The organism is Flammeovirga yaeyamensis, from assembly GCF_018736045.1.
In the GTDB taxonomy this organism is placed as follows: domain Bacteria; phylum Bacteroidota; class Bacteroidia; order Cytophagales; family Flammeovirgaceae; genus Flammeovirga; species Flammeovirga yaeyamensis.
The window spans coordinates 403700-461370 of record NZ_CP076133.1 but is presented as its reverse complement, the minus strand read 5'-3'; the positions used below and the strand labels follow the sequence as shown (position 1 = coordinate 461370).

The 57671-nt window shown below is 36.5% G+C and carries 36 protein-coding genes (2 of these 36 running past the window's edge); 23 read left to right on the top strand and 13 right to left on the bottom strand.

From position 1 onward, the window contains the following. From KMW28_RS22110 to KMW28_RS22085, 6 genes are all read left to right on the top strand, one after another. A protein-coding gene (locus tag KMW28_RS22110; protein WP_169662202.1) for an Ig-like domain-containing protein crosses the window boundary here: on the top strand, positions 1–851 show its end. It extends 5134 nt beyond the left edge of the window; only the last 851 of its 5985 coding nucleotides appear in the window; its start codon lies beyond the left edge, outside the window; its stop codon occupies positions 849–851. 715 nt (positions 852–1566) lie between these two features. Then, on the top strand, positions 1567–7434 hold the full coding sequence (locus KMW28_RS22105) for an Ig-like domain-containing protein (protein WP_169662203.1): 5868 nt from the start codon (positions 1567–1569) through the stop codon (positions 7432–7434). Between the two features lie 175 nt (positions 7435–7609). Next, the gene (locus KMW28_RS22100; RefSeq protein WP_169662204.1) at positions 7610–8545 is read left to right on the top strand and encodes a PP2C family protein-serine/threonine phosphatase; all 936 of its coding nucleotides are present in this window, start codon (positions 7610–7612) and stop codon (positions 8543–8545) included. An 18-nt stretch (positions 8546–8563) separates the two neighbouring features. Continuing rightward, entirely contained in the window at positions 8564–9010 is a 447-nt protein-coding gene (locus tag KMW28_RS22095) for a hypothetical protein (protein WP_066216584.1), read from the top strand. Between the two features lie 218 nt (positions 9011–9228). Beyond that, positions 9229–10632, top strand: coding sequence for a sulfatase-like hydrolase/transferase (locus KMW28_RS22090; protein WP_169662205.1), 1404 nt, complete (start codon positions 9229–9231; stop codon positions 10630–10632). Positions 10633–10643: 11 nt separating this feature from the next. Further along, the gene (locus KMW28_RS22085) at positions 10644–12851 is read left to right on the top strand and encodes a T9SS type A sorting domain-containing protein (RefSeq protein ID WP_169662206.1); all 2208 of its coding nucleotides are present in this window, start codon (positions 10644–10646) and stop codon (positions 12849–12851) included. A 32-nt stretch (positions 12852–12883) separates the two neighbouring features. Here KMW28_RS22085 and KMW28_RS22080 read toward each other — a convergent pair whose 3' ends face one another. Further along, positions 12884–14563 carry a tetratricopeptide repeat protein gene (locus KMW28_RS22080; protein WP_169662207.1) on the bottom strand — a complete coding sequence of 560 codons (1680 nt, stop codon included), beginning with the start codon at positions 14561–14563 and terminating at the stop codon, positions 12884–12886. A 281-nt stretch (positions 14564–14844) separates the two neighbouring features. On the opposite strand from KMW28_RS22080, the gene KMW28_RS22075 reads away from it, so the two are divergent. The 12 genes from KMW28_RS22075 (at position 14845) to KMW28_RS22020 (ending at position 33059) form a co-directional block, all read left to right on the top strand. Beyond that, a complete protein-coding gene (locus KMW28_RS22075) occupies positions 14845–17958 on the top strand; it encodes a SusC/RagA family TonB-linked outer membrane protein (protein ID WP_169662208.1) in 3114 nt (1037 codons plus the stop codon). Positions 17959–17981: 23 nt separating this feature from the next. Continuing rightward, the gene (locus KMW28_RS22070; protein WP_169662209.1) at positions 17982–19724 is read left to right on the top strand and encodes a RagB/SusD family nutrient uptake outer membrane protein; all 1743 of its coding nucleotides are present in this window, start codon (positions 17982–17984) and stop codon (positions 19722–19724) included. Between the two features lie 20 nt (positions 19725–19744). Continuing rightward, on the top strand, positions 19745–21340 hold the full coding sequence (locus KMW28_RS22065; RefSeq protein ID WP_169662210.1) for a hypothetical protein: 1596 nt from the start codon (positions 19745–19747) through the stop codon (positions 21338–21340). A 189-nt stretch (positions 21341–21529) separates the two neighbouring features. Beyond that, the gene (locus KMW28_RS22060) at positions 21530–24115 is read left to right on the top strand and encodes a sugar-binding domain-containing protein (protein ID WP_169662546.1); all 2586 of its coding nucleotides are present in this window, start codon (positions 21530–21532) and stop codon (positions 24113–24115) included. Positions 24116–24135: 20 nt separating this feature from the next. Next, entirely contained in the window at positions 24136–25158 is a 1023-nt protein-coding gene (locus KMW28_RS22055) for a zinc-dependent alcohol dehydrogenase (protein ID WP_169662211.1), read from the top strand. Positions 25159–25325: 167 nt separating this feature from the next. Then, the gene (locus tag KMW28_RS22050) at positions 25326–26090 is read left to right on the top strand and encodes an SDR family NAD(P)-dependent oxidoreductase (RefSeq protein ID WP_183363900.1); all 765 of its coding nucleotides are present in this window, start codon (positions 25326–25328) and stop codon (positions 26088–26090) included. Between the two features lie 161 nt (positions 26091–26251). Then, complete coding sequence (aldA, locus tag KMW28_RS22045; RefSeq protein ID WP_169662212.1) at positions 26252–27718, top strand: aldehyde dehydrogenase; 1467 nt, start codon at positions 26252–26254, stop codon at positions 27716–27718. An 88-nt stretch (positions 27719–27806) separates the two neighbouring features. Next, positions 27807–28916 (top strand): mandelate racemase/muconate lactonizing enzyme family protein, encoded by a 1110-nt coding sequence (locus tag KMW28_RS22040; protein WP_169662213.1) that lies wholly within the window; start codon positions 27807–27809, stop codon positions 28914–28916. 68 nt (positions 28917–28984) lie between these two features. Next, on the top strand, positions 28985–29611 hold the full coding sequence (locus tag KMW28_RS22035; protein WP_169662214.1) for a hypothetical protein: 627 nt from the start codon (positions 28985–28987) through the stop codon (positions 29609–29611). 57 nt (positions 29612–29668) lie between these two features. After that, on the top strand, positions 29669–30709 hold the full coding sequence (locus KMW28_RS22030) for an aldose epimerase family protein (protein WP_169662215.1): 1041 nt from the start codon (positions 29669–29671) through the stop codon (positions 30707–30709). Between the two features lie 16 nt (positions 30710–30725). Next, complete coding sequence (locus tag KMW28_RS22025; protein ID WP_169662216.1) at positions 30726–31739, top strand: L-rhamnose/proton symporter RhaT; 1014 nt, start codon at positions 30726–30728, stop codon at positions 31737–31739. 87 nt (positions 31740–31826) lie between these two features. Beyond that, positions 31827–33059: a glycoside hydrolase family 117 protein gene (locus tag KMW28_RS22020; protein ID WP_169662217.1), complete on the top strand. Its 1233-nt coding sequence runs from the start codon at positions 31827–31829 to the stop codon at positions 33057–33059. A 62-nt stretch (positions 33060–33121) separates the two neighbouring features. Here the strand turns inward: KMW28_RS22020 and KMW28_RS22015 are convergent, their stop codons facing one another. The 8 genes from KMW28_RS22015 to parS all read right to left on the bottom strand — a co-directional run bounded on the left by KMW28_RS22015 (position 33122) and on the right by parS (position 38444). Next, entirely contained in the window at positions 33122–34240 is a 1119-nt protein-coding gene (locus KMW28_RS22015; RefSeq protein WP_169662218.1) for a helix-turn-helix domain-containing protein, read from the bottom strand. Positions 34241–34342: 102 nt separating this feature from the next. Next, positions 34343–34963: a hypothetical protein gene (locus KMW28_RS22010; protein ID WP_169662219.1), complete on the bottom strand. Its 621-nt coding sequence runs from the start codon at positions 34961–34963 to the stop codon at positions 34343–34345. A 182-nt stretch (positions 34964–35145) separates the two neighbouring features. Continuing rightward, a complete protein-coding gene (locus KMW28_RS22005) occupies positions 35146–35688 on the bottom strand; it encodes a hypothetical protein (protein ID WP_205958109.1) in 543 nt (180 codons plus the stop codon). A gap of 342 nt (positions 35689–36030) precedes the next feature. Further along, positions 36031–36255: a hypothetical protein gene (locus tag KMW28_RS22000; protein ID WP_169662221.1), complete on the bottom strand. Its 225-nt coding sequence runs from the start codon at positions 36253–36255 to the stop codon at positions 36031–36033. Beyond that, positions 36252–36623, bottom strand: coding sequence for a hypothetical protein (locus KMW28_RS21995; RefSeq protein WP_169662222.1), 372 nt, complete (start codon positions 36621–36623; stop codon positions 36252–36254). Before KMW28_RS21995 ends, KMW28_RS22000 begins: the two co-directional genes overlap by 4 nt. A gap of 10 nt (positions 36624–36633) precedes the next feature. Then, entirely contained in the window at positions 36634–37236 is a 603-nt protein-coding gene (locus KMW28_RS21990) for a hypothetical protein (RefSeq protein ID WP_169662223.1), read from the bottom strand. 213 nt (positions 37237–37449) lie between these two features. Next, complete coding sequence (locus KMW28_RS21985; RefSeq protein ID WP_169662224.1) at positions 37450–37917, bottom strand: RES family NAD+ phosphorylase; 468 nt, start codon at positions 37915–37917, stop codon at positions 37450–37452. Then, entirely contained in the window at positions 37917–38444 is a 528-nt protein-coding gene (gene parS / locus KMW28_RS21980; RefSeq protein ID WP_244994580.1) for a type II RES/Xre toxin-antitoxin system antitoxin, read from the bottom strand. The genes KMW28_RS21985 and parS overlap by 1 nt, the downstream gene beginning before the upstream one ends. 368 nt (positions 38445–38812) lie before the next feature. Between parS and KMW28_RS21975 the strand changes: the two genes are divergently transcribed. The 5 genes from KMW28_RS21975 to KMW28_RS21955 all read left to right on the top strand — a co-directional run bounded on the left by KMW28_RS21975 (position 38813) and on the right by KMW28_RS21955 (position 54216). Continuing rightward, positions 38813–41902 (top strand): SusC/RagA family TonB-linked outer membrane protein, encoded by a 3090-nt coding sequence (locus tag KMW28_RS21975; protein WP_169662226.1) that lies wholly within the window; start codon positions 38813–38815, stop codon positions 41900–41902. A gap of 13 nt (positions 41903–41915) precedes the next feature. After that, positions 41916–43328, top strand: a complete 1413-nt coding sequence (locus KMW28_RS21970; protein ID WP_169662227.1) for a RagB/SusD family nutrient uptake outer membrane protein — start codon at positions 41916–41918, stop codon at positions 43326–43328. Beyond that, the gene (locus KMW28_RS21965; protein ID WP_169662228.1) at positions 43328–44761 is read left to right on the top strand and encodes an FISUMP domain-containing protein; all 1434 of its coding nucleotides are present in this window, start codon (positions 43328–43330) and stop codon (positions 44759–44761) included. Before KMW28_RS21970 ends, KMW28_RS21965 begins: the two co-directional genes overlap by 1 nt. 11 nt (positions 44762–44772) lie before the next feature. Further along, positions 44773–52344, top strand: coding sequence for a S8 family serine peptidase (locus tag KMW28_RS21960; RefSeq protein WP_169662229.1), 7572 nt, complete (start codon positions 44773–44775; stop codon positions 52342–52344). Positions 52345–52482: 138 nt separating this feature from the next. Next, a complete protein-coding gene (locus KMW28_RS21955; RefSeq protein ID WP_169662230.1) occupies positions 52483–54216 on the top strand; it encodes a hypothetical protein in 1734 nt (577 codons plus the stop codon). Between the two features lie 47 nt (positions 54217–54263). On the opposite strand, the gene KMW28_RS21950 is transcribed toward KMW28_RS21955, so the two are convergent. The 4 genes from KMW28_RS21950 to KMW28_RS21935 form a co-directional block, all read right to left on the bottom strand. Next, the gene (locus tag KMW28_RS21950) at positions 54264–54776 is read right to left on the bottom strand and encodes a hypothetical protein (protein WP_169662231.1); all 513 of its coding nucleotides are present in this window, start codon (positions 54774–54776) and stop codon (positions 54264–54266) included. A 441-nt stretch (positions 54777–55217) separates the two neighbouring features. Next, positions 55218–56318, bottom strand: coding sequence for an adenylate/guanylate cyclase domain-containing protein (locus tag KMW28_RS21945; RefSeq protein ID WP_169662232.1), 1101 nt, complete (start codon positions 56316–56318; stop codon positions 55218–55220). 3 nt (positions 56319–56321) lie between these two features. Beyond that, positions 56322–57500 (bottom strand): Pycsar system effector family protein, encoded by a 1179-nt coding sequence (locus KMW28_RS21940; protein ID WP_169662233.1) that lies wholly within the window; start codon positions 57498–57500, stop codon positions 56322–56324. 3 nt (positions 57501–57503) lie between these two features. Beyond that, positions 57504–57671 carry the 3' portion of a BamA/TamA family outer membrane protein gene (locus KMW28_RS21935; protein WP_169662234.1) on the bottom strand. It continues 3444 nt past the right edge of the window, so the window shows 168 of its 3612 coding nt (coding positions 3445–3612); the start codon falls outside the window, past its right edge; the stop codon is at positions 57504–57506.

Sequence of the window (57671 nt, the reverse complement as noted above, 5' to 3'; positions counted from 1 at the left end):
AGCCTGCAAATGCAACAAATCAATCGGTGACTTGGACTTCGGATAATACATCAGTGGCTACAGTAGACAATAATGGTTTAGTTACAGCTGTAAGTGCAGGTGCTACTACAATTACAGTGTCTACTGTGGATGGAAATTATCAAGCATCAGCTTCTGTAACTGTAAATGGAGGAAGTGCCACTTTAGTGATCGAAGCAGAAGATTTTGTATCAACAGGTGGTACGTATAACGATGGATTTGTTCCGTTCGGTGTAAATAAAGTAAATGATTTAGGAATTAACTGGGTGAACTCAGGTGATTATGCTGAATATACTGTAAATGTAGCAACGGCAGGAGTGTATGATATTAATTATATGATCTCTACGCCAACAGATAACGCTCAAATTCAAGTACTTGTTGATGGTAATGTAGTCACTACTGATAATGTACCAAATAACGGTCAGTGGGATGCATATACTTCATTAATGGCATCAAATACTGTGAATCTATCTGTAGGAACGCATACTGTTCGTTTCGTAGCATCAGGTTCGAATGCATGGCAATGGAACTTAGATAAAGTGATCTTATCAACAGGTTCTTCTTCTTCAAGACAAATTGGTCAAGAGTTAGTTGGTCCTAAGATGAATATCTATCCCAACCCATCTTCTGAGGTGATTAACCTAGGTGGTATTGCTAATGGAACGTATATGGTTGCATTGTATAATGTAAATGGTCAAGAAATCTATAACACGAAGATTGACTTTAGATATTCTCATCAATTCAATGTAAGTACGTTGCCAGCAGGTATCTACTTAATTAGAATTGTGGGTGAAGGTGTTGATTTAAAACAAAGAATTTCGGTGAAAAAATAAGCTGATATTTTGTAACACTCTAACGGGTCTTTGGAAACAGAGACCCGTTTTTTTATTGCTTCCAATCTACCCTAAAATGTAGCCTATTTCGGGTGTGTATTTTAATGTCTAATGTGGATAATCTGTAAAAATTGAGGATAAGTTTCTAATTAGAACCCAACTTTAACTGTAAATATTTTAATTCATAAGAACACCTTAAAGTACAGTATCTGTTAGAAGAACCAATTTATGATGTTCATGTCATATAGTCTTAAACGTCTCTTATAAGGGCTTTTTTGATAGGTAAGTCTAGTAGTTAAATATCAACTTGTCAGCATGTTTAGATTTTTTGCCTAGTAAAAATCAGCTTAAAAATAGCTATACAGTTTTTGTCTAGTCGGATTTATTGAGTCGTTAAGTATTATTTAGAAAATTGAATACGTATTAAATACACTTGTAGTTTTCAAAAATGAAACGTTTTCGAAACCCCAAAACTACAAGTGTTATTTAATGACATAAAATAAGGCGACCGAAATAGATGTATAATACTTAAAACATAACTGAATGAATAGATAAACTAGAAACAGTTCGTAATAGAATTACAAACGAAAAAACAGTGATAGTAAGTACTATTGCTCCAACTATGAAACTTCTCGTCCAACTTTATTTTTCTACTTTATATCAGCAACTATTGGAGAGAACTTTTGAAATGTTAATTATTACTTTTTAATATAAGATGAACTATTTTACTAAGCTAAGCAGAAGGGTTTTTACACTTTTACTGCTTCTGACTTGTGGAGTAATAACTCAAGCACAAGACGTTAACGTGGATGTTAACGTGAACTTTAAACACTCAGTGAATGGCGCTTCCGAATTTAACAGAGAAGATTATATGACCATACACGGCACTGCTTTTGAAACAGATTGGGATGGAGAGGAAGATAAGTTAGACTATTTATTAAACGACCTTGATACTTATTTTGGTCGTGATAATGGATCGGCTACTTGGAAATTCTCTGCCACAGAAGAAGACCCAAATCGACCTAATAGGCCTTCAATTGATCATATGAAATCATTGGGTGGTTGGTTAAAAGGTGAGTATGAAAAAGACTTTAATACTCACCAGTACGAAAAGAGATCAAAAGAAATGATCTTAGGTACCAACCCTCACCCTACCTATCCAACTTTAAGCTGGAATGGAGATGGTAATACTTGGACAGGTTGGCAACCGTATGATGTAGATGTTTCTGCTGAGTGGGTGGTGAATTACCTTGATTACTTCTTCCGTAAAGCAGACGGCGAGCCAGGTGAACCACTTCCTTACTACTGGGAAGTGATTAACGAGCCGGACATGCCAATGATGACAGGTCACATGACTTGTACTTCTCAAGAAAAAATTTGGGAATACCATAACTTAGTTGCTTTAGGTATTAGAGAGCGTTTTGGAGCGAATAATCCAAACCGTCCTAAAGTAGGTGGTATGACTTGGGGTCTTCATGACTTTCACTTAAGAGATGGTATTTCTCGTTATGATGAAAACTATCTTGATCAATGGTTAGAAGGAGACGGTTACGATATCTATCATAACATGATGGATTCTGAAGCGAATAATTATAGAGATGAGCCATGGTACCAATGGGATATCATGTGGCAAGGATTTATCGATGCTTGTGGTGAAAACATGGACTTTTATTCCATCCATATTTACGATTGGCCAGGTTGGGCAATTAATGGAAACGACCTTCCTTCTGCAACAAGAGCAGGTGGTCATACTGAGGCTATGTTAGATATTTTGGAATGGTACGACCTTTACAAAACAGGTACTAGAAAAGAGATGATCGTTTCAGAATTTGGTGCTGTAAATGGTACTTATAACCAAAACAACAGACCAGGTGCTTTCGATCAAAAAAGAATCGACTGGGAATGTTTAAAGCCATTCAACTCTATGTTTATGCAGTTCTTGGAGCGCCCAGATTACATTACGAAATCAATGCCTTTTACACCAGTAAAAGCAGTTTGGGGTGATGTTCCAGATCAAAATTTACGTTACCCATATGCTATGATGCACCCTGATGCGAATGGTAATTGGGAATGGTCTGAGTATATCAAATTCTTCGAATTATGGTCGAACGTTAAAGGAACAAGAGTGGAGACAAAAGCTTCGAATCCAGACGTTCAAGTAAATGCTTATGCTAACGGTAATACACTGTATGTGATCTTAAATAACCTTGAGAATAATGAGAAAAACATCAACCTTTCTATGTATGAAGAGTTTGGTAACCCTATCCAAAAAGTAATGATCAAGAACTTATATCTTGATATGAACAAAGGTACTTCAGGTCAGCCAGCATTAGATGAAATTGAATTGAATACAGCTCCAGGTTCAGTAAAATTATTGAACGATGCGACGATGATTCTGGAATATACTTTTGCTAATCCTGTCAATTTGAGCGAAACTCTTGAAGAGCGTAAATTCATGGGCGAAAAAATTGGTTCAGGTACTCATCCATTTGGATCGGAGTTAATTCACATGACAGGTACAACTATGTCTACGCAAGTAAACAATGTAGTTGTACCGTCTGAAAACTATGAAGCTACACTAAGAATTGCAGGTGCTTTCTTTAAAGCACACATGGGGTCTATCGAGATCAAGTTAAATGGAACTGTAATTCCTCATGATGGTAACTGGAGAGGTACTGATAATGACCTAAGAAATCAATGGTTAGGGGTATTAGAAGTAGAAATTCCTGCAGGATTACTTCAAGCAAACAATACTATTGAGTGTAAATCAAATGCTCCTTCGGATTGGGCAACTGCTCAAATTCAAGTATTCGATTTCTCTAAAGCACCGGGTCGTAGTGCAGAAAGCACTGTTGCTCTTACAGGTTTATCAGTAGATGGTTCTTCTGAATTAATGCAAGGTAAATCGGAATCTTTAGTGGCTTCTTTTGTTCCAGAAGACGCAACAAATAAAGCTTTAACATGGTCATCAAGCAATGCTTCTGTAGCTACAGTAGACGAATTTGGTGTAGTTACTGCGGTAGCATCATCTGGTACTGCAACAATTACAGCAACTGCTGCAGATGGAGGAATTACAGCAACTCATTCAATCACAGCAATTGCATTTGCAAACACTCCTGTTGCTTCAATAACGTTTGAAGAAGGGGCAACTTTAGATGTTGATTTCTATGTAACTACCCCTCTAAATGTAACTATCTTACCAGAAGATGCTACAGACCAAGAAATTGTTTGGACAAGTTCTAATCCTGAGGTTGTTTCAGTAGATCCGAACACAGGAAAGATTCAAGGTTTAGTGATTGGAGGTACTGCAACAATTACTGCAACAGTTGATGGTCAATCGGCTTCAATTGATGTAAACGTTGGTATTGTAGGTGATGAGGTGATCTACTGTGATGCTTTACCGCAAGAGGTGACAGGTAACACTACTTACAATTTTGATGTATTCGTCAATTTATTAGGTACAAGAGAGGTAAAAGTTGAAATCTTAGATGGATCAACTGTATTGGGTAGCGGTTCAACTGAAGCAGAAGTATTAGGTAAAGAGCAATTGATGGTGGAAGTGACATTAGCTGAAGTTCCAGCTATTGGTGAATATACTATTAAAGTAACTGCTTTAGAAGGTGCGTCTGTAATTACAGAATGTTCTTCTACAATCTCAATTCTAGATAGAATCCGACCGGAAAGTATCAGCATCTTAGATTGGTTGAGAGAAGTAGCTGTAGGAGAAACAGTTCCAGTAACGGCAGAAGTAATGCCTGCAGACGCATATGATAAATCTGTAAACTGGACATCTTCAAACGAAGCAGTAGCTAGAGTAGATGCAAATGGTGTGGTAACGGGTGTATCAGTGGGTTCTTCTGTAATTAGAGGTACTCTAAACGATGGCGGTTTATTCGAAGAGGTAACTATTGAAGTGAAAAGTGCTGTCGTTGTTGAGCCAACAGCGATCATCATTCCTGAAGAGATTACGATCTTCCCGAACGGATCATTCCAAGTAGAGCCTATCTTCGTGCCAGAATGGACAACAGAGAAATCATTACAATGGTCATTTGATGATAATATTGCATCGGTAGATCCAAATGGTAAGATTACAGCCACTGCCAATCAAGGTACCTTGAACTTAACAGTTACTTCGGCTTCTAGCCCTCAAATCTCAGCAATGAGTGCGGTAACCGTTGGTACTACTTTAAGAATTGAAGCAGAAACTTTTACTGCTATGGGTGGTGCTGTTGGCGATATCGGAATTTACGATAACGCAGGTGCTTCAAAAGGAAAAGCAATCAATAACGTTCAGCAAGGTGATTTTGTTGAATACGAAGTATATATTCCTCAAGGAGGTGATTATGAAATCACGTTTGCAGCTGGTACTGAAGTAGAAGATGGCGTTGTAGAAATGTTCGTTAATGCAGCAAGCGTAGGTAGCAAAAAAGTACCTACAGGTGCATGGGATAATTTTGTTCCTGTAAAGTTAGATCAAGCGGTTACTTTACCTCAAGGTGTAGTAAAAATTGGTTTAATGGGTAACGGTACATCTCCTTGGCAATGGAACTTGGATTACTTCGACATGGCATTTACTGGTGAGATTCCTGATTGTAGTGGAACAATTACAGGTGTTGAAATTGTTGCTGCCGAATCGGAAGTAATGGAAGGTAGAACCATACAGCTATCTGATAATCAATTGCCAGCAACTGCTTGTAAGGAAGTGGCATCGTGGTCATCAAGTAATTCTAGTGTAGCAACTGTAGATTCTAATGGTAAAGTAACAGGTGTAAGTCTTGGTACGGCAACGATTACTGTTCAAACAGGATCTCAAACAGCGACTATCGAAATTACAGTGATCGAAAGAGTGCCAATCTATGTAACAGGGGTTACTTTAACAACAACTGCTATTGCATTGGATATTCATCAGATGAAAGGATTGGAAGCGAATGTGGCTCCAGCAAATGCAGATAACTTAAATGTTACTTGGTCGTCTGATAATGAGGGTGTGGCTACTGTAGATGCAAACGGTGTAGTTACAGGTGTGGCTGAAGGTACTGCAACAATTACTGTTACTACCGTAGATCAAAGTAAGACAGCAACTGCTACAGTTACGGTATCAGGAAATGAATATGTGCCTGCTACTGAAATTGTCATCGAAGCAGAAACTATGGAAAATACAGGTGGAGAAGTTGATGATAGTGTATGGGGTGGACCTGGAAATGGTTTCGGAGTTAATAATGATGTTGGCATCAATTGGGGTAATAACGGAGACTGGGCAGAATATACTGTAGAAGGTAATGGTGAGTATGAAATCACGTATTACATCTCCACTCCAAACGATGCAGGAATTGCTATAGAATTTGTTCTTGATGGTAATTCTGTAGGTGAAGACGCTGTGCCAGTTACTGGCGGATGGGAAAATTACCAACCGTTAAAATCTGCTCATACTGTGACTTTATCAGGTACGCATACAGTAAGATTAGTAGCTTCAGGTACTGATCCTTGGCAATGGAACTTGGATAAGTTTGTACTTACTCCAATTGAAAACACTACTCCTGAAGTAATCGATGTAACAGGCGTATCGTTAAACTCGAATTCTGCAGATTTAACTGTGGGTGAAACATTACAACTATCTGCTGATGTTGCTCCAGCAAATGCATCAGATAAGACAGTGTCTTGGATGACGGATAACGCAAATGTTGCTACAGTAAATGCTAACGGTTTGGTGTCTGCTGTAGGAAGCGGTGTGGCTACAATTACGGTAACGACGAATGATGGATCGTTTACAGCAACTGCTCAAATCAATGTAGCTGATGATGTTTCTTGTGTAGCACCAACAGCAATCACAATTGATACAAAACCAACGAAGGTGGATAAAGGAAACTGTGTGCAGTTAACGGCAACAGTTGGTCCTGAGAATCATTGTACAGTTGGTGTGGTTTGGAAAACTTCAGACGCATCTATTGCAACAGTAGATACTTACGGTAACCTTTGTGGTGTAGCAGAAGGTACTGTAACAATTACTGCAGAAACTGCTGAAGGAGGATTATCAGATAGCTTCGAGGTAATGGTGAATGTTCCAGCAACAGGTATTACTATCGAAAATGGTAACGTGACCTTAAAAGTGGGTGAAACGCTTCAATTATCAGCAGTAACAACTCCTGTTGACGCTTCAGTTCTAAACTTAGTTTGGACTTCATCAGACGAAAATGTAATTACTATCGATGCTGAAGGTGAATTAACTGCAATAGCAGAAGGTGTAGCAACAGTTACTGTAACCTCTGAAGTAGGTAACTTAACAGCTTCTGTAGAAGTAACTGTTGAAGCTGAAAACTCAGAAGAACCTACAAGTATCGATGATGTGACAGTTGCTCCAACAGTATATCCAATGCCTGCTTCAGATGTGGTGTATATCAAAGGTTTAGCAAATGGAAACTACAGCATCACATTGTATACTTTGGAAGGCAAGCAAATGCTTTCGTCTTCTGAAGCAGTTAATGGTGTATATGAATTAGGTGTATCGGGTGTTCCATCAGGTGTTTATTTCTTAAATATCAAAGGAAATTCGGTTGATCATAAAATCAAGATTGTTGTTAAATAATCCACTGTGATATAACATCAATTAAAGTTGATATTCCAGAAGGCTGTCTCTGTACATGGAGGCAGCCTTCTTTTTTATTCCTCTCAAAATGAATGATTTATTATTGTATTGTAAATATTTGTTTAAACAATTTGATTGTTAGAGAGTTTTCCAATGGTAAGCAAAACATAACACCATGAATATTAACTCTACAATAACTACTACCGAAAAACAACAATTCTTAAATCAGATTAAAGTTCTTGAAGAACGGAATGCCGCCCAGCAACAAATGATGGAGATGACGGTGAACTATCTGAACGATGCCAACAAAGAACTTGAAAAGAAGAAGCAGGAAGTGGAACAAGTGAACGAGAAAATGTATCAAAGTATCCGCTATGCGAAAAGTATTCAGTCAAAAATGCTTTTACCGGATCATCAAATAAAAGATATATTTGATTCACACTTCATCTTTTATCAGCCAAAAGATATTGTAAGTGGCGATTTTTATTGGTTTTATGAGAGCACTACCTACAAATATTTTGCTGTAATTGATTGTACAGGTCATGGTGTTCCGGGTGCATTTATGACTGTAATTATCAATTCGATATTAAATGATATTGTAAGAGAGTTTACTGGCTTGTTGCCTCATCAAATACTTATAAATCTTGATGAACGATTATTTGATTATCTAAATAAAGACAGTTCTTCAAAAAAGAATGCAGATGGATTGGATATATCCCTTTGCTCTATCAATATGAAGACGAATAAGCTGCACTATTGTTCTACTCATCAGAAAATCTATCATTATAAAAATGTAGAACAGGAGGTGGTAGAATTAAGAGGGGAGAACTATTCTATTGGTCAAAAAACAACGAGGGTATTTAAACTCACCTCTTCAGAATTAGAATACCAACAAAATGATATGATATACTTGAGTTCAGATGGATATTTAGATCAGTTTGGAGGCAAGGAAAATCAGAAGTTCAAACGAAAAAACTTCAAAGCATTATTGAGCAAAATAGCTGCTTTCCCTATAGATAACCAATCTAAGGTACTGGAAAAAGTATTGGAAAAATGGAAAGGCGGACGACAACAAATAGATGATATCCTTGTGATGGGAATCCAACTTTAACATCAAACACACAACCATATGTTACTTACAGAAACAACTACTGATAAGCACACAGAAGTGCTTTATAAAGATGATTATACCAAAGTGACTTACCTTCCTAAGAAGAAAGTCCTTATCTGCGAAGCATTAATTGATTATATCCCAATTGATGATTTCAAAAAGGTTTTTCAATTTATCACAAGGGCTTATCCTAAATTGAAAGTGAAGAAATTTATCTTCGATAAGCAATCGCTACGTATTTTTCATCAGCCTTCTATGGAGTGGTACTTTGTGAATTGGAAAACCTATATGTACAAAAAATTTGATTTGAGACACCATGTAAAGATTCTACCACAGAATCTACCATGGTTTGAAAATACGGTAAAGGCAGGGAGAAAAATGATTGAAGAAAAGTATCCCAACCTTCATTTTAATAAACTAAAAATTGAATATAAATCTAGCCTTGAGGAGGCGATTGAAGCTTAAAAGTAGGAAGACGAGAAGTTCTCTAAAGAAATTGAGAAAGTCTCGTCTTTTTTCTGAAGTGTAAAAGAATAAGTGATGTATTATGACAAAAAAAGGTGGTAAATGTGCATTCAATTGATCATTTAACTATTAATCTTTAGATTGATATTACATCATTCAAATTAAGCAAACATATATTAAATATAACACTTTTTTGATTACACTTTTAGCGAAATAAAATGAAATACATATTATTATTACTTTCCTTATTATGCTTAATTGGAAACTTAAATGCACAAACAAATTCAACTAAACCCAATATCATATTAATATTATCTGACGATGCAGGGTATGCTGATTTCGGATTTCAAGGCAGCAAGGTGATGAAAACACCGGCTTTGGATAAATTAGCTTCTCAGAGTATTGTTTGTCCGCAAGCCTATGTGGCAGGGGCTGTTTGTGGTCCTTCTAGAGCGGCTTTACTGACAGGGAAATACCAACAAAGATTTGGTTTCGAAGAGAACAATGTACCGGGTTACATGCAAAATTATCAGCTAGCTGATGACGATATGGGTTTGCCTTTGGATCAGAAAACGATAGGCAATTATATGCAGGAAATTGGATATAAAACAGGCATTATCGGGAAGTGGCATATGGGGAATACAGATCAATTCCATCCTTCTAAAAGAGGTTTCGATTTTTTCTATGGCTTTAGAGGAGGTGCTAGAAGTTACTGGCCTTTTGATGATAGTAACCCAAATCATAGAAAAGAAGATCGAATGGAAAGAGGGTTTAAACACTTTGAAGAACCAGAAGGCTACCTCACAGATGTGTTTGCAGAGGAAACTATTCAGTTTATAGATGCTTATCAAAAAGAACCTTTCTTCTTATTCTTATCATTTAATGCTGTGCATACGCCAATGCATGCAAAAGAGGAAGATTTGAATGAATTTCCTGAATTGGAAGGTAAACGTAAGCAATTAGCAGCCATGACATTCACCATGGATAAGGCTTGTCAAAGTATTTTTGATCATTTAAAAAAGAGTGGTTTAGATAAAAATACTATCATCATCTATACCAACGATAATGGAGGCCCTACCGATGCTAATGCTTCTGATAATTCACCTTTAAGCGGAACAAAAGCAAATCATTATGAAGGAGGGATTAGAGTACCTTTTGTTTTTCATATGCCTAACAATAAGAAATTTCCTGGCGAGTATCTTCCCTCAGTGAGTACTTTAGATCTTTTGCCTACATGTTACGCTTTAGGAGGTGGGGAAGTTGAAAATTTAGAAGGGATAGATGGTGTGAATCTTTTACCTTATTTCAAAGGAGATAAATCTGAGGTTCCACATCAAACACTCTATTGGAAAAAGGAAAATAGAGGAGCGATTAGAGATGGTAACTGGAAGTTTTTACGTTTTCCCGATCGTCCTGCAGAATTGTATGATTTATCATCTGACCTATCAGAAGTAAATAACTTAGCGGATCAATATCCTGAAAAAATTAAGGAGTACTATAAAATGCTTTTCGAATGGGAATTAACATTGGCTCGACCTCGTTGGCAATTACAAAGAAAGTACGAAGGGGCGGCAATGGAAAGGATCGATAAATACAAGAATAACAAAGTAAACAATAGATAAATAATCAGGTTATGTATAATAAAATAATTGTCTGTTTTTTACTTTTTGGGTTATTTTCTCTGACAGCAAATGCACAAGAAAATATAGACGTCTATTTCAATACACTTTATAAAGTAGACACATTTAATACGTTTGATAGAAGTAAGTATATCACAATCCACGAATCTTTATTTAATAATGATATTCGTAATCATCCGGAAGAAATGAATTATCTTTTCCATGAATTGGATGTTTCATTGGGACGAAATAATGGTGCCTTGGGTTGGTATATGAATCAGGCAACGGAAGACCCTACTCGAAAAGGTTTTGTAGACCCTGAGTATTTGATAAAGCAAGGGTATTATCAGAGTGTTTTAAACTTCGGTCAACAAGCCACCGATTTACATCAGTACGATAACTATGTAGACGAAATGATTGGTGGTCAGATACATCCATTTTGGCCAGGCCAGAAAACACAACCCTTCAAAAATCCTAATGAAGGTTGGTATATTGCTGGTCCACAGGCAGTAGGAGAGTACATGGGGAGATATTTAAACGAGTTTTATAGAGAGGAAAATGAGGAGCCAACAATGGGACAGAAACGTCCAAAGTATTTAGAAGTGCTTAACGAACCGCTATACGAACTTATTGATGGTGCAGATCATGACACTGTTGAGGTAATTGATGTATTCGATTTTCATAATGAGGTGGCTAAAGAGATAAAGAACTTTAATTCAGAGGTGAAAATTGGGGGTTATACAGCTGCATTTCCATTTTATGATCTTGATAATTTTAATCGTTGGAATGAAAGGATGAAGCTATTTTATGACCACTGTGGTGATGAAATGGATTTTATTTCTATTCATATCTATGATTTTAATAGACATCATCAGAATAATGGGGCTTCTTTCGAAGGTCCAGTCACGTTTTCTGGAGGTAGGTTAGAAGCTACATTCGATTTGATGAACTCCTATAGTCATTTTAAATACGGTCATGTAATTCCTATGTTAATATCGGAATATGGGGGCAGGGATCATGCGACAGAATGGAAAGAATGGACCAAAGAACGAGATTGGCATTTTATGAAATCGTTTAGTCCTCTGTTGATGCAGTTTATGCAACGACCTCATCAGATTTTAAAGAGCATACCTTTTGTATTATTAAAAGCTGAATGGGGGAGAACGCATGTTCCATATCCATGGAGATTAATGCGACAAGAAAAGGAATTATCCGGTGATAGTGAGGAGTGGGTATTTACAGAGATGATTAAATTTTATGAACTTTGGGCTGAAGTAAAAGGTAAACGTCTTGATGTACGTGGCGATTATTCGAATTTGATAAAAGATGCATATTTATATCAAAATGAAGCTTTTGTGATCATAAGTAATTTAACAAAGGAAGAACAATGGGTATACATCACTCCTAAAATGCTAGGTGATGATACTTTAAAGAATATAGAAGAAAAGCAATTGTTTTTTGATGGGACAACCCCACAACTAGAGACAAAATCTCACCTTATTCGAGAAGCGATACCAATAGCATTAAAAGAAGAAGCCACTGCCATCATCAAGTTATCTTTTGATAGAGAAATTCAACCTTCTGAAGAAACCAAAGAACATCAATATTATTCATCGAATTTGATTCAAGAAATTCATCAAAATCAGAAAGTTCAGTACTCTTTTGACCAAGTTGATCTATCCAATGAATATCAAGGGATCCTAAGAATAAGTTTAGGAAGAGGTTTAGAGCGTAATTCCCAACCTAAAGTGTGGGTAAACGACGAATTAATAGAGAATGTCTCTGAAGTTGTCGGTCAAACTCAACGATTAAGAGGACAAATATTTACCATGATCGAAGCGGTGATTCCTAAAGAATTACTTCAAACAAATAACAAAGTTGAAATAGCATTTGATGATGATGGGGGATATATTAGTAGTGTGATACTGAAGGTGTTGAATAGTACAACTCCTTTTGATTATCAGCCACCTACGGGAATTGATAATAGTGAGCTAAACGGCATCAAGATTTATCCCAATCCAGTAAGTGACCGTCTAGAAATTAAGTTAAACAATAAGGTAAAGTTACCTTGTCCTGTTAGTTTTATGGATATAAGTGGTCATATTTTGAAGGAGATGACTTTATATAAGCATCATTCTAATATTGATATATCAAATTTGCCTAAAGGGATTTACCTTTTGAATATCCATGGAAAGTATATAAAAAAGGTCTTGATAAATTAACTTATCAAGACCTTTTGTCTATTTAAAAAGCACTATCCAATAAGAGAAATAAACTCTTCAAGGTTATCTTGTCTAGATAAACCAAGCTTCTTTCTTAATCTATATCGAGTAGTATGTACTGATTCTGTGGATATTCCAAGTAATTTCGACATCCCTTTACTATCAAAGTTTAATTTGATTAATGCACATATTTTTTGGTCACCTTGAGTAAGGTTAGGGAAGCGTTGATTCAATTCTTGATAAAAGTTCTTATTTACTTCTACAAAACGAGCTTCGAACTCCTTCCAGTTGTTATTGGTGTTTAAGTTGATTTTCTTCGCCAATTTACCCAATTGATTGGCGTCAGGCTTTTTCTTTTGTTCCATCAGTTCCTTTTTAATTTCAGCTAAAGTTTCCTCATGCTGTATAATCTGAAGAACCGAAGAAGTAAGTTCTTTATTTTTGATCTCTAAAACCTCTTGAATCTTTTCCTCTTCTAATCTTTGTGTCTCAATAAAGATCATTTGTTTAGCTTTAAACTTATTCCTTAAATTTCGATAGACAAAGAACACGACTAATACCAATCCACCAATAGTCACATAGAAAATAATGTTTCTCAGGTAGTTGATCTTACTTTCTTGTTGTAAACGAGCTAACTCTTGTTTTTGAAGTAATTCTTTCTGCTGTTGCTGCTTCTTTCTGAATTGATCCTTAATCTCAAGGAATTTTTTGTTGCTTATTTGTCGGCTACCATATTGCTTTTCGTTTAAATCTTTAGAGATTTTCAGCATTTTGTACGCCTCCTTTAGTTTATTGTTCTTTTGAAGAACAAATGCATAAGCTTCATAAATTAGAGGTATCCTATCAGAGTGAGATTTATGTTTGATTCCGGCAAAAATGGCACTTTCATAATATTTTTCGCTCTTTTTATAATCATTAAGTTGCTTGTATACATTACCCAAGAAATAGTGATAAATCACAAGATAACTATGTTGTTTGGTAGTGAAGAAAGTATCTAGAGGTAATAATACCTTTAAAGCTTCCTCATATTCTTCTTCTCCATAAAGAATGTAACCATATTCTGCATTAATAAAGTTATTATTATCATCTACTAACTCTGGAGTGGTTTGTTTAACATGTTTACAACTATCTAAATAGTTTCTTGCCATATCGTATTCACCTTCTTTTCTTGCAGTGGTAGCAATGGCAAAGTAATTATCAATTAGAATAAATCGAGGTAATTCTTTATTAACCTTTAGAATAGTAATTGCTTTATTAAAGTAATCGTACGATAATTCGGTTCTTTCATAAAAACTATATAACCAACCCAGTCCATTATAGATGTTTACTCGAGATAGATCATCATTAAATTCATCTGCTATACCTAAAGCTTCCCAATAGCCATCATATGCATTTCCAAATTCTCCATTATGTGCATATAAATAGGCCAACCCCGTTAACGATTTAATCCATTGAAGACTGTCTTTACTTTTAATGGCTTCGGAAATGGAATACTGATAAAGTGAAGTAGCACTATCTGGAAAAACAAACTTAATTTTTTCAGCTTCTTCAAAGAGTTGCTGAGTACTTTTTATGCTTTTATTTTTTATTTTATTTGAAATTATTTCACTTTTTTCAGTTAAATTTTCATTTTCTAGGGGGGTATTTTTTGAAAAAAGTGGATTTTCTAAAAAAAATAAACAAGAAATAAAGAGAAAGATATGTCTAGTCATAATTCATTAAAATTCAATTTTTGTAAAAGTTAAGTCTCAGTAAAACAGACAGATAGGATTTCATTGTTCAGTATATATTAGTTGTCTTTTCTACACTTGATCGGTCTGTTCAGTAATAATCTAGTCAAATATATGTGATTTAAATTTAATTTTCACACATTTGTTAAGGGTTTCGCGAACACTTATTGTTCAAATTAAAGTTGTCCGCTGATTTAAAGAATTATACTTTGAAATGAAATGGTTAGCAGACTACTCTTTTTTAATCTAAACTTATTATGAGTATGAGTAAAGCTTATGATTTTTTTAAAATTATTCTGACTCTAGCAATGCTCTCAATCGTTCCGGTTGATTTGTATGCGCAGGATGTTTTATTAAAAGGGCGAGTGACAGACGCCGATTCGAATGAGCCATTACCTGGGGTAAACGTTATTATTCAAAACACGACTCAAGGTACAACAACTAACTTTGACGGGGAATTTACACTTGCCGTTGCTAGTGGAGAATCTATTGTAGTTTCTTACATTGGTTACACAGAGCAAATTGTCCCAATTACAACGCAAACGAAACTTGATATTAAATTAAGCGTAGACGTTGAAGCTTTAGATGAAGTAGTTGTAATTGGTTACGGTACACAAAAGAAGAAAGAAATTACAGGTGCTGTTGGATCTGTAAAGTCTGAGGATATCTTGAAAGTACCTACTTCAGATCTTGGCGAATCTTTACAAGGTCAAATTGCTGGTGTAGATGTACAAGCAAGTTCAGGTCGTCCTGGTGCTGAGGCAAATATCCAAATTCGTGGTATTGTTTCTGCAAAGTCTGCTGGTGGTCCACTTTACATTGTTGATGGAATTCCATTCCAAGGCAATCCAAACATTGCTCCAGAGCAAATTAAAAGTATTGATGTACTAAAAGATGGTGCAGCAGCATCAGTTTATGGTACAAGAGCAGCAGGTGGTGTAATTTTGATCACTACCAAAAGAGGTGAAGAAGGTAAATTGTCTGTAGATTTCTCAGCTTACGCAGGTATCCAGAACATTACTTCTAATACTCCACTAAACAATCACCAAGAGCAATTGTATGTAGATCATAATAGAATTGCTTCAGAAGGTGGTATGCAGAACTTATATCTTTTTAACCCTAACGCTGGTTACAATGATTCTGATTATGTAGGAGATGTTCAAAACAACAATGCAGTAATGCAATCTTACAACTTAGGTGTATCAGGTGGTTCTAAAAACTTGAAATTCAATGTTTCAACTAACTACTTCAACCAAGACGGTGTATTAATTAACTCAGGTTTTGAGCGTTTTACTACTCGTATGAATGGTGAGTATACACAAGGTAAATTTAAGGCGTTTGCTTCAGTAGGTATTACTGATGAGAAAAGACAACAAGAGCCTTGGGGATTATATGAATTAGCTATTGCTCAAAAACCTTGGGTGCCTTCACTTAGCCAAAACACTCCAGTAGGTGGTAACGGTCTAATTGTAGAGACAGAACAAGTGGAGAACTTCGGTTACTTGGCAACTCAATTATCAAATGAGAATAACACAGATGTAATGTCAACTAACTTAGCATTAGCTTTAGAATATGAAATCGTTAAAGGTTTAAAATATAAAGCAAGCTTTGGTAGAAATACTTATTCTTCAGAAAATGTATTCTTCCAACCTCAATTGCTAATTTATAGAGAAGACGGTTCTTTAGCAGCAGGTGCATCTCAAATGGAATCAAGAATGACTATTAATCAATATCTTTCTAATTCAACAACTTTTGAGAACATCTTAAGCTATAACAAATCTTTTGGTAAGCACAATTTAGGTGTAACTGCAGTATATTCTTTCGAGGAATATAACAATGAGACAAGAACAGTGATGACGGAAGGTTTACTAGACAACCAAACTAAAGTATTAAGCTCTGGTTCGGTAGCTTTCTTACCTCAACAATATTTGTCTACTAACACACTTGTTGGTAAATTATTAAGAGCTCAATATAACTACGATAACCGTTATCTAGTGTCGTTATCGGTAAGAAACGATGGCTCTTCAAACTTCTCTAAAGATAACAGATACGGTACATTCTATGGTGCTTCAGCAGGTTGGAATGTGAGTGAAGAACAATTCTTCAAAAACTCAGTATTGAACAACTTTATGACAGGATTAAAGGTTCGTGCTAGTTTCGGTGAAGTGGGTAACCAAAGCATCTCTCCTTACTCTTTCATGCCTAGAATCGAAAGTGGTGTAGACTATACATTCGGTATGGGACAAAACGAAAGATTAGCTACAGGTGCAGTATTCAGAAGATATGTAAATCCAGATTTGAAATGGGAAACTACAATTTCAAGAAACATTGGTGTTGATTTAGGTTTCTTCAACGATCGTTTAACAGTGTCTTATGACTACTATAACAATAACAAAGAAGACATGTTATTGGATCAAACAATTCCACCATCATTTGGTACATCTGTAACAGAGCCAGCAGGTGGTAATGCTACTCCATATACTTCAATTCTAGTAAATGCAGGTAACATGACAAACAAAGGTCATGAAGTAGCAATTGGTTATAAGCATCTTCACGAAAACGGATTCCAATGGGGAGTAACTTATACATTCTCAAGAAATGTGAACGAAGTAACAGACTTAAACGGTGTTGAAGGTTTTGCATTTAGAGGAGGTATACCAGTACAAACTAGAGCAGGTTTCCAAGATCATACTACTTTCTTGAAAGAAGGATATCCAGCAGGTTCTTTCTTCTTACTAGAGAGCCAAGGTGTAATCAAAAACGAAGAGCAACTTAAAGCTTATAACGAAAGCTTACCAGGTGTTCAAGCTGAATTGGGTGACATGATGTACCGTGATGTAAACGGTGATGGTGTAATTGATGATAACGATAGAGTGTATGCAGGTTCAGGTCAAGCGAAGTTTAACATGGGTATGGGTATTAATGCATCATACAAAAACTTTGATTTATTTGTTCAGATGTATTACTCACATGGTGCTATGATCTATAACGGATCTAATCTATATGCATATGGTATGGGTAGACATAAAGATATGCAGTATGCTTGGTCTCCTGCTAATCCTGATTCTAATATCGCAGCAGTAAGATCTAACTCGGAGCACCCGAACACTCGTTCTAGTTCAGATTTCTTCTTAGAAGATGGAACTTACTTACGTTTCAGAAACATTACTTTGGGTTACACTTTACCAAAGAAGTTATTTAACAATAAAGTTAATCAATTAAGATTCTATGTAACTGCTCAAAATCCATTTACAATTACTGGTTATAAAGGTTATGACCCAGAAGTTGGTGGAGACGGTCTATACATGAGAGGTGTAGATACAGGTAGTTACCCTATTACAAGAAGATTCTTGGGTGGTGTGAAGTTTAACTTTTAGTTAGAAAATTAAATTAAGATCAAATGAAATTAGTAAAATATAGTCTGATTACGTTATTAACTTCTCTCTTACTCATTGGATGTAATGAAGACAAATTTCTAACGCAATCGAATCCAAATGCATTGACTCCAGAAACTTTCTGGAAGAATTCAACACATTTTGATTATGCGCTAAACACAGTTTATGCTGCTTTGCAGTTCAATTCAATCTCTGGATTTAGAACTACAAACGAAATGGCACTTTCTGATTTATCAAAAAGTGATACTTGGTACGGAACTTACAGTACTTATAAGTTATTCAACTACACAAACAGTGATCCTCTAGTTCAAAATAGATGGGCCGAGTTGTATATTGGTATCAACAGAGCAAATCAAATTGTTACTTTTATTGAGGGAGAGGACGTTGAAATGACTCCTGAAGAAAAGTTAGAAGTATCAGCTCAAGCGAGAACATTAAGAGCTTTCTATTACTTCGAGTTAGCCAATAACTATGATGGAGCAGTAATTAATACTGTATATCACGCAAACTCTGATAGTTTAAATAAAAAATTAAACACAAGAGCTGAAGTAATTTCAGAAGTAGTTATTCCTGATCTTGAATTTGCTGCTCAAAATTTACCAACATCATGGCCTGATATGGATGCTGGTCGTGTAACTTGGGGTACAGCGGTATCATTATTAGGTAAAGTATACTTATATGATGGTAAATGGGCGGAAGCTGCTGCTGAATTTAAAAAAGTGATTGATAGCAACATGTACTCACTTTCACCAGTATATGGAAATAACTTTAACGAGTCAGGTGAGCATAGTGCAGAATCAATTTTCGAAGTAAACTATTCGACTTCAGTTTTACCTCCATCTAACAACAGAGATTGGGTAGATAATATTGCAGGCGGTAACGTAACTCCATCTGAAGCGTCTAGTATCGAGCACGTATTTACACACATCTTAACAGCAGGTGGTTTCAACGTTGTGACTCCATCTCAATACTTACATGAGTTGATGTTAAAAGATGAAGTAGATCCTACTCACCCAATCAATGCTTTAGGTGAAACACATTCTCAAAGATTGACAAGCTCTATCTTAGTACCACAATTTTATGGAACATACTTCACTAGAAAATGGACTGAAGATAATGGTGATACTTACCCAATGGGTGGTGGTCACTCTGGTTATGTGAAGAAATTTACAAGATGGGATACAGGTATTAGTGTAATTGAGAATAACGGACAAACATCTCCAATCAACTTTAGATTGATCAGATATGCAGACGTTTTATTAATGTACGCTGAAGCATTGAATGAGCAAGGTAACTTTACTGATGCTATCACTTATATCGATATGGTTCGTGATAGAGCAGGTGTGTATTCTCTTAGCCACTACATGAGTCAAAATGCTGGACAGTTTCCAAAACTTAACATTAGTGAGCAAGTTACTGGAGCTCCACAACCACTAGTTACACCTTCTCAAGAGTCTATCAGAGAGCATATTAGATATGTAGAAAGACCAGTAGAATTATCTTTTGAAGGTCATAGATGGAAAGATTTAAGAAGATGGGGTATAATCAAAGAAGCTTTAGACAGAAGAGCTGTAGATGAACAATGGAGACTTGATAATGAAGCGACTATTTTAGGTCAACCACCATTATATATCTCTTCTTACATTATTCAAAACTTTGTTGAGCAAGCAGCGAAATACAATGAAAGTGTTCATAAGTATTATCCACTTCCTGCTAACGAAGTACAAACAAACCCTGATTTATTATAGTCTATCCTAACAAAGAAGAAATGAAAAGATTTAATTATATAATTGGTTTATTAACTCTTCTTGCGATCTACGGATGTAAGAAAGACTGGGAAGCACCAGGTGTTGAGCCAAACCATCAAGTAATTTATACTTCTGAGTACCAATTTGGTAACAGAGTACAAGTAGGAGGGTCTATGACATTCACAGATGCTTCAAAAGGTATTGTGAATAGAACTTGGACACTTCCAGAAGGTGCAGTTATAGAAGGGACTACAGAGACTTCTTCTTCAGCTGATTTAATTCATATTCAGTTCAATGAATCTGGTATGAAAGAAGTTCAGTTAAACCAGAATTTTGCTGGTGCAGCATATGATGGTAACACGCAAAGAGAATCTGTAATGGATACAACGCTTATGATTAACGTTGTTGATTCTTTACAATTGGAATTAAGAGCACATTATTATTTCCCTGACGGTACAGTAGGTGAAGAAATTGATTTATCTACATCTACAGATATCCAAGCAGGTAGAATGATAAAGTATACTTTATCTCACATTGGTGAGCCAGCTAGAATTGTTTACAATTTTGGTGGTGGAGATCCTGAGCAAGTGACTTACATTGAATCTGAAATCAATGACGGTACAGCAACGGAGACAATCGTTCAATACAAGAAGTTAGGAACTTTCTCTACAGCAGTTTTGGGTGACAGACCTAGACCTCAAGGTATTGATACTCTTAATTTTGTTAATGCTATTAATGTTATTCCTTCTTCGGATCCATTATTATTGACAGATATCTATGTAAAAGAAGGATTTATTGCTCTTGATTACTCTAGAGAAATTGAACCATCTTCTGTGAATCCAGCTACTTTCTCTGTTCATTTAACAAATGAAGGAAAAAGTATTGATATCAATCCGGCAGTGTTAACAGCAGCTGTAGATCCTACAGCAGGTAATATTGTATTGATTGCACTAGATGGTGAATCAGTTTATGATGATGATGTAGTGACAGTATCTTACCAAGGTGGTATTTTACAGTCAACTGACTTTGTTGTAGCTGATGAATTTACTGATGAATTATTAGTACATAGACAAAATGAAAACATCTTAGAAAATGTTCCTTTCCACGAAAGCTTTGAACAATCAACAGATGCTAACTGGTTCTACCTATGGTGGGGTGCTCCTTGGGATGGTTATACTTTAAATGTAGTAGATACTGAAGCATACCACGGTTCTAAATCAGGTAGACTAGAAGTGAACTCAAATCAAGGTGCCATTTTTGGTCACGGTGCTGACTTTGATAACCCTTATAACTTCCCAGTTGAAGCGGGTAAATCTTATGAGTTTGGTGTTTGGATTAAAATCGAAAGCGGTTCATCTAATATTGATGATACAGCTGGTGAAGTTCCATCTATTATGTGTTTTGTTAACCCTGGTACAGATTGGGGTGCTGAAAGATTTAATATCACAACTGAAACACCAGTTGGTGAATGGATCTACGCAAGAATGGATTACTTTACTGCATCTGCAGATGGTGAACACCATTTCTGGTTCAGACCAAACAACCCTGCTAACCCAGATAACTTAGTTCTTTACATGGACTATATCTCAGTTAGAGAGGTTAATTTGAGACCATAAGCTGAATCTATATAAAAGACTATCGTAATCCTTCGGGGTTACGGTAGTCCCTTAAATATTACTCTCTGATTTAAACTAATCAGGTACAAACTTCAAAAGGCACGGTAGTGTGTGATATATACCTCAACAACTATCCATTTAAAGAAGGGAGAACTTTTTAAAAATCAAGAAAGACAAGTGAAAGAAGAAATGAGAAATTTTTGCTTTATATTATTATCAGTTGTACTCCTTTGGGGATGTCAGTCGACACCCTCTGAAGTGGAACGTACATCCGATTTCAATTTTGATTGGCAGTTCGCTCTCCTAGATATCAATCAAAAAGAATCGAAATTAACAGATGTGACTAATGACCAGTGGAAAGATGTTCGATTACCTCACGATTGGGTGATTGGAAATGATTACGACTCCGCTAATGCTGAATTTGCTCCTGCCACAGGATATATTTATGGTGGAGGTATCGGCTGGTACAAAAAGACATTTAAATTAGACCTTACAGAAAATCAAAATGCATTTATTTTATTCGATGGTGTATATAATAAATCTGAGGTCTACTTAAACGGAAATAAATTAGGGTTCCATCCTTATGGTTACTCACCGTTTTTCTACGACTTAACTCCTTATTTGAAAAAGAACAAAGAAAATACACTTGCAGTTAAAGTAGACCATAGCAATTATGCTGATAGTAGATGGTACACTGGGGCAGGTATCTATAGAAATGTAGAACTAGTTGTTACCGATAAACTTCATATTCCAATTTGGGGATCATTTATTACTACTCCAGAAGTATCTGAAGAAAAGGCAACAGTTAGTATTGTAACGGATATTAATAATGGTTATACAATAGATAAAAACGTAACAATTAAAACAGAACTTTACTCTAAAAATGGAAAATTAGTAGCGGAAGTTTCTGAAAAGAAATTGGTAAAAGCAGGTGAAACAACTTCAGTTTCTCAAGAAGCGATTATCGAAAGACCTGAGCTTTGGGGTGTGGACAACCCTAATCTCTATGTAGCTAAAACTAAACTTATAGTTGATAATGGACAGATCGATGAACTAACAAACAACTTTGGTGTAAGAAGCATTGAATTTAATGCAGACTCTGGATTTTTCTTGAACGGACAAAACATGAAAATTAAAGGAGTCTGCTTGCACCATGACGGTGGTCTTGTGGGTACAGCTGTTCCTAAAGATGTTTGGAGAAGAAGGCTACAAGTATTAAAAGATGGTGGTTGTAATGCCATTAGAATTGCACACAACCCAGGTTCTACTGAATTCTTAGATCTATGTGATGAAATGGGTTTCTTAGTACAAGATGAGTTCTTTGATGAGTGGGATTATCCTAAGGATAAAAGATGGAATCAGAAAGAACAATCTCAAAATGAGGAAACAGAAGGTTATGCAAATTACTTCCAAGAGTATGCAGAAAAAGACCTTAAAGCGGTAATGTTATCACATAGAAATCACCCTTCGATTTTCCAATGGAGTATTGGTAATGAAATTGAGTGGACTTACCCTAGAATTTCACAAGCTACAGGCTTTTTTAATAATATGAATTGGAATGGTAATTACTTCTGGTCGAAATCTCCTTATTCTAGAGAGAAAATCCAAAGCGAGTTACAACGTATTCCAACTCAAAAGTATGATATCGGCACCACAGCTGCGAAATTGGCTAAGTGGACGAAAGAAATGGATATTACCCGCCCTGTTACAGCAAACTGTATTTTACCCTCCGCCTCACATGAAACTGACTATGGTAAATCGTTAGACATTGTGGGATACAGCTACAGAAGAGTACTTTACGACTATGGTCACGAAAACTACCCTGATAAAGTAATTATGGGTACGGAAAACCTTGCTCAATATCATGAGTGGAAAGCCGTGATGGATCGACCGTTTATCGCAGGTACTTTCTTCTGGACTGGTATTAACTATCTTGGAGAAATCAGAGCACCTTGGCCGAATAAAGGTAATGATGCAGGAATGGTTGATTTTGCAGGTTTCCCTAAACCGTCTTATCAAATGATTAAAACATTATGGACGGATAAACCTCATACATATATAGCTACACAGACTTTGTCTAAATCAATTAATAAAATTGATAAAAAGACAGGAAAATTAGTAGCAAAAGATTCTAAAGCGTGGGAAACTGCTCTTTGGGAATGGCACGATGTAAACAATCACTGGAATTATAATGAAGGTGAAATGATTAGTGTTGAGCTATATTCAAACTGTGATGAAATTGAACTTTTCTTAAACGAAAAAAGCTTGGGTAAAAGAACTTTAGCAGAATACCAAGACCACATTTATAAGTGGGCGGTACCATTCGAAAAAGGTGAATTATCTGCTATCGGCAAGAAAGATGGCATCACAACAGAAACAAAACTGATTACTGCAGGTAAACCTGTTGCAGTAAAATTAGAAATCGACAGAAACGAACTTTCAAACAATCAATACGACGTTGCTCATGTTGTTGCCCAGTTGGTCGACGCACAAGGTAATCCTGTCAGAAATGTTGAAAGAGTAATCAACTTCGAAATCCCAGAATATTTAAGAGACTTAGGGGTGGATAATGGTTCAAATACCAATGTTCAAAACCATACGCTAAGAAAAATAGAAACGGATAATGGTCGTGCATTACTTGTTTTACAATCTACCGAACAATCGGGTAAAGTAGAGGTAAAAGCAACAGTAGATGGGTTATCATCAGATAGAGTATTATTATCTATCGGTGAAGACAGAGACAAAAAAGACGACATAGTAGCAGAATTGAACTAAACAATATAAATACAAAAGAGATGAAAGCAGCATTCTATGAATCAAAAGGAAAAATCAGTGTAGGAGAAGGTAAAACTATCGCTCCTGGAAAAGGTGAAGTACGTTTGGATGTAGCTTACTGTGGAGTGTGTGGTACAGATGTACACATTTTCCATGGTGTGATGGACCAAAGAGTTAGCCCTCCACAAACTGTAGGACATGAGGCTTCTGCTGTTGTTGCAGAAGTTGGTGAAGGTGTAACCAATGTAAAAGTAGGCGATAAGGTAGCTGTTCGTCCTTTACATTTTGGTGAGGAACACCCATTTGATAAAGGACATAAGCATGTTGGTAAGAACCTAAAGTTTATAGGTATCGACTCTAGCGGAGCGTTCCAAAATTCATGGACAGTTCCTGCGTATACATTGCATAAATTACCAGAGCAATTAAGCTTAATGCACGGTGCGTTTATCGAGCCATTAGCAGTAGCTTGTCACGATGTAAAAATTGGTCGTGTTCAAAAAGGCGAAAATTGTTTAGTTATCGGTGGTGGTCCAATCGGAACATTAATCGGTTATGTATTGAAAGAAAAAGGGGCAAATGTTTTCATTTCTGAAGTAAATGAAACGCGTTTGAAAATGTTGAACGAGCTAGGTTTTGCCACAATTAATCCTGCCAAAGAAAACTTAAACGAGAGAATCTCTGAGTTAACGAACGAAAAAATGATTGACTGTGCATTTGAGGTGTCAGGTTCTGCGCCGGGTGTACAAACAATGACAGAGGTAGTTAACGTTAGAGGTAGAATCGTGATGGTAGCCATTCACGGTGGAGAGCAAAAGAAAGTGGATTTATTCAAATTCTTCTGGTCAGAAATCGAACTTCTTGGCGCTCGTTTATACGAAGAGGATGATTACGAAGAAGCAATTAGAATTGCTGACTCAGGATTTGTTCCTTTCGAGCAATTAATCACTAAAGTGGATGATTTAGACAACATCCAAGCTGTATTTGATGAGATCGATCAAAATCCAGAAGGGATGAAATATCTAATCAAATGTAACGACAACTAAAAAACTGTTTGATAGTCGATAGGCGATAATCGGATATACTATCAAATAACTGATATAAACATTAAAGATTATAGGTTGATAGGATTGATGGTAAGGGATATAGAAATCGCGAACCCTCCTAAATCATCAATCCTTTTCAATCCAACAAACAACAGAACAAAATGAGTATCCTAAATAATTTCCAATTAGAAGGTAAAGTAGCTTTAGTTACAGGATGTAAAAGAGGTATTGGTAAAGCCATGGCTATCGGTCTAGCAGAAGCGGGAGCTGATGTGATTGGTGTTTCTGCTTCATTAGAGTTAGAAGGAAGTGAGGTGGAGAAAGAAGTGAAAGCAAGAGGTAAAAACTTCTCTGCTTACCAATGTGATTTTTCTGATCGTAAGTCGTTATATAACTTCATTATGACAGTTAAAGCTAACCACCCTCAAATTGATATTTTGGTGAACAATGCAGGTACAATTCTTCGTACTCCAGCAGCGGAACACCCAGACGAAATGTGGGATAAAGTAATTGAGGTGAACCAAAACGCTCAATTTATTTTAACTCGTGAGATTGGTAAAGAAATGGTAGCAAGAGGATCAGGTAAAGTGATTTTCACCGCTTCATTACTTACTTTCCAAGGTGGTATTACAGTTCCAGGTTATGCAGCATCTAAAGGTGCAGTTGGCCAATTAGTAATGGCATTTGCTAACGAGTGGGCAGGTAAAGGTGTAAACGTAAATGCTATTGCACCAGGTTATATCTCTACTGATAACACTGAGGCGTTAAGAAATGACCCTGAAAGATCACAATCTATTCTAGCAAGAATTCCTGCAGGAAGATGGGGTAACCCAGAAGATTTCGCAGGTCCAGTGGTGTTCTTAGCTTCTCCAGCTGCAGCTTATATGCACGGTAGCATCATGCTTGTAGACGGCGGATGGATGGGTAGATAATCTGAATATATATAATTTGAATGATGGAAAAGGGGGCTGTCCGATATCAATTTCATCAAATTACAGTCCTCCTTTTTTCAGTTAAATATGAACCATATTCTAGAGCATGTTTAAGCCATTTTGATGTTTTAAACATGTTCTAACCTTAAAACGAAATAACTATGTCAGAAACATTAGCAGCAGCAGAAGTAAAAAACTATGATCTGTTTATCGATGGTAAGTGGATTAAAGCTACATCGGGAGAAACTGAAAACGTATTAAGTCCAATAAACGAGGACGTGGTTGGTGTTGTGCAAATGGGTGCAGAACACGAAGCAGAATTAGCATTACAAGCAGCAGAAAGAGCACAAAAAGAATGGAAGAAATTACCATCTATCGAACGTGCGAACTTAATGCGTAAGTTTGCAGCAGAAATTAGAGCAAACAAACCATATTTATCAAATTTATTATCACGTGAGCAAGGTAAACTGATTTCAGTTGCTGAAATGGAAGTAGAAGTAACCGCTACTTTTATCGAATATGCTTGCGATGGTGCAAGAAGTATAGAAGGTGATATTATGCCTTCAAGCAATCCAAAAGAACAAATTTGGATTCAAAAAATCCCAAGAGGAGTTATTGTAGCAATTACAGCATGGAACTTCCCATTGGCTTTAGCAGGTAGAAAGATTGGTCCAGCTTTAGTAGCAGGTAATGCTATTGTAGTAAAACCAACTCAAGAAACACCATTGGCTACTCTAGAACTTGGTTTTATTGCAGAGAAAGTAGGTATCCCTGCTGGTCTTATCAATATTGTAACGGGTAAAGGTAGAGTATTAGGTAACGCATTAGTGGCTAACCCGATTACTAAAATGGTAACGATGACAGGTTCAACTCCTGCGGGTCAGCAAATCTTTAAAACAGCTTCAGAACATTTGGCTCACGTTCAATTGGAATTGGGTGGTAAAGCACCAGCCATTGTTTTCCCAGATGCTGATATAGATTTAGCAGTAGATGCTTGTTTCAACTCACGTTTTGATAACTGTGGTCAGGTATGTACTTGTAACGAAAGAATGTATGTTCACGAAGCTATTTACGATGTATTCATGGAGCGTTTCATGGAAAAAGTAAAAGCAATAAAAGTAGGTAACCCATTAGACAGATCGGTCACTATGGGACCTAAAGTGAATGCTTCTGAAGTAAGAAATATGGAACATTTAGTAGCAAAATCTATTGAAGAAGGTGCTACAATTGCTACAGGTGGTAAAAAACCTGAGGGCGCTGAGTTCCAAAAAGGATTCTGGTTCGAGCCAACCATCATTACTGATGTAACTCAAGACATGACGATCGTTCATGAAGAGTCATTCGGACCAATTCTTCCAGTATTGAAATTCAAAGAATACGATGAAGTAGTAGAAAACGCAAACGATTGTGAGTTTGGTTTAGCCGCTATGGTATTCACAAGAGATATCAACACAATCATGAGCCTAAACGACGATCTTGAATTTGGAGAGATCTACGTAAACAGAGGTCATGGTGAGCAACACCAAGGTTTCCACAACGGTTACAAACTAAGTGGTACAGGTGGAGAAGACGGTAAATACGGCTTCGAGCAATACATGGAGAAGAAAACATTCTACGTGAAATACTAATCAACTAATAAGTAATAGGTAATAACTAATATAGCTCAAAATCAATATTACTTATTACCTATTACCTATTACTTATTACTTAAAAAGGATGAGTACAGCAATTAAAGATATAAAAACAAGGTTATTCGAGGTGCCACTACCAGAGGTATTGTCAGATGCTAAGCATGGTGATCATTACCATTTTGAGTTAGTGACGACTACAATTACTTTGGAAAATGGCGTTGAAGGCACAGGTTATACTTACACTGGTGGTAAGGGCGGCAAGTCGATAAAAGCCATGTTGGATTATGATATTGCACCTGCAATTCTTGGTCAAGACGGAGCAGATATCGAAAAAGTATATGATTTTATGGAGTGGCATATCCACTACGTAGGTCGTGGAGGTATCTCTTCATTTGCGATGTCAGCTGTGGATATTGCTCTTTGGGATATCAAATGTAAGATGGCAGAACAACCACTTTGGAAAATGGCAGGTGGACATGGTAACACATGTAAGGCGTATTGTGGAGGTATCGATTTGATGTTCCCAATTGAAAAGCTTCTAAATAATATGCAATCGTATATGGATAGAGGTTTCAATGCTGTGAAAATCAAAATTGGTCGTGAGAACCTTGATGAAGACATCGAAAGAATCAAAGCAGTAAGAGAATATATTGGAGACGATATCACATTTATGGTCGATGCCAATTATTCAATGTCTATTGAGAAAGCAATAGAATGTGCTGAAAGATTTAAACCTTATAATATTACTTGGTTTGAAGAACCAATCATTCCAGATGATTATAAAGGTTATGCGGAAATCACAGAGAAAACTGGGGTACCGTTGGCTATGGGTGAAAACCTACATACTATTCATGAATTTGAATATGCCATGGAGCAATCTAAATTATCATTTGTTCAGCCAGATGCATCAAATTGCGGGGGTGTAACAGGATGGTTAAGAGCAGCGAAATTGGCAAAAGAAAATAATATACCTGTTTGTTCTCATGGTATGCAAGAACTTCATGTAAGTCTTGTATCATCACAGGAAAATTCAGGTTGGTTAGAAGTACATAGTTTCCCTATTGATGAGTATACAACTAGACCTTTAGTAGTAGAAAATTATAGAGCTGTAGCTTCTGATGAACCAGGTACAGGTGTAGTCTTTGATTGGGAGAAATTAGCTCCTTTTGAAGTGAAACCACAAGAATTTGCATAATAACTATTTTCACCAAGGGTGCATTTAAAGTACTCTTGGTGAGTATTCACTAAAAATTAAAAACTAAAATGAAAAAAATATTATTCTTACTAGCATTTTTTACTCTTTCCATTGTTGGGTTTTCTCAAGATGTAGAGAAAGTAAAACAAAAAGAAATTGGTCTAACATATACAGGAGATAGCTCTTTTGGTATGACCTTTAGAATTGGTAACAATAAATCATTATGGAGATTTTCTTCTGTGATTGGTTCTTCTTCAAGTTCAAAAACTGAAAATGATTCCACATTATTAGATGATGGTAAATATAGTTTTTATGGCTTTAGAGTAGGCAAGGAATTTAGAAAAAGTATCACTAAAAAATTGGATTTAAGATACGGACTAGATTTAGGATTTACGTATCAATATAGCTTAGTAGATAGTTACGGGGATAGACATACTACAACAAAAGGTAATACTTATACACCATCTGTAGGTGTGGTATTTGGTTTCAACTATTATATAGTTGAAGATATTATTTTGGGGCTAGAAATGATCCCTACTTTTTCAAAAAGATTCCAAGATAATAATCAAGTTTCTAGAATAATTGGAGACAATAATGAGATACTTTCAACATCAGAAATAAATCATAAGAAAACGGAAAATGATTTCAGTTTATCTAATCAAAATATAACACTATCGCTAGTGTATAAATTTTAGCAATTCTGTTAATAATGGAATTTGAAATGAATTAATGACAACCGAAAGATATACATCATGATCAAACAACAATTATTTGGGGTACATGAGGGACACGAAGTACACCAATACGAATTATCAAATCGAAATGGAATGAGTGTCAAAATTATGACACTTGGTGCTACAATCACCTCATTAAAAGTACCAAATAAGCAAGACAGCTTAACTGAAGTGGCTTGTGGTTTTGATCAATTAGATGGATATTTTTCGGATGCCTATAAAGCTAATGCTCCCTATTTTGGATGTACCGTTGGCCGTTTTGCATCAAGAATTAAGGATGGAAAATTTGCTATTGATGGTGTAGAATACACTTTAGCAACCAATGATGGTCCAAATCATTTACATGGAGGCATAAAAGGTTTAGATAAGCAAATTTGGGTTTGTGTAAACGAATTATCGAGTGAAGTGGCAGATAGTATCACCTTCCAAAAAACAAGTGAACATATGGAAGAAGGTTTCCCTGGAAATGTAACTATCGAAGTGACTTTTACTTTATCGCAAAACAACAATTTAGAGATTTCTTATCATGCGACTACTGATAAGAAAACACCTATATCATTAACCAATCATACGTATTTTAATCTATCAGGATTTAAAGAAACGGTGGGCGGACATACAGCTAAGATTTTAGCAGATAGCTTCTTAAAAGCAGATCCAACAAATGTTCCAGTGGGAGAGATTGAAAATGTAGGAGGAACAGTATTGGACTTAAAAGAAGGAAAGAAACTAGCAGAGGTTTTTGAGGAATTAGAAACAGGCTGTGAACACTATTTCTTATTTGACGAAAAAGATACTTTACGTAACGTGGCTTCATTTAATAATGACGACACAGGTATTACTTTAGAGATTTCAACTACCGAACCAGGTATGTTATTTTATACAGGTTATTTCACTTCTAACGAACTACAAAGAGAAAGCGGTGACCAATTTGGAAGATATAAAGCATTCTGTTGTGAGACACATAGATATCCAAATGGTCCTAATATCGATGGAGCTCCTAAACCATTCACAACACCAGAGGAGCCTTACACATCAACTACAGTCTATTCATTTAAATAACAAAACATTATAAGTCATGATTGAAGGAGTTTTATGGTCGATTTTTGCAGGACTGATGCTCGGTCTTTATGCATTACCAGAAAAGTTTACGAAAGAATTTGAATTCGAAAATACGTGGGGTTTATTCTTCGCCATCAACACATTTATTATTCCGAACATTGCCGTTTATTTCTTAGTAGATAACTTCGGCGATATTCTAGCTGCAGTACCTACCAATGTAATGATCGGTATGGCTGTTGCCTCTTTCCTTTGGGGTATTGGTGTAATGATGTGGGGTAAAGCCATTAACTACATTGGTTTATCACTTGGTTTTTCTCTGTTTATAGGTACCATTATTTTAATTGGTTCTCTTATTCCATTTATGATTGATGGTATACCTGAATTTCAAGTATTTGCCACTATCATGTTAGGTATCCTGATTGTATTATTCGGGGTAATGAGTAACGGTAGAGCAGGTCTATTAAAGCAAAAAGAAGATGATAAAGGCGAGGAAGTGAAAAGTGATAACATGATCACTGGTATTTCTATTGCTGTAGTGGGTGGATTATTAGCAACAGGTTTTAACTACGCAAACTCAGTAGGTGCAGGTGTGATTCACGAGGCAAGTGTTGCAGCAGGCAACCCTGAGTGGGTAAGTGCAATTATTGTAATGTATATCATTTATGTTTTTGGTGGTATTTCTATTGCTTCTTATTTCTCTTACCAGTTAACAAAGAAGAAATTATGGAGCAACTTTGTCACTCCTCAATTCCCAAGAAATACAGTTTTAGCTACTGTAATGGGTATTTTTAACTTCTCTGCTTCAGCATTATTTGGTTTTGCCGCCTTTACTTTAGGTTCAACAGGAGGTACTGTAGGATATGCTATTTTCAATACGGTATCTGTTGGAGTTGCTATTGTAGGAGGTATTATTACTAAAGAATGGATTACTGCTCCAAAGAAAGCAAAAACATCACTTTATCTGGGGTTAGCGTGTATGATCGTAGGGATTACAGTGATTGCTTTTGGCAATAGCTTAGGCACAGTTTAGACAAATAAATATCGGGTACACAATTAAGTAAGTGTATTCAACATCAATCATTCAAATAAAGGTGATGCTTCACCACATTTTTTTATCATGAAAGCGATTAAATTTTTAGCAGGATCAGTATTGATCGGTGCAAGTATTCTTTCTTCTTGCACAAAGCCTACAGCACCACAAGCTGAGGTGAAAGACTACACACATGTATCTCAGGAGAAATTAGATTTCTTAGGTATTACGGATGTAAATCATTTAAGTGCAGCTTCTAAAAGAGCATTGGATTGGCCTGATTCGTTAACGAACGAATGGTTCGGTGAATTTTCAGTACAAGATTTAAAAGGAGACTTGGCATACGAAGAAGGCGTGGTAAGACGTGATCCTTCTGCTTTGCTTCATGTCGATGGAAAATATTATGTGTATTACTCTAAGTCTGTTGGTAAAACTGACGGTTTTGGTGGTGATATCGAAAATGATAAAGTATTCCCTTGGGACCGTTGTGATATCTGGTACGCAACATCAGAAGATGGTTGGACTTGGAAAGAAGAAGGTCCTGCAGTACTAAGAGGTGATAAAGGTAAATTTGATGATCGTTCTGTTTTTACTCCAGAAATTATGGAGCACGAAGGGAAGTACTACTTATGTTATCAAACAATCAAATCGCCATATGATGTAAGAACAAAGAACCAAGTGGGTTTGGCATGGTCTGAATCTCCAAATGGTCCATTTAAAAAGTTAGAAGAGCCTATCTTAAGCCCTGCTAACAATGGTGTTTGGAAAGGTACAACTCAAGATCGTTTCTTAGTAGAGAAGAAAGGTGATTTTGATTCCCACAAAGTACACGATCCATGTATCATTCCTTTCAAAGGTAAATTCTATTTATACTACAAAGGTGAGCAAATGGGTGAGGCAATTACATTTGGTGGACGTCAGATTCGTCATGGTGTTGCTATTGCAGACAATCCACTTGGACCATATGTGAAGTCGCCTTACAACCCAATCTCAAACTCTGGTCACGAGATTTGTGTATGGAAACATAAAGATGGTATCATGTCTCTAATTACAACTGATGGTCCTGAAAAAGGTACTGTTCAGTTTGCTGCAGATGGTATTAACTTTAATATTATGGCTTCTATTCCTGGTGCACCTCATGCAATGGGTCTTAACAGAGAATTAAACAATAACGAAGGTTTTGGAATCTTTGGATGGGGTCTTACTCACAAGTATGTGAATTATGATTACCAACATATTCGTCGTTTTGCAGGAAAGCGTAAAACATCGCATAAAGCGAAAAACGAACAAACTGCTAAACAACCAAAAGCTACGAGATAAGCAATTGTTCTAATTGATGTATATATGATGCACAGCTCGAGAAATTGAGCTGTGCATTTTTTTTAATAACTGAATTCTTCTTTTTCGATCCACTTTTTATATTCACTCGGAGTCATTTCTACGATGTCTTTAAATGCCCGATTAAAAGTAGTTTTGGAATTAAAACCAGAGGCTTTCGCTAATACTTCGAGTTTCATCGATCTGCCTTCTTCCGTGCGCAATATTCGTTTTGCCTCGACTATTCGATAATGACTAATCATCTCATTGAAGTTCATTTTTAAGCCTTCATTGATCACAAACGACACTCTTGAACGGTTTAACATCACTTCTTGGGCCAAGGAAGTGAGCGTTATTTCATTACTCAAAAACGGTTTTTCATTTTCAATATATCGAATAATCTTATCCAAATCCTCTTTTAGTTTTCCCTCAGTAACTCTTTCTTTTTCTTGTAGTATAATTTCTTCTTTATTGATAAATACTTCAATCTTATTGGAAATTACCCAATGGAATATAAGGTAAATTGTGGCTGAAAAAGAAAGGTAATAAACCGGGAATCCAATATTTGATAGTGGTAAATCATACGATTTAGCCAAAACACCGTAGGCCCCAAAATTATGTACAAACAAATACAATAAAGCAATAGAAGTATATACCCCTGTCCTTGTTTTCCACCATTTTAAATGAAGTGCATTTTTATTTAGATGTTTTGATGTAAAGTAAATGAGGTAAACGATCCCAATAGTGGCATTGAAATAGTCTTGAAACAGATTTACTTTCTTGATATATGGAGTATTTTCGATTAATTCACCCGTGAACAATAAGGTAAAGTCCCAATAGATGATAGGAAGAGAAGCAAGAAAGAAAACGATAGGAACGATAAAATGAAAAAATACATTCTTCTTTAGTTTAAACATTTTATTGACTCCCGTTTCCAAGAATAAATAAAAGGTAGGGTATATAAATGTGGTTATGCTTGAACCTAAAGAAGCAAATATCAAATATTGTTCATTAGGCAAAATCTTGCGTAGGGCAAACATTAAACATACAAAACACCATATAAGCAATGTTGTAATCAATAATTTTCCTTGAACTGATAGTCCTTTTTTAAATGATAAATATACAGACAGAAATAATCCGTTGGTAGCTCCGATCAAGGTTAGTAGTGGTAGTATCTCTTTCATCAAATTTAGTAATGTAACGTTGTTGCAAAATTGAACAATCAGTTTGTACTTTCCAATAAATCACTTATTTAATTATGATTTTTTATATGATACCACTCCTAACTATTTGATATTCTTTTTGAGTTCTTTAATAAGGTTTTCCTGATCTTGAATTATATTTTCAATTGATTGACCGGATTCCATTTCATTATTTTGATAGTTTTCTATCATTTTTAAAGTCACTACTACTTGCAACACTTTATGTAAATCTTCTATCGTGTTACTATTTTTAATTACAGAGTTTTTGATTTTTTCTCGTTCAGCAACACTATGAGCGTACTTGTTTTTGGATTCCTCTACCAATTGCATTACTTCCATTCGTATAGTTGAATCTAAAATTGTATGTATAAAGTCATGTGCTTCAGCGTAATAATAATTATTACTATTATTAAATTTGTTATATTTTTTTAGGCTATCTTCCTGAGCTTCTCTCATCAACAAATAATCATTTTCAATTTTTCGAAGGTTTTTATCTTTTTCAAGAGCTTCACTGTACAATTGGTAAAATAGATTTCCTCTGCCTCTAGCTGTTGCTTTATATTGTTCAATAATATTCTTTTCTTGAAATACTTCTGGTGTTTCTGGTGTTGTAATTCCTTTCTTTGATGAAGTATTATTTTTTGATTCTCTTGAATTACATCCTAAAATGAGTAGAAGAATGCTTATGACAATTAGTTTTTGCATGATAGATAAATATTGAAGAGTTAGTAGAATAGTTATACTGAAATACAAATTACATATTTTTTATTATTCTTTCAATGCTTCAATATTACGAGCTTTTAGATATAGTTTATCTTCGGTGCTCACTCTAGAATTGAGTAGCTTTTCAATTATTGATTTGTCTTTGATATACTTAATGAATTCTTTTAAATCTGAAAGTGTATATGATCATCATGTCTTACAGCCTGACAACCGTGATATCTTATTTTCTTATTTGATAAATGAAGTCTATTTTTCAAATGTGGTTCTATGAAAATCTTTTTGACTTCCTTTTGTTCAATCAAAGCTAATACTAATTTTCTTGTTCCTATTTCTGAAAATTTAAGATCACGATTAATTTGACCTAGAGTTAAATATTTAGGATAGTCGTATTGAAAATAGCCTCCACTTAGACATTTCTGAGGTTGATTTATTTCTCCTTCAATAACATCTTCGAAAACACCATAACCACTTATTGATTTTGAATGATCAGTGATTTGTCCATCTAAAGTTTGATAAACAAGTGATAAATCTAATTTATTTCCATCATTATGACTTAAATGAGGCAGCAAGGGAAAACCATTAATGAAAGGAAAGTTTGCATCTAAATACTTTATTTTGATATCCGTTTGGGATAAATTATCCGATAAGCCTGCCAAAGTCTTATTCATTTCAGGTGTTACATAGTTTCTATTTAATAGCACCGTCATATAGTTTGTGGGTGATATTTTTTCAGTATTAATTATTCTTTCCCTTCCCAATAAATGAGCTAAAAAAGGAATAAAACTGAATGATAAAATGAGATAAAGACCCAAAAATAACAGGTACTTTTTTATGGTTGATTTTAATCGAAGTTTATCCGCTAATACTATTGATATTAGAAGTACAAAACCCCCTAATTGAGTGAGTACGGTGAGAAGTATTACGATAAATAATATGAAGATGAAGTTTAGTTTTTTGTTCATGGAATAAAATAATTTCTTGCCAAAATGAATATTTGCTTTTGATGTAGTTAATTCATGTAATTCAAACTCTATATAACTCTTATCAAATTATCTGTAAAGTAGATTTCCTTTTTTATCAATAACATCAAAAAAACGGTGTTCGCTCCGACAGATAAGATCATTAATTTTTACAAAAGTTGGTAATGAAATGTTTTTTAAAACCAATTGAGAGTTATCGATTGGATTGATCACTTTAACGTCAAACCAGGTTCTTGTTAATTCAGAATAATTATCTTCTAATTTAGTTAATGATATTACTTTATAAGTTCTCATGATTTAAACATTACTTGTGAAAAGTTCCAAAAACCTTCAATGTTAACTGTACCTTTTTGTTCTTGTTCACTAGTTAATACTGTTCTATTATTTGAATTTTCAATTCTATATTCAATGATTTCTATAATTTCAGATTTGTGTTCTTGGATAGAAATAGTTTTTTCATTTATTCGTTTCCAATTAAAACTTCCATCAAGATTATATGATGCTTCCTCGTCAACATTTGCCCAACTTTTAAAATGACCAGACCCATCTTTTCGAAACTTTATCCAAGAACCCATAATTATGCTAAATCCACTTCCATCTTCTGTATTCCATTCTCCAATAAGTTCATCTCTCTTGAATAGTTTATTTATCATTAGTAGCATAATTTTAAATTTAATCAAGAATTTTAATCTGAATGTCGGAATCAGGTTTATAAATTGAGTTTATGAAACATCCACTACTAAATATTGTGTCACTTAAAATTACATCCTCTAGTAAATTTAAATTATTATTTAGTTGCAAATCATTTGTTTGTAACTTTTGATAAGTTCCCCAAGTAGAAGAACGTTTTAAAATGATACCGAAATTAGGCACCCAAAAATAAGATATACAACCATCAATGATTAATGGATTTTTTGAGTATTTATAAACTTCATAATTACTACCATTAATACTATATTTTTTAGAGTCTTCAAAGACAAAATAATAGTTGTCTTTTTCAACTCCATTTGTAAAATATTTGGGTTGATAATCTTGTGATTGCTTCAAGTAAATTTTGACTGTATCATTATTATTTTCTTGGTTATATATGTAGGTTAATGTTTCAATACTATCCTTTTTAGCATTATAAAATTCGACTTTAGTTGTATCAGTATTTAATAAAAATGAATTTTCAATATCATAATTAACATAAAAATATTCAACAGAGAAATTCTGTTTGATATCTGTACGTTGACAACCAAAAATGAAAAGAATAAATATCAATGAGTTTCTCATGTTTTAATATTTATGTGGATCTGATATAGATTAATTGTAATTCATCATTTCAATATTAACGTTATCACAACTTATAGTTTTCATTTCTAATTTCCTTAATCAATTCAGCTTTCATAAACTTATGAACACCTTTCTCATATTTATTTCTAGTTTTTGTACCTATTTTTCCATGTTCAATTTCAATTAATTCATCGAAGTTAGTTACGTTTTTATTTATTGTTTTATCCTAGGATCAAAACTCATGGGAACTTTTGAAACCACTTTAATTCGGGAGCTATCTTTATGGTTGGGGTTGATCAAGTAGTTGAACTCTTGAGGTACAATGCAACTCGGTACCTTAAGCACAGCTGCTTGACCATCAAAAACAAAGTCATCACCAATAAATTGAGTTTCTAATATTGGAGGTCGTGAGTCCCAATCCTTAGGTAAATCTTCTATATCTATTTCGAGAATTTTAATATCATCAGGTATTTCGATTTCCACATAATATCGGTCGGTTGGCAAGTCTTCATTTAGGTCTAGATGTACAGATACCTCTAAAGTTGCCAAAGCACGAGTTTCTGCAGTGTAAACTAAAAAAGTATTGAGACTATTCCAGCGATACCCATCGGTCAAAGCTGCACCAATGCCCTTTAAAGTTGATTTTAAATATTTTTCTCTCTCTATTCTATATACTTTCATTATGCCATGTTTCCATATTCAAGCCTATTCAAGGCATTTTTTACCTCTTGAATGCCCGTTACTGTATCGAATAAAGTTTCAGGTTTAATACCGCCTAGAGAATAATTTGGTTTTTTAAGCCATCTATTAAACTTCTCTTTTTCATTATTGAAAACCTCTATTCCAAAGTCTAATAGCTCGGTTAATAAAAGTACTACTTCACTGTCCCGACCACTTAATAATCCGTTTTCTCTTTTCTTTTTATTGTAAGTAGTTTGAGGAAGATCGAATATGGAAAGTACTTCTTTAATGGAAAGTTCAGTTCTAGCACTTAATAACTCGATCGCTTCATAAGGCAGACGATCTCTAATAAGTGTTACTCTTTCAATTTTATTTGACCAAGTATATTCCTTATCCCGAATTCGAATTGCCCATAAAGATTTTTTGTTTCTTAGAGCTCTTGCACGTTTGATACTCTTTTTAGTATCAAATTTTTCTTTTTTGATATCTGTTCCCATAGAAGCATATTTACTACAATATAGTAACAATATTGCTTAATTTAAAAATATTCTGTATTTAATTTAATTATTTGATAATTTCTGATGCTAAACCTAAAAAACAATCTCCCCAACTCACCAACCACTTGACATCAAAAGTTAAAAACATCACAACCCCAACAATTTTCCACCTCTACAATCTCTCCTAAAAACGATTCGCTACTAATTTATTATCAAGCAGTTAGACGATTTGATACACGAACCAAATAATCTGATACACGATTCATACGAAATAAGACAACAATGTTACCAATTGTTTAGTTAAAATTTTTCACAACCCATATCATTGCCGTATCAAAGGTGAGAAAACCTTGATGTTTACCAATTCAAAATCAAATATTAATCGATCTTTCTGACACATGAACAAATTCAATTTTTTCATTGTGTTCTTGTTGATTACTACTTTTTCTTATTCCACTACCTACGCACAAGATGTGCTGGTAAAAGGTATAGTCAAAGATGCGACTTCTAACGAACTCCTTCCTGGTGTGAGTATTTGGATAGAAGGAACAACTACAGGAACAACTACCAACTTCGAAGGGCAGTTTACCATAATGGTAAATGGACCTGAAGATCAACTTCACTTTTCTTTCATTGGAATGGAAGACAAATTGGTTACAGTCGGTAATCAGACCAATATTGAAGTAGTACTGAATAGCGATTCTGAACAACTCGACGAAGTGCTTGTTGTGGCTTACGGAACTTCAGACAAAAAAGCATTTACAGGTGCTGCGGAAACAATTGCCGGAGAATCTCTAGCCACAAGACCAGTCTCTTCCGCTGCGAGTGCCTTACAGGGAGCAACATCAGGCGTGCAAGTGACTTCAAGTTCTGGACAGCCAGGATCGGGACCAACAGTGCGTATTCGTGGTGTGGGTTCTATGAGTGCAAGTTCTTCTCCACTTTATGTTATTGATGGTGTACCCTACGATGGTATTGGAACTTTAAATCCCAACGATATCGAATCGATGACGGTTTTAAAAGATGCGGTGTCTGCCTCACTTTATGGTTCTAGAGCAGCCAACGGTGTGATTATCGTCACAACAAAAGGAGGAAAGCAAAAAGAACATTCTAGACTGACGGTTGATGCCCAAGTTGGGGTAACCTCACTAATGAATAATGGAGTGAAACTGATGAACTCAGCTGATTATTACCAACAAACTTGGAATGGCTTATTCAATAATCAGTTCTACTTGCACGGAAAAACACAAAACGAATCGGCAGCTTATGCACACGAAAATGTAGAAGCCATTTCTGGTTGGAATCCTTATAATATGGATCAACCATTTGATTATAATGGCAATGTTGCTGCAGGTGCTAAAATCATTCAAGATACCGATTGGAGAAATGCATTGTATCAAGCGGGAAGAGTAGAAAATTACAACATCGGTTTCTCTCATTCTACAGAGAAAACCAACTACTTCCTTTCTTTAGGATATTTCGATCAGTTAGGTCATGTTAAAGGAACAGACTTTAACCGTATTTCTGGTCGTATCAATTTGGATCATCAAATTAACTCTTGGCTGAAAGTTGGAACAAACAATACACTAAGTTTCTATAATCAGAATGCACAACCGAATGGTACGGCCGGTGCCAATCCAGTACGTGCTGTAGAGATCATCAATCCAACAACGCCTATCTACACAGAAGATGGAGATTACAACTGGTACAATACAGCGGTTTTAGATTTCAATCCTATCGGATTAATCGAAAAAGACATTTACAATACAAAAGGAAATAATATCTCCTCAAGCCTATACTTATTGTTTGACTTTAACAAACACCTAAACTTCAAAACCACCGGTTCGATGAACTATAATTCTTCTAATTCGGTGGTTTACTACAATCCTGAACACGGGAATGGTTCTGGTGTAAACGGCAGAGGATCAAAATCTCACGATCAAAGCATGGCCTTAAACTGGTCGAATGTACTGACTTGGGATAATACTTATGGTAAGCATCATATTACGGTAATGGGTGGACAAGAAACCTACTACGTTAAAGCCGATGGTTTATATGCGGAGTCTACAGATTTTGGTATTGGAGGCAATCCTCATTTGGGTATTGGCGCCAAGCCAGAACAAGCTACTTCATATACAAGTAACCGTAGTTTGTTATCGTTCTTCTCACAATTCTCTTACGACTTTGCTTCTAAGTATTACTTAAACGCTTCGGTCCGTTCAGACGGTAGTTCTCGTTTTGGCGAAAACAATAAATTCGGTGTTTTCCCATCTGTGGGTGCTTCTTGGAGAGTCGGACAAGAAAACTTCTTGAGCAATGCATCTTGGATCAACGAGTTGAAACTAAGAGGTAGTTACGGTCTTACGGGTAATGATAAAATAGGTGATGGTAATTATCTAGCACTTTATTCATTAGGGAGCAACTACGGTGATCGTCCAGGTATGACGCCAGTTCAATTGGCAAATCCTAACTTACAATGGGAGAAAATGACGTTGGCAAATATAGGTGTAGACTTTTCGATATTCAATAGAATTCAACTTTCTGGGGAGTACTTTATCAAAGACTCTGATGGACTTCTATATGCCCAACCAATTTCTTACTCTAAAGGATTCGGATCTGTTTTGACGAACATAGGACATATGGTCAATAAAGGAGTTGAAATCACTCTTCATACTGAAAACATCGTGAAGAAGAACTTCTCATGGACGACAGATTTCAACTTAACGAACATTGAATCGGAGATTAAAAACATAGGTGCAGACCAACTGATAAGCGGTAATTATTTACTGAAAGAAGGATTAAGCTGGTACAGTTTCTACTTGAGAGAATGGGCAGGGGTAAATCCGGATACGGGAGAACCAATGTGGTTTGTGAATGTGAACAACACCCACGATGAACAAGCAGAAATGCCAGAGACAGCCTTTGATGATCCTCATGGATCGGGTCGTAAAGTAACGAGCGAATACGAAGATGCTTACAGAACAGTAAATGGTTCTGCACTACCAACTTTATATGGTGGTTTAACCAACACTTTCAAGTATAAAAACTTCGATTTCTCTTTCCTATTGTACTACAGCTTAGGCGGTAAAATCTACAACTACGATTACGCAAAAAACATGCATGATGGTGCCAATCCTGGCTATAACCTAGCAGACGAAGCAAAGAATTCTTGGACTCCTGATAACAAATACACAGACATTCCAAGATACATTGTCAACAACGAAGATAATGGTCATTTGGCCTCCACTCGATTCCTGGAGAAAGGCAATTATCTACGTCTTAAGAACGTGAATTTGGGGTACAATCTTCCTCAATCAGCTTGTCAGAAAATCCATATTTCTAGCTTAAGAGTGTACTTCTCTGGAGAGAACCTATGGACACTTTCTAACTACAAAGGATTCGATCCAGAACAAGAATTATCAGGTTCTACCAACGACAATATTCCAGGTGTAGCAACGTATTCAGTAGGCTTCAATTTTGGACTATAAAACAGCATCATTCATGAAAAAATATATCATAAATTCACTTGTCGGAATGATGTTGACGGTTACATCATGTTCCGATTTTCTAGAGTACCAACCTTCTACGCAAGTATCTCCTGATGTCGCTTTTGAGTCGGTAGAAAACGCTCAAGCGACTTTGGTTGGTGCTTACGATCAGTTAAGTTCACCTTACTTCGATGGTTTGTATGTACAGATCATGAGCGATGTGATGGGCGAAGACTTAATGATCAATTCTGATAACAACTGGGGATGGTTTGTTACTGTATATCAAATGAATGTTTTATCGACTTACCAATGGACAACGAATCCTTGGGCAGTGGGATATAAAGTGATCTACGATTGTAACATGATCATCGCTAATGCACCTAATATTAACGATGGAGATACAGCTGCAATCGAGACCTTAGTAGCACAAGCCAAAGCCTTGAGAGCGTATTGTTACCTGAATTTGATTCAGATGTACGCTAAAAATTATACAACTGATCCCAACGGAATGGGCGTCATCTTAGCCACAGCACCGGCAGAGGCAGAAGACGAAGATTTAGGTCGTGCAACTACTCAAGAAGTGTACAATCAAATCGTCGAAGATTTATTGTATGCCGAAACGCACATGGGTGTGAGCGAATACAAAGGAATGTTGGATCAAAAAGGTGCACAAGCATTATTGGCGAGAACTTACAGCATCCTAAATCAATGGGATAAAGCCAAAGAATATGCAGAAAAGGCGATGAAAGATATGCCTTTGATGACTGTGGAGGAAATGTGGGGTGGGTTCATGTTATTCAGCAACAACCCGGAGGCGATCTTCTACTTGGATTATACCCGTACGGATAACAACATCTACCTTTCATTGCCTTCGTTCTACTGGCCTCAATATGGTTATTCATCCATTAGAGCCGATGAAAACTTCATCAATAAGTTTGACGATGGTGATATTAGAAAGAGTTATTTCGATTTCTATGAACCCATTGATGCAGACAATTATTTGGTGGTGAAATTTGGTCACAATGAAGCTTTAGGTAACGCACACATGATCAAAATCAGAGCTTCAGAAATGCATTTGATATTGGCAGAGGCAGAAGCAGAATTAGGCAACGACACCGCTGCTCAAGATGCTGTTTACACCATTATGCAACGTGCCAATGGAGGCGCTGCTAAACCAACAGAAACGGGCGAAGAACTGATCAAAGTGATTTTGGAAGAACGCCGTAGAGAACTGTTTGGAGAAGGATTCAGATGGTTCGATATCAAAAGGCGACAAGAAACTTTTGTGAGAGAAGGACAGCATTGGTCGAAATGGAATATCAGTCCATCGGATGCAGATTACTACCGTTTCACTTTCCCTATTCCACAAGGAGAAATTGATGCCAACACCAAGATTTCTGACGAACATCAAAACAACGGATACTAATGGTAAAATTAATATATACGGTCATGTTTGCCTTATGCTGCATGATTGCCTTTACACATTGCAGCAGAGACGAAAGCATCCCCTCACTTTCGCCTAATGCTGGGATAGATCAACTTGAATTGGTAACTGAGGGCTATCTGACCACTATTGCTGCGAATACATTAGAGGACGGTCAGACAGGTACTTGGAAGGTAGTAAGAGGAGAAGGTGGCATCATTGATGACATCCATCTTTCAGAGACTATCTTCCGAGGTGAACCTGGTCAGTTGTACACTCTAGAATGGGAGGTACGAGAAGGCGATATGTATTCTACCGATTGGATGGACATCAGTTTCCAACCCATGGAGGTGAATATCTACAATGTATTGCCCGATACGGTGAAAGACAGTTTTACCATTCATTTCGAAGCCGATTCAGCTTTATACGGTGCACAAGGAACGTGGTCTTTAGTAGGAGAAGATTCTACTTCGGGCAGTTTCTCTGATGTACATCATCATATGGCCTCTTTTACTGGATTACCAGAACATACTTATATAGTTCAATGGACACATCAGTATGGAGGAACTCAAGTGAGTAAACAAATGGAAATCACTTTCGATACTTTGTATGCTTCTGCGGGAGAAGATCAATTGGGTATTGTCACGAGAGAAGCCCCTTACTTTTTCACTTTAGAAGGTCACCTTCAAGAAGGAGCAACAGGGGAATGGACGATCTTGGAAGGTAATGGAGGTAATGTGGTGACGAATCACTTACCCAATTCCTTGTTCCAAGGAGAGAGAAACGAGCTGTATACATTAGAGTGGAAAGTGATGTATGATAATGAGGTGAAACGCGATACTGTCAAATTATCGTTTGGCGGATTGCATCACACTTGGATCGATCCTCTTGATAACAAAGAATATAAAACGGTTCAAATAGGTGATGTCGAATGGATGGCTCAGAATTACGATTTGGATGAGTATGTAGGCATTGCTGCATGGTATTATGGTCAGGCTGCCGAAGCAGAAAACCATACAGGTCATGTGGTATCTTCTGATGAAGACCGCAGAATTCATGGCAAACTATACTCTTACACAGCTGCAGAATTACTTGCTCCAGAAGGCTGGCGTTTACCTACTTACGAAGAGTGGTGGGATTTAGTCGAGCAATTCGAAGGACAAAACTTTGCGGGTGATCACCTAAGAGCTGGTGGAAAGAGTGGTATCGAATTAACGTATTCAGGTTACTTCGAAATGCCAAGCTATCGTAATCAACCTCAGTTTGGTGATATGGAAATGATGGGACGTTATTGGGTGAAGCTTCCAGAAGGTCAGACGATCGAAAACAGCTTCCCTCAAGCCTTCCAAATTAATGAAGGATCTCTAGTGGGTATCGGAATATTTATTCCGCATTACGCTTTATCTGTACGATACATTAGAGACGTTCAAAACTAATCGAAATCCCAATGAAAAAGATATATAATTTAATTATTCTTTCCCTTTTCCTATGCCTAGGAAGTACTGCTTTTGGTCAGACGCCAGAAGTAGTACCAGGAAAGATTAGAGTAAAGTTCTCTCCAAATATGGTGAGGAACTTTAGAACGATCGATACCCCCGATCAGGATACAAGAGTGGATCTAACGGGAGTCACTCAAATCGATGCATTCAATACCTCTCAGCAAATTGATGGGTTCAAAAGAGTTTTCCCTTTCTCTCTAAAAAATGAGGCGAAACATAGGGCACACGGATTGCACCTTTGGTACGAAATCTCCTTCGACGAGGTCCGTTCTCCTGCGCATATGGTTGAAAGTTATCAAGTTTTGGATGGAGTGGAGATTGCCAAACCGGTATATAAAAAGTCGTATATCGAGCCTGCTGAATTCAAACCTTATACACCAAGTTCTAGCCAAAGAGTTCAGAATTCCTATCCATTTGATGACCCTTTCTTGAAAGATCAATGGCATTACGAGAACTACGGGGATATTATCGGAGAAGCTGATGCAGACATCGATTTATTTAAAGCTTGGGAAAAAACAACTGGATCAAGCGATGTAATTGTTGCCATTATTGATGGCGGTATGGACGTGGCTCACGACGATTTGAAAGATGCCATGTGGGTCAACGAAGCGGAGGCCAATGGCGAACCCGGAGTAGATGATGATCAAAACGGTTATGTAGACGATATTAACGGATACAACTTTGTGGCTGGTGGTAATGTATCGGCAACAGATCACGGTTCTCATGTTGGTGGAACAGTAGCAGCAACGAACAACAACGGTATTGGTGTTGGCGGTGTAGCTGGTGGAGACGGTACGGAAGGTTCTGGTGCGAGATTAATGTCTTGTCAGATTTTCTTGCAATCGGGTTCATCAACGGGTGTAGCCAATGCATTTGTCTATGCAGCCGATAATGGAGCGGTCATCGCTCAAAACTCTTGGTCTTATACTTCCACTGGATACTACGAGCAAGAAGTGTTGGATGCGATCGATTACTTCATTGAAGAAGCAGGTCAATACGAAGGTTCCCCAATGAAAGGTGGTATTGTATTTTTCTCTGCTGGTAACACGGGGTACAATCAAGAAATCTGGCCGGGTATGTATGAAAAAGTATATACAGTTGCCGCTTCAGATGCTTCCAACAATCCTACAGAATATACCACTCACGGTACACATGTTGACATTTTAGCACCGGGTGGATCACTTTTTAATGTGCAATATGAAGGTGTTTTAAGTACTGTACCAGGGAATCAATATGCATTTATGCAAGGTACTTCTATGGCTTGTCCTCATGTTTCTGGTGTGGCTGCTTTAGTACTTTCAGAATTCGGAGGTGAAGATTTTACTCCAGAAGATTTAAAGCAAAGAATCATCGATTTCTCTCAACCTTTTGATGATGACATGCACGAATATTGGAACGGTTTGGTGGGTCGAGGAATGTTGAATGCCGTGAATTCATTATCCGTTAACTCCGATCAGAAGCCGGAAACTCCAGTGATTAAAGCAGAGAACGTTTACCACGATGCTTTTGATGTTACATGGAAAGTTCCTTACGATGCCGACGATGAGCAACCGAATGCTTTTTACGTTTGGTTTAGTCAGCTAGAGCTTACAGAAGACAACTACGAATCAATTTCTCCTTATGTATTCGAAAGTAGTGTTAATGCCGGAGAGACATTCCGTTTAACGATTGGCAATACAAGAGAGAAGCAAGATTTCTACTTCATTGTTAAAGCAGTCGATAAATGGGGAAATGAATCGGATAGATCAAATATCTTGAAGATTACCACAGGTGAAGCCCCTCGATTGGTTTTGGAACAAGATTCTATCATCTTAGAAATTGATGTTCAACAGCAAGAGATGCTGTCGGAAAATATCATCATTAAAAATACAAAAGGCGGTATTTTGAAATGGTCGGCTTATGCGAAGAATTTCGGATATATTCCAGAAGAATCGTTGGATGAATACTTGTCTTCACAAAACTATGTGGAGGATTCAGGGGCTAAAATAGTATTTGATGCTGATGGCATGCCTACGATCACTTTGCATCAACCCAATACTAATAAAGCACCTGCTTATGCTTCTCCAAACAACCAAGGCGTAATGGCCAATATCGGAGAAGTACCTTTAGAAAGACATCCTTCTTTTGATACCTTGAAGCAAATCGGAGAATACAGATCTGGACTTCAGTACGATTGGGACGAGTGGCCTGAAAATGCATTAGGAGTAGATGCTCCAGAAATTATGGGCTTCTCTCATGCAACTGTATTCGAAATTAACAGAGGGCTTACCTTTAACCTTACCCATGTCGCAGCATTCGTCAACACAGTAAACACAGAAGAGCCGATTGTAGTAGAAATCCGTAAAGGAGGTATTGAAGGTCCTACCTATGCAGAGACCATTCACACTCAAGATTTCTATGTTCGCGACTCTACTTTAGGTTGGATTGAAATACCTTTAACAAGAAACTTCCGTTTCGAAAACGACGAGGTATTCTGGGTAGTCATGCACCATCCCACCAACGATCCTTTCCCTATTACTTGCAACCTATCGGGTACTTATCCTGGAGATGTGTATTGGGTGTCTAGAAACTCAGGTAGAACATTCGAGAATGCACAATACAGAGCAGTTTGGCTGTATTACTACCTAAAAGTTAGAGCATTAAGTACAGGTAACGATGGTGCTTGGGTGTACATGGATCCTCACGAAGGAGAAGTTGGACCACACAAAGACGAAACACCTTCTTTAAAAATTGATCCATCGGGATTAATCAATGGTCTGCATAAAAGTGTGGTAGGTTTATACACTAACGACCCGAATTATCCTGCTGCAAGTGTATTTGTAGATGTAACCGTAAAAGGTCAGACACCTTACTTAGATGTTGAAGATATTTATCACTTAGACCAAAGCTTTGTTGGCGTTGAACAGTACAACGAATTACATGTGGCGAACAATGGCTATGGTAACTTGGAAATCTACGATTATACATCAGACATTGACGGTTTAGAACTGATTAAAAATGATGAAGACACCTTATTCATTTATGCTCGTGAGGAGGTCAATTTAGCGGTGAATTATACCCCACAATCTTTGGGAATGCATCAGGGCTACATCACTTTAAACACCAACATAGGTGATGTTAAATTGTTAGTGACTGCGCAAGCATCATCACCTGCGATTGCTACCGTAAAGAATGCCAATTTAAACACCACGGTGAATTATGAAAACGAGGAAGAAGTAGAGTTAAGTTTCACTTTAGAAAACACTGGCGACTATCCTTTAACCTATCGTATTCCATCAGATTTATACGAAAAATACGAAGGCAACCAAAACGATATCAGAGAGTTGTTCTCTGAGGGACATTATCCAACAGACGAGATTGAGTCGCCAAGAAGAGTGACTTCCATTTATACAGAAATCACCTCCGACGACTTGAATGGACCTATGGCAGGGGCATTCGAAGATATCTCTACAACAGGTACGCCGATCAGTCATATTACATTGGCTTACGCTACCGCTTATGGAATTGAAATGGGCTTTGATTTCCCTTACTTCGATGGCGTTTTCGATAGAATCAATATCAATGCAGAAGGGGTAATGAGTTTTGGTCAGTTATGGACGACTAACGCTGATTTTAGCTTCCCGATGGCCAATAAAGCCGAAGGAGGTATCGCCTTAATGTGGCATGGTTTCGATCCAATCAGAAACTTTCAAACGGGAGTGAAGCGTGGTGAGATTTACTACGAAAGTAAGGGCGATCGCTTTATCGTTCAATACCATAAAGTGATACAAAACAACCGAGAAGGTGAGATGACGATCCAAGCAGTACTTTTTGCTGATGGTACGATAGAGTTCAGATACAAAGACATTGAGACGTCGAATTTCTATGACAAAGGTCTAATCGGTATTCAAAATATCGAAGAGGACTACGGTATCACTTTCCAAGCAAGAGCACAAGACAATGTAGCCGACGGTTATGTTTCTCCACTAAAAGACGATTTCGTGATCCGTTACGAGCGTCACGAGGACAAGCCGTTTGTAAAAATGGTCACTCCTCAAGAAGGTACTCTATTGAAAGGAGAATCGACAGACATTACACTAACTGTCAATCATCTGGATTTTAATCTTACGGATGGAGATCACTTAAATAAGCTATTTATTTTCAACAATGGTACGGATCCGTATCAAGAAGTGGAGGTGAATTTAACGGTGATTGGTGAAGAAGATGTTACGCTAAATGTAGATGAATTGAACTTCGAAGCAGTCACTGTAAACGATACGCTATCACTGGAATTATCAGTTGATAATGCAGGTAGCAAAGGAGTTGAAATTACGCAAGTCGACCTTCCGGAATACATTCTTTCGGATATCGAATTGCCTTATTGGGTCGCTCCTCAATCGGAAAATAAGTTCTTCTTTAGCTTCGCTCCTTTGACGAAAGTAACTAAAGATGATGTGGCGATAATTACGTTATCCAATGGTGAAGAATTACACGTCGATATCAAAGGGTTCTCGCTAGAAAGTCCTCGCTTAGCATTTGATAATGCCCCAGTGCATATCGAACTAAATGCAGGCGAAATCAAAGAAATGGCGTTTGAGATCGAGAACAATTCCAACGATCAAAACTTGTGGTATTCTATCCTTCCAAAGAACATTTTGAGTGTACTTGGTTTGGAAGATTATACAAGGGAATCTGCAGATACTTTGTCGTTCGATTATGGTGTGACCGATACGCAAGACGATCCATCGGCTTACCTTGGTTATTCTTACGAAAGTATTGTAAAAGAAGAGAACAGAATTCATGTTTCTTCGGATGCTTACCAAGGCGTAAAGTTACCGTTTAAATTCTGGTTCTATGGTGAGGAATACGATAGTGCATGGATGAACGAGCACGGTTATATTTCTATTGTTCCTCCAGAATTAAACACAAATAATACGCATCCGTTGTTTGTAAAAGACGATTTACAAAAAGGGCTAATCGCTCCTCATTGGGCATTGTTTACCCTTAATAAAGTGGTCGCAGAAAGCGGATTGTATTATCAAGCATTCGATGATAAAGCGGTATTCGAATGGCACATGATGGTGCATCAGCAAGGTGAAGTTGTAGGAGGTGCAGCCACTTTCCAAGCCATCCTTCACAAGAATGGACAAATCGAATTCTTGTACGATGATGTCGATACGTATAATGGTGAATTCAACTTTGGTATCGAATCTCCAGACGAGCGTTTTGTAATTGATTTAGGTAGAAACGAAGTGGATTGGGAAGCGGTTTACGGTCAAGAATTTGATGACCATAGAAGAATCTTAATTACCCCTCCTGCCAAAGGATTTGTGAGACCAAACGCCAGGGAAGAATTCACTATTCAATTGGATGGATCGATGGTTTTCGATGGTCATTATGAAGATACTCTTTGGGTGGTATCAAATAGTATGTTCGAAGACTCGGTAAGCTTCCTACCTCTAGAAATTGATGTCTACGGGGAAGCATCACCTGAGATTGCGGAGATGGTGAACTTTGATACTTTATTCTATATCGAAGATGAAGTTTTCGTTCAACCCATCATTCTGAAAAATATAGGAACGAAATCCTATCAATTAGATAAAATTCTATATGATGATGACAACGGACTAGAGGTGCAATATGCCGATGGAAAGAAAATATTTACGAGTGGAACTGGTCAGATATACGATGATATTATTGTTGCACCACAAAGTGAAGATACGTTGTATGTCGCCTATGCGGCAGAAACACTAACTGATATCAACGAGGTCATCACTTGGGAAGTAAATGGTACAGAATATTCAACGACGGTGAAAGCGGTCATGATCGATCCTCCAGTATTACATATTCCTACTGAAGATGTGACGATTGAGGTGACTGATCAGGAAACAATGCAGCATCAGATTTCTGTGGTGAATAATGGGAATAGTTCTTTAAACTACCAAGCGGAAGTTATTTACAGACTTACTGAGGGGCAGAAAGTGGAACATAGTGAGGACATCACTTTTGCCGATTCCTTATTGTACGATTACTACAACAATACCAATAAAGCACAAGGGTACTGGGCTTCGTTAGGAGGTATGCCGACATCGGTGGCTTCGAAACACAAAGCACCGGAAGCAGGCTTCTTGATTACTCACGTTCGATCGAATGTCGACTATATCAATAATGGAGTGTTTACAGTGAGAATTGAGATTGTAAAAGGAGGAGCCGACCCTGTGGAAGGTGAGCGTGTAGCGATGGAAAACTTCACTCAAGAATTTACTTCGGGTGAAAAATGGATCTTGCTTCCTTTCGAAAACCCAGTATACATGGACCCGAACGAAGAGTATTGGATTGTGGTGCATCACCCTCCAGGATACTTTAAAGTTGGTTTCGATTTGGATTACTCTAAAGACTTTGATTTCGACAGTCAGCTAACAAGTTTTGACGGTGGCGACTTCTGGGGTTACGATCCTGATCAGCCAAGAATCTGGAAAACGAGAGCTTTATCTGCAACAGCCTTAACGGGATGGTTCACAATGGATACCTACTCGGGAACAGTTTCAGCTGGCGACAACGAAGTAATCAACACCAATATTGATTTCGATTCGCTGAGAACTGGAAATCACTTGGCTACGGTACGTTTCAGATCGAACGATCCAATGGTCAATTACGAGGATGTCAACTTCTTGATTAAAGGTAATGTGGCACCAGAATTCACTTATACTCCAGATCAATTCGGGAAGATCTTTGTCGATGAAAACGATAGCAAAGTGTTCAACATTATGGCAAGCGATTTCGAAAAATCAGCCTTACGTTTCTCTGTGGATTCGGCCATCGACTTTATCGAAGTAAAGCATGTCAATGATAGCATCGCTCAGTTAATTATCGAACCGACTTTTGAGCATCAAGGAGATTATGAAATCGAAGTCACAGTCGAGGACGAATGGGGTGGTAACTCTACTCATTCTCTGATTTTGGGTGTGAATAATGTCAATAGAGCACCAATTGTGACTCCTTTTAGCGAGTTGTATATGAACGCTTCTAGAGGTGATCTGAAAATGATCTCATTACCAAATAACATTACCGATTTGGACGAGGATGTATTGGGTTATTTCGTTCAGAACTTCCATCCTGATATCGTAGAAGTAGCTTATGGTGATGATGAGGCGATCATCATTCCAAAAGAGGAAGGAGTAGCAGTATTGGCCTATGGAGCTGATGATTTCAATGGCGGTTTCAGTTACGAATTTATCTATGTGATTGTGGAAGGATCGATCAACAGCATCGATGGCACAGAGCAACTGACGATGAAGGTGTATCCTAACCCGACCACAAGCATGAGTCATCTGCAAATGAGATTACCTAAAGCTTCTGAGGTAGAAATTCAGTTGTTCAATATCCAAGGTCAGAAAGTCAAAGAAGTATACAAAGATTACTTGCCTTCGGGTGAACATCAAATAAGCACAGACTTGAATGCACTGAGGAAAGGAATGTATATCTACAAAGTGTTTGTGGATAGCTATCCGACGGAAGCGATCAAAATTATAAAGGAATAAATATGCACCTCTAGGGACTTCGTATTCCTGTTTGTAGGGACGTTGCACTGCAACGTCCGTACAGGCAGACAAGCAATGTCCTAACCTGGTATAATCACATCATTTTTTAATTCTATTCATTTTTAAACTTTACTTATTATGAAAAAGCAAATCTTAATGTCAGTATTGGCAGCATCATTAATGACAGCTTGTACTGATACGGCAGATTTAGACCAACTAACGGAAAGAGTAGACAACATCGAAAACCGTTTGGACGGTAATGGTTCAGAGCAAGCAGCCTCATTGGAAGAATCATTACAAGCTATTTTAGACCGAATTATCTCTTTAGAGGGGGCCAACGCATCTTTAGATGCAGTAGCAGCAGACTTAGAAGCGATGCAAGTACTCATTGATGCACTGAGTAAAACGGCGCCGGAGAACGAAGCTGAAATTGAAAGAATATTGGCTGAATTAGAAGCACTTCAGAACAAAGTATCTGGTAACAGTGATATGATTACAGCTATTGAAGATATGATGAAAGGTGAGGCTGAAGTATGGTGGGGTAACATCGCCACTTCAGAAGATCTTACTGCTTTTGGAGAAGGTAACTATGCAATCATTTCAGGTGATGTTTACTTGAATAGCGATGATGTGGTGGAAGCTTTACAAAACGTAGTTTTCGTTGGTGGAAATGTTCATGTAGGTGAGGTAACTGCTATCGACTGGGATGTAGAAAATATTGGAGCATCATTGATGGTGAAAGATCAGATGTCGATTACCTCGTTGGTTATGGAGAACTTGAAATCGGTAGGTGGTGAATTGATGATCTCTGGAAATACATCATTGGAAACGGTTGAATTACCAAGCTTGGCTTATGTAAACGAGGAAGTACATGTAAACGGTTTACACGAAGGAATGGATGAGTTTGGTGGTTATTTCTCAAGATCAGTGATTACAACATTTGATATGAGTGGTTTAGTTGTCGCTAATGATGACATGACTTTAGAGTCTATCGGACAAGATGCTGTTGTACTTACTGCATTAACTCAAGTAAACGGTGATTTTGTATTGAACGCCTTGAAAGAAACTGCCACTTTAGCGTTCCCTGCTTTAGATATGGTCGATGGTAGTTTAACGATCTCAGGTAATGCTAAATTATCTGTTTTAGAAATGGATGAGTTGACGTACGTCGCGAATGATCTACAAGTGGTTAATAACTCTGGTGGTGGCGGATTCGGTATCGGATTCGGTGGAGAAAGCACAGGTATTGAGCACTTGGTGACCTTCGGTAAATTGGAAACTGTAGGTGGAGGTATTTATATCTCAAGTAACTCAGAGATGAAAACAATTGATGCTTTTAATGCTTTAACTTCAGTTGGTCAGTACAGCAGCATCACGATTGAGAATATGAATTTCTTAAATCATTTCAATGCATTCAACGCTTTAGAATCGGCGAACAATGTAACGATTTGGGGTATTTATAATTATGATGACCCGAGTGCAGAGATCGATATTACAGCATTCAATATGGCCACTTCAGTATCGACAGTAATTCTTACAGATGTAGGTGTGAAATTGAATACATTCGAATTCTTCAAGAATGTTGAGCAAGTAACTTCTAGTGTTGAACTAGGCGGTCAGTGGAGTCCACTTCGTTTGATGGACACGATGCTTGGTTTTGAAAAAGTAGCTTACTTAGGATGGAGTGGTTTTACAGTTTATGTAGAAACGGTGGACAATCCATATGGGAATTGGTGTGCATTTGCTGACATGATTACTAAGAAAAACGAAGGTCTTCAAATGTATGGAGACATTATTTTCAACGAAAGGTTAGAAGGTGTAAGCGATTACACAGTCGTAGATAATAGTACGATTACTCCTTGTGTGGAGTAATCATATAGTAAATTAAAAAAAGAAAGTAATATGTTAGAAAGGAGTACCTATTTTAGGCGCTCCTTTTTTGTTGTTTTTAATCCTAATTCAATATCAAATTCTTTTTGGATTTCGAGTATCTCTGAATCATTTAATTCCGATGGTATCAAAATTAAATCCCTTGATATTAATAGCGTATTCAAATCGTCTGCTTTATCTTCAAGATCAACTTTTATCTTTTTTACAACATCAAAAAGTGTGTTAGAAACATCATACCCTCTGATAAAATCTGGAGTATTTATCAAGTCAATTTTCTTTATTACTTTTCCTTGTTTATCAGAAACAAAATAGATGATTTGATTTTTATGATCACCACAATCAATCATCATTTTAACCACATCAATATCATTTAATTTGTAAAGAAATGACTGAATATAACAATCGCCACCAAGTTGATCTCGGATAACCTTTGATGAACAATTATTAATTTTATTCTCTATGTCCGTCACTTCAGTTTGTAAACTATTTTGGGCTATTATTTGATGGGAAAAGAGGATTAGAAAAAGGATAATAGTTTTCATGATTATTTTAAAAAATGGCACAATAAAAAATGTAATACCCAAATATATTCATAAAATAAAAAAAGCCAACCTTAAAAGGCTGGCTTTAGAATTAGATTTATATTTTATTGTTGATAATTTTTGATAGTTATAAATTAAGCGATGCAATAAAATTGGGTTATTGATCTAGGGCTAATGTTTAGATATATAATACAACTATGATTATAAGTTAAATGAATGAACGAAGTATTAATATTTTTTATAATTGTTGCTTTAATAATGTATTGTACTACTAATACAATCATGTAGATTGATACCCTACCTTGTTTTATAAAAAAAATGAAATTAATAAATATTTGTTATTGCTAATAATGTAGTTGGTTCATTTTTAGTTAATTAAAAAGCCTGTGATTTTATAATTATATCACAGGCTTTGTTTGTTAATAGATGTACAAGTTATTTCTAAACCATTTTCTGTAAAACAGGTTCATAAACACTTGGGTTCTCTAACCCAAACACTTTAATTTTTTGATATTTACCTCGAGGCTGAACTTCACCCAACTCAATAAACTGATAATCTAATTGGTCGGCTAGATCTTTTGATATTAGATAATTCACTCCCAATTCTTTACACATTTCTTGTAGTCGTGCTGTGGAATTAACCACATCACCATGGTAGGCCATTTCTCTTTTGATCACTCCAATTTGAGTAGCGGCAACTTTACCAGAATGAACACCTGCTTTAAATTCAGGAAAAGAACCAAATTGCTTAGTAAAATATTCTCTTCTCTCTTCAAATGAATTTTGGATATCAAATAGTATTTGGATACACCTGTTCTTCTTAATTCCTTTCTTAATCGGCCAAGTAAGCACAATTTCATCACCTACATATTGATAAACTGAGGCTTTGTTTTGATCTATCGCATCAGTCATTGTTGTATAACAATCGGATATAAAATGACTGTAATTTAAGTGTCCCAAACATTCTGCAATTGTAGTAGAATTATTTAAATCCAAGAACATAAATATCCTTTCTTCTTCCTTAGGCACATAGTAATTCCCCTGAATAACCGTACTGAATAGTTCTGGACCAAGTATATCCTTTAGTTGGAAAAGGGAATTGATGAGAACTGTACTCATTAAAACATAGAAAATATAAACTAGAAAGCCTCCTTCAGTAAAATTATTGAAATAGGGGATACCATCAGGGAAAACCATTGTACCCGCCATTCTTGTTAAGAATAGGAAAGATGGAGTAACAATACTGACTAAAAGTATAGCAATAATAATTCTCTTGGTCGTGCCCATTCGGCCTCTTCTATCTAAGAAATAATAGAAGTTCCAAGAGAAAATACTTAGGAATATAGAGATAAAACCATTGGCGAAAAGTGCAAAGTTTAGTTCATAGTGAATCGATTCATAGTTTAATAATTCACTGTATTGAGAAAGGGCATCATGACGTATAAACAGGTATAATGCATTAAGCGAATACCATGCTACATACGATATAGAAACGCCTGTAATATATTTATTTAAGAGATAATGGTTACGAATGAATTTCATTATTTATAGCGTCGCGAAAGTGATGATGAACGATAACACAGAAACTGTGATACCAAACATAAAGAAGTTAAATGCTAAACGAACTTTCCTGTATTTTTTATCCAATACATTGCCAAGATAATAAGAGTCTTTTGCCATCAAATCGTAAATCATTTGAGGGTCTTTGGTCTTATCTTTTAGCATCGACTGATAATCATTTAGATTAAGCTCTACAAAGTCACCAAAGAAGAGCAGATTTAGGTCACGTTTCTTTTTAGTATTATTACTCACATTTGGTCTTGTGGCTAAAACAGCCAAAATTACTGATACCAAACCAGTAATCGCTAGAATAGTTGAAGGAATTAATAGTTGTGGTAACTCTTCAATTTTTCTAAATAGATAACCGATAGTAAATGATGTAATAATGGAGTTGATAGAAAGAAGAATACTTGCTTTTCTATCGGCAATAGAACTTAAACCCAATTGGTTTCTGGCCAAAACTCTATGTAGTGTTTCTATATCTCGCCTGGGTTTAAATTCAGCAGGTTTCTTAGGTTCTTTTTTTTTCTTTTTGTCCTTTTTCTTTTCTTTTTCCTGACTAGCATCGTCCATTAAGGCCGACATATTACTTTTTATCTTATTGATGTTTTCTACCTTTTTAGGTTGAAAATGTTCTCTAGCGTAATTTGTAAAGTAACGATGTTCAGCTAGAAAATGAAGGTTCATTACGAGCCACTGAGACTCTGTAATTTGTCCTTGTTCCGCTACCTCAGAGCGTTCTTTACGTAAGGCTTCGGAATACTCCTCAAAACTTGATGTCCCCAAATGAGATAAGTCGGCATCGCACATAATTTGTTCTAATAAATTACGCGGAGTTTGAGGAATCCTTGTGGCCATAATACAGTTAGATATGGTATCTAATTCTTCCGGACTTACTTTATCTTTTAAATAATCTTTTGCGATATCCACCCCTTTAATTTCATGGTTACTGCAATCACTACAAGTGTAACCTGTATCATGAAACCAAGCTGCTATCTCAAGAAGAATAATTTGATCTTCATCCACATTTTCTGCCTTAGCAATTTCTCTTACAGCATTTACCACGTTTTGTGTATGCTCTAAATTATGAAACTGTAGATCTGTTATATTTTCCTTTGCATACTTTTCAACATCAAGTAGCAAATCTGTATTTATAGTGTTCATTTTCTAAAAACTAAAACCGATGTTTAAGTAAATTTGTAAACCATCTTTGGATCCACCTGCAATTCCACTCAAAGCAACTTTATCAATAGGAACCAAGTAGACACCACCTCCATATCCTTCGTGCCAAGTATCCGAATTTTCTCCATCTAACCAAACTCGACCGATGTCGTA

Coding starts and splice junctions, on each gene's coding strand:
- KMW28_RS22040 (WP_169662213.1), top strand. CDS start 27,807: ATGAGTACAGCAATTAAAGATATAAAAACAAGGTTATTCGAGGTGCCA.
- KMW28_RS22015 (WP_169662218.1), bottom strand. CDS start 34,240: ATGAAAGAGATACTACCACTACTAACCTTGATCGGAGCTACCAACGGA.
- KMW28_RS22055 (WP_169662211.1), top strand. CDS start 24,136: ATGAAAGCAGCATTCTATGAATCAAAAGGAAAAATCAGTGTAGGAGAA.
- KMW28_RS22085 (WP_169662206.1), top strand. CDS start 10,644: ATGTATAATAAAATAATTGTCTGTTTTTTACTTTTTGGGTTATTTTCT.
- KMW28_RS22060 (WP_169662546.1), top strand. CDS start 21,530: ATGAGAAATTTTTGCTTTATATTATTATCAGTTGTACTCCTTTGGGGA.
- KMW28_RS22005 (WP_205958109.1), bottom strand. CDS start 35,688: ATGACGGTGCTATTAAATAGAAACTATGTAACACCTGAAATGAATAAG.
- KMW28_RS21990 (WP_169662223.1), bottom strand. CDS start 37,236: ATGAGAAACTCATTGATATTTATTCTTTTCATTTTTGGTTGTCAACGT.
- KMW28_RS21985 (WP_169662224.1), bottom strand. CDS start 37,917: ATGAAAGTATATAGAATAGAGAGAGAAAAATATTTAAAATCAACTTTA.
- KMW28_RS22105 (WP_169662203.1), top strand. CDS start 1,567: ATGAACTATTTTACTAAGCTAAGCAGAAGGGTTTTTACACTTTTACTG.
- KMW28_RS22080 (WP_169662207.1), bottom strand. CDS start 14,563: ATGACTAGACATATCTTTCTCTTTATTTCTTGTTTATTTTTTTTAGAA.
- KMW28_RS22090 (WP_169662205.1), top strand. CDS start 9,229: ATGAAATACATATTATTATTACTTTCCTTATTATGCTTAATTGGAAAC.
- KMW28_RS21965 (WP_169662228.1), top strand. CDS start 43,328: ATGGTAAAATTAATATATACGGTCATGTTTGCCTTATGCTGCATGATT.
- KMW28_RS21975 (WP_169662226.1), top strand. CDS start 38,813: ATGAACAAATTCAATTTTTTCATTGTGTTCTTGTTGATTACTACTTTT.
- KMW28_RS21955 (WP_169662230.1), top strand. CDS start 52,483: ATGAAAAAGCAAATCTTAATGTCAGTATTGGCAGCATCATTAATGACA.
- KMW28_RS21970 (WP_169662227.1), top strand. CDS start 41,916: ATGAAAAAATATATCATAAATTCACTTGTCGGAATGATGTTGACGGTT.
- KMW28_RS22095 (WP_066216584.1), top strand. CDS start 8,564: ATGTTACTTACAGAAACAACTACTGATAAGCACACAGAAGTGCTTTAT.
- KMW28_RS22025 (WP_169662216.1), top strand. CDS start 30,726: ATGATTGAAGGAGTTTTATGGTCGATTTTTGCAGGACTGATGCTCGGT.
- KMW28_RS21950 (WP_169662231.1), bottom strand. CDS start 54,776: ATGAAAACTATTATCCTTTTTCTAATCCTCTTTTCCCATCAAATAATA.
- KMW28_RS22100 (WP_169662204.1), top strand. CDS start 7,610: ATGAATATTAACTCTACAATAACTACTACCGAAAAACAACAATTCTTA.
- KMW28_RS22020 (WP_169662217.1), top strand. CDS start 31,827: ATGAAAGCGATTAAATTTTTAGCAGGATCAGTATTGATCGGTGCAAGT.
- KMW28_RS22000 (WP_169662221.1), bottom strand. CDS start 36,255: ATGAGAACTTATAAAGTAATATCATTAACTAAATTAGAAGATAATTAT.
- KMW28_RS21940 (WP_169662233.1), bottom strand. CDS start 57,500: ATGAACACTATAAATACAGATTTGCTACTTGATGTTGAAAAGTATGCA.
- KMW28_RS21995 (WP_169662222.1), bottom strand. CDS start 36,623: ATGCTACTAATGATAAATAAACTATTCAAGAGAGATGAACTTATTGGA.
- KMW28_RS22065 (WP_169662210.1), top strand. CDS start 19,745: ATGAAAAGATTTAATTATATAATTGGTTTATTAACTCTTCTTGCGATC.
- KMW28_RS22030 (WP_169662215.1), top strand. CDS start 29,669: ATGATCAAACAACAATTATTTGGGGTACATGAGGGACACGAAGTACAC.
- KMW28_RS22035 (WP_169662214.1), top strand. CDS start 28,985: ATGAAAAAAATATTATTCTTACTAGCATTTTTTACTCTTTCCATTGTT.
- KMW28_RS22010 (WP_169662219.1), bottom strand. CDS start 34,963: ATGCAAAAACTAATTGTCATAAGCATTCTTCTACTCATTTTAGGATGT.
- KMW28_RS22075 (WP_169662208.1), top strand. CDS start 14,845: ATGAGTAAAGCTTATGATTTTTTTAAAATTATTCTGACTCTAGCAATG.
- KMW28_RS21945 (WP_169662232.1), bottom strand. CDS start 56,318: ATGAAATTCATTCGTAACCATTATCTCTTAAATAAATATATTACAGGC.
- KMW28_RS22070 (WP_169662209.1), top strand. CDS start 17,982: ATGAAATTAGTAAAATATAGTCTGATTACGTTATTAACTTCTCTCTTA.
- KMW28_RS21960 (WP_169662229.1), top strand. CDS start 44,773: ATGAAAAAGATATATAATTTAATTATTCTTTCCCTTTTCCTATGCCTA.
- aldA (WP_169662212.1), top strand. CDS start 26,252: ATGTCAGAAACATTAGCAGCAGCAGAAGTAAAAAACTATGATCTGTTT.